The sequence below is a fragment of the Rhodoligotrophos appendicifer genome (assembly GCF_007474605.1).
Classification (GTDB): Bacteria; Pseudomonadota; Alphaproteobacteria; order Rhizobiales; family Im1; genus Rhodoligotrophos; species Rhodoligotrophos appendicifer.
The window spans coordinates 283,147-340,817 of record NZ_VHKL01000006.1 but is presented as its reverse complement, the minus strand read 5'-3'; the positions used below and the strand labels follow the sequence as shown (position 1 = coordinate 340,817).

The following is a 57,671-nucleotide window of genomic DNA, read 5'->3' as shown; positions in this document are numbered from 1 at the left end:
GGCCTTGAAGAATTCATCATAAAATTCCTGCTGCGCGATCTGGGCGTCACTCAGCACCTTCGCGGCCGGCTGGGTGGAAAACTCCACCTGGACGCCGGCGCCAATTCTCTTCACCAGAGTCACCAGCCGATCCGTGGTTTCAGCGTCGTTCCGGCAATCGATGCCGGCAACTGCGGCCGCGATCCGCTGGATGCAGCGCTGGGCCAGGGGCACCAAATCGGCATTCAGGACCCCATCCTTCTGCCCCACCGAGTCCGCGAGGGCGGTGAGCGTCTGGCTGATCACCGGATTGAGAAACTGTTCGCGCATGGCTGCGATATGGCTGTCATTCATGATCCGGCTCAGAATGCCGCGCCGGCGCGAATGTCGTTTTCCATCGACGGTGATGAGCGTGTCGGTGATGAGCCGCTCACGTGCTTCTGTGAAGCCGCCCTGAATGAAATTCGACGACAGAAGGATCTGATTGATCTCGTCAAACCGCGATATCTGCGTCATGTGCGCGACCGAGGGAAGGTCCATGTGCTCGCTGGCAAACGGTATTGTCGAGAATTTCATTTCATCCTCCGATTGGGCGCTCTTCTGGACCGAGGCAGCGCTTTTTGTTTTGGCCCCCGATACTCAATGTGACTCTAACTGTCAATTTTTATCCGTACAAGTCTTGAGAGCGCATGGACACTCCAGACGCACCCTCAAGAACAAGACCATTTGGTCCATGCACCGTATTTTGGCGGCAAATTCTGCATTTGGCGATCTGCCGGCCTCTTCCTCTGGCTCAATTTTGATACTATAGAAAATTTGTGCAGACATATTGGCAGCGATGGGATGGGGAGAGGAAATGCGGGTGCTGGTGACGGGAGGCGGTGGTTTTCTCGGTGCATTCGTCATCAAGAGGCTACTGGCGAGAGGCGCGGATGTGCGGGTGCTCGATACCAATGCCGACCGAGCGCTTGCCCGATCGATCGCCGGCGAGGCCGTGGACGGGATCGGGTGGATAGTGGGCGATGTCAGCGACAGGACCATGGTCGACGGTGCGGTCCGCGGCTGCACCCATATCGCCCATATCGCCGGCGTCCTCACGCCCGTTTGCCGCGCTGATCCGATCCGGGGTGCCGAGATCAACCTCATGGGCACGCTCTATGTTTTTGATGCCGCCCTGCGTCACGGGATCCAGAGGGTTGTCTATACCAGCTCTGCCGGGGTCTACAGCAAGAGCCACGGCGCTTATCCCGACCCCGCCACTCATTATGGGGCCTTCAAGCTCGCAGGCGAAGGTTCCGCGCGGGCCTTTTGGGAAGATCACGGTATCAGCAGCACAGGGATCCGGCCGCTGGTCATTTACGGGCCGGGCCGCGAGGGCGGCCCGAGCGCCGGAATCAGCCTTGCGTGCCGGGCTGCGGCGCAAAATACGCCATACGTCATTCCCTTCGCGGGACGTTCCGGCTTCGTCTATGTGGATGAAGTCGCGGAGGTCGTCGAAATGGGTCTTGATGCCGAACCCGGCTCGCGAGTCTATCCCATGAAGGGTGATGTGACCACCGTCGAGCAGATTATCGAGGCGATCCGCAAATATAAACCAGACGCTCAGCTCAGCTGCCACGGAGACGCAATCTGGCTGACCACCGAGTTCGATGATGACCTTCTTTATCGGGAGAATCCAGATCATAAGCGGGTTCTGATCGACGAGGGTCTGAAGAAAACCCTCGATTTCTATGCGACCCGACCGTGACCGCACCCTTCATGATCCTTCCGTCCTTCCTCCCCGACCGATGCCCCTGCGTTCACTTCTAAACTCCAGCGTGTCGAAGCACACCTATGACGAGGCCTCAGATGACCGAGACGACGGGCACCACCATGACGGCGTCCCACGCCATCCTGACGTTGCTTTCCGACCATGGCATAGACCGGATCTTCATGGTTCCGGGGGAAAGCTTCCTGTGGCTGCTGGATGCACTCAACGACTTTCCCGGCATCGATCCGGTGACGTGCCGCCACGAATCCGGCGCAGGTTTCATGGCTTGTGCCGATGGCCGCCTGACGGGACGTCCGGGGGTGCTGATGGTGAGCCGCGGACCCGGCGCCAGCAATGCTGCAATTGCGCTTCACACGGCGCAGCAGGACGCTGTGCCCCTCCTGGTAATCGTGGGGCATGTCGCGCGCGCCGATGTCGGCCGGCGGTCCTTCCAGGAGATCGACTACCAGAGCATGTATGGCTCCATTGCCAAATGGGTCTACCAGATCATGGACCCGGCGATGATCCCGGAAGTCTTCCTGAAGGCGATGCGGCTCGCGACCACCGGCGCGCCCGGCCCGGTGGTGGTCGTCCTGCCGGAAGATGTACAGCAGCAGAGCATTTCCCTGCCGCGCCGCGCCGTGCACGCGACAGGCAAGATCGCTCCGACGGAGGAGCAGACAGCCGAGGTCGTTCAGTTGCTTCGGTCTGCTCAGCGGCCGCTGCTGATCGCCGGCGGCGCATTGGAAACGGACTCGGGGCGGACGTCGCTGCTCGCCTTCGCGGAAGCATGGGGCATCCCCGTGGCCGTATCGCTGCGGCGCCACGACCTGTTTCCAAATCACCATCCCCTGTTCCTGGGCCATCTGGGCCATGGCTATCCCGCGCCACTTTTGAAGGTTCTCGAGACCAGCGACGTGATCCTCGCGGCGGGGACCCGGCTGGGCGACATCACGACTCAAGGCTACAGCTTTCCACGAATGCCCGTCGCCGATCAGACGCTTGTTCACTGTTATCCAGACACGGAAGTCGTGGCGTGGAATTTCGCGCCGACCGTGTCGCTCGCCTGCGATCCGGCCAGCCTGCTTGACCGGCTCACAGCGGGCCGGGCCAAGGCTGCACCGGATTTCGGCCCATGGTCGACATCGCTGCGGCGCCTGTTTGAGGAGAACAATGCCTGGCCGTCCCGACAGCCCTCGGACGGCATCGAATTCGGCCAGGTGGTGCGCGAGACCCTCGATCAAGCCAAGGACGACCTCGTGCTCTGCGTCGATGGTGGGGCCTTCACCGTGCCCATCTATCGCTATGCGCGCTATACGCCGCCGCAGCGCCTTCTCAGCCCTCTCGCAGGCGCGATGGGCTACGGCGTTCCCTCGGCGCTGGCCGCGCAGCTCCGTCGGCCGCGTGCGAAGGTCGTGTGCATGGTGGGCGACGGCGGTTTCCTGATGACTGGCAATGAGATGATCCTGGCCGTGGAACGCAAGCTGCCCATCCTTTTCATCATTGCCAACAATGCCAGCTATGGGTCGATCCGCGTGCACCAGGAGAAAGAATTTCCCGGCCGCGAGGTTGGAACGGCGCTGACAAATCCCGATTTCGTCGCTCTTGCATCGGCCTTCGGCATGCAAGGCCGCCTGTTGGATCGGGCCGAGGATATCAGCGACACCATCCGCGAGGGGCTCGCTGCAGATGCGCCATTCCTGATCGAAGTCAAAACCAGCCTCGACGCCATTCTTGGAAAGTGATGGCCCACAGCCCGGCGGCGATATGAAACTTGTTCGAAAAACTCTGAAGCGCAGCAAAATTGCGCGTGACCAAGGCAGCTGACCATTGCAAATAAATCTAATTCGAATATTGTACGTACAAGTGGATGGCCGACCCTGAGCCCCGCAAAACCGCGATGTCATTCACGGGAGACCGCATGAGCGCACCATCAGGCACGACCGCCTTGCGGCACTACGCCAACTACATCAATGGCCGGGATCAACCGGGTCGGGATGGGGGCGTGTTCCAATCCATCAATCCGACCACCGGCGCAATCTGGGGGGATTTCGTCGAATCGAGCGCTGCCGATGTCGATACGGCTGTGCGAGCCGCGCATTCGGCGTTCGAGGGACCTTGGAGCGCATTGTCGCCGACCCGACGCGGCCGTCTCATGATGCGGTGGGGCGAATTGATCGCGGCCAGTGCGGACAAGATCGGCACGATCGAGACGGAGCAGAACGGCAAGCTGTTTGCCGAAATGCGCACCCAGGCGCGGGTCGCGCAGGACTGGCTCACTTACTTCGGCGGCCTCGCCGACAAGATCGAAGGGCGCGTCATCCCCCTCGATCGCATGAGCATCCTCAACTACACCGTTCTTGAGCCACTCGGCGTCGTGGCGGCCATCGTGCCGTGGAATTCTCCGACCTTCCTGACGATCATGTCCATTGCCCCCGCGCTGGCGGCGGGCAACACGGTCGTCATCAAGCCCTCGGAAGTGACGTCGGCCTCGGCCGTCGAACTGGCGCGCCTTGCCGAAGAGGCCGGAATTCCGCCCGGGGTGGTGAATGTCGTCACCGGCGGCCGCATCGCGGGCGAGGCGCTGGTGGATCATCCGCTGGTCGCGAAGATCTCGTTTACCGGCAGCGATGCGGCAGGCCGGACCATCGCGGCGAGAGCCGGGCAGCGGCTTATCGGCTGCACCCTGGAGCTTGGCGGCAAGAGCCCCAATATCGTTTTCGACGATGCCGATATCGACCAGGTCGAGGCGGGCGTGCTGTCGGGCATTTTCGCGGCCGCCGGGCAGACCTGTGTGGCCGGCTCCCGCGCATTCTTCCAAAAGAAAATCTACGACAGGCTGGTGAGCCGGCTGGTCGATCGCGCCAACAGCATCCGGCTCGGTGATCCTCTGAAGGCGGAGAGCCAGATGGGGCCGGTGGCGTCCTCAGCGCAACTGGCGAAGGACGAGCGGATGGTGGCTCAGGCCGTCGCCGACGGCGCGGAGATCCTGGCCGGCGGCAAGCGCGTGCGTCTCGAAGGGTTGGAGAACGGCTATTTCTACGCGCCAACGATCCTGCAGGGGGCGGGTTCCCTGGACTTCATCATGCAGAATGAGGTCTTCGGCCCTGTCCTGTGCGTGGCGCCCTTCGAGGACGAGGACGATGTCGTTGCCATGGCCAACAGCACACCTTTCGGCTTGGCCGCAGGGGTGTGGACCAATGACATCCGACGGGGCCATCTGATGGCGCGCCGGCTTCGCGCCGGCACGGTGTGGATCAACACCTATCGGGCATTGGCCTTCAACTCCCCCTTCGGCGGGTTCAAGGACAGCGGCCTCGGACGGCAGAATGGCGCAGAGGCGGTCAACCAGTTCCTGCAGACGAAGAGCGTCTGGTGCGAGTTGAGCCGCGACATCCAGGATCCCTTCGTGATCAAGACCTGAGCCGAGCCGCCGACCCCATGACCACAGTTGCTTCCATTATCGTGCAGATGTTGCAGGACGCAGGCGTCGACCGCGTGTTCAGCGTTTCGGGCGAGAGCTACCTGGCGCTGCTGGATGCGCTTGAGGATAGCAACTCCATCGACGTCGTTACTTGCCGCCACGAAGGAGGCGCTGGAATGATGGCGGTCGCCGATGCGAAGCTGACCGGCCGCCCGGGGATCTGCATGGTCAGCCGTGGCCCTGGTGCCGCCAATGCGGCGATCGGGGTGCATGCGGCCCATCAGGATACAGTGCCGTTCATCCTCCTGGTGGGACAGGTCGAAAAGGCGCATCTGCGACGTGATGCGTTTCAGGAGGTCGATTACAGCAAGTTCTTTTCCGGTACTGCGAAGTGGACGGCGGAGTTATCGGAGCCCAGCCGGGTCACCGATGTCATGTCCCGCGCCATCCACATGGCGACGTCGGGGACGCCAGGACCGGTGGTCATCTCGTTGCCGGAGGATGTCCTCTCACAACCGGTCGCCCTGGAAGTCCCGCCGCCGCATCGTCATGCATTGTCCCGGCCCGATGCGTCAGCGATGGCGGAAATCGAGACTTTGCTGACAGGAGCGAAGCGACCGCTCATGATTGCCGGTGGCGAACTTGCAAACCAAAGTGGTCGCGCGGCGTTGCTCGCTGCTGCTGCTGCGTGGTCGATCCCGGTGATGTGCAGCTTCCGGCGGCTTGACCTGTTCCCGAACGCTCATCCGCTGTTTGCCGGGGAACTCGGCTTCTTCAATACGCCCGAGCAGATGGAGCACATGGTTACCGCCGATCTTATCGTCGCGGTCGGAACCAGACTCGGCGACCTGACGAGTCATGGCTATTCGTTTCCGGCTTCGCCAAAGCCAGACCAGCCACTGATCCATGTGCATAGGGATCCCGCCGTTCTCGGGGTCAACTGGGCGGCTGACATCGCCGTGCAATGCTCCTCAGTATCATTCCTGCGCGAACTGGTGGAGGCAGCGCCCCCGCAGCCGCCAGCGCGCGCCGACTGGACGTCAGCGCTCAAGCATCAGTTGGCTAAGGTGACCACATGGGTTCCGCGAAAAGCCGATGACGGCGTCGTCTTCGGGAATGTCGTGGCCGCGCTCGGCCGGCATATCCTGCCCGATGCCATCGTCTCCATGGACGCGGGTGTCTCGGCGGGGATGATGTATCGGCATTATTCCTGGTCGCCGCCGCAGATCCTGCTCACGCCGATCGCCGGAACCATGGGATGGGGGATCCCCGGGGCGGTTGCGGCAGGGTTGCGGCATCCGGAGCGCCAAGTCCTCTGCATGATCGGCGACGGCGGCCTGCTGATGGGCGGCATGGAACTGGCGACGGCTGCGGAGCGACAGCTGCCGCTGATGATCATCCTCGCCAATAACGCCAGCTACGGCGCCATCCGTCTGAACCTCGATCGCGCCTATCCGGGCCGCAAGACGGCGACCGAGCTTCACAATCCAAATTTCAAGCTGCTGGCCGAGGCCTTCGGATGCCGCACCTTCGCCATCAATGCGGAAGCGGATGTCGTGCCCGTGCTCGAGGCGGCCTTCGCCGAGCGCTCACTGACGTTCGTGGAAGTGAAGACAAGCCTGTCGGCCATTCTTCCGCAGCGGAGCTAACCCATGCAGAACAATAAAAAACAACGCGCGCACGTTATGGAGATGGCGACATGAGGCCACTTGAGGGCACGCGCATACTTACACTCGAGAGCTTCGGGGCCGCACCCTATGGGACCATGCTGCTGGCCGATCTCGGCGCCGAGATCATCAAGATCGAAAATCCTGCCACCGGCGGCGATGCCTCCCGCTCCGTCGGCCCCAATCTGCTGGGCGATAAGGACAGCCAGTATTTCCAATCCTTCAATCTGGGCAAGCAGAGCGTCGCGCTCGATCTCACTCATCCGGCGGATCAAAAATCCTTTCATGCGCTGGTGGCCACGGCCGACGCGGTGGTCAACAACCTGCGTGGCGATCTGCCTGAGAAGCTTGGTGTGGATTTTGCCAGCCTACGAGACATCAATCCGGCCATCGTCTGCCTGCACATCTCGGCCTATGGACGCGACAACAGCCGGCAGGCCTGGCCTGGATACGACTATCTCGCACAGGCTGAAGCCGGGCTGATGAGCATGACGGGCGAGCCCGACGGGCCGCCGTGTCGCATTGGCCTGTCGATGATCGATTACATGACAGGGATCACCGGTATGGTGGGTTTGCTCGGCTGCCTCATGTCTGCAAAGACGACCGGCCGAGGATGCGACGTGGACACGAATCTCTTCGATGTAGCGACCCACCAGCATTGCTATCTGGCAACCTGGTATCTGAATTCCGGCAGCGAGCCCCAGCGCAATCCGCGAAGCGCCCATCCTTCGATCGTTCCCGTGCAATCGGTCCGCACCAAGGATGGCTGGATCTATGTCATGTGCATGAAGGACAAGTTTTGGGTGGCGCTTGCGCAGCATATCGGCCGTGATGATCTTGTGTCCGACCGCCGCTTCTCCACCCAGGAGGCCCGGAGGAACAATCGGGATCAGCTTACCGGCGAGTTGGACTCCGCGATGAGCCTTCGTAGCACCGAGGAATGGCTCTCGATCCTCACGGGCGTCATTCCCGTGGCACCAATCCACTCCGTCCGCGAGGCCTTCTCCAGTCGCTTCATGGAAGAGGCGGGAATGGTGACATCCGTTCGGCATCCGTTGAAGCCAACGCTCCAGGTGCTGGCATCGCCACTGAAGATCGATGGGACGCGTCCACCAAAGTCCGCCTGTGAAGCGCTTGGAGGCGGCAATGAGCGTTATCTCGCCGGCCTGACCCCTCGTCCCCAAGAACTGGCCTGATCCAAGTTTACCCGGAGTTTCTCGACATGGTCTCGATGATGACAACACAGGCTACAGACGATGAGGTCCTCATCCTTGACAGCGTGGAGCGCTTTCTCGAGGCGGATGTCAGGCCTTATGTTCGAGAACTCGAGGACCGCGACGAATACCCCTTCGAAATCGTTGAAAAAATGAAGGCGCTCGGTCTGTTCGGATGCACGATCCAGTCGGATTATGGTGGACTTGGCCTGTCGGCAAAGACTTATGCCAAGATCGTTGAGCGCATGGCGTCGGTGTGGATGTCAGTCTCGGGGATCGTCAACTCTCATCTCATCATGGCCATGGCCGTACAGCGTTACGGCACCGAGGAACAGAGACAAGCCTACCTTCCCCGGTTTGCCACCGGCGAGTTGCGAGGCGGGATAGGATTGACCGAGCCCGATTGTGGGACCGACCTGCAGGCGATCCGGACGGTCGCTCGGCTCGACGGAGATACCTATGTGGTCAACGGCGCCAAGAGCTGGATCACCAACAGCCTGCACGGCAACACCATCGCGCTCCTGGTCAAAACCGATCCTACTGCCCAGCCGCGCCACAAGGGGATGAGCCTCCTCATCGCCGAGAAAGGGCCCGGCTTCACCGTTGCCGGCAAAGCACGCAAGCTCGGCTACCGGGGCATCGATACCTGTGAGTTGGTTTTCGAGGACTATCGGGTTCCAGCAGACCGGCTGATCGGCGGCAAGGAAGGCCAGGGGTTGCAACAGATCCTCGGAGGTCTTGAGCTTGGACGCATCAACGTCGCCGCGCGCGGAGTGGGCGTATCGGATGCCGCGCTTCAGGATGCCGTGGCCTATTCGCAAGTCCGCAAGACATTCGGAAAGCCCATCTGTGAGCATCAGGCGATTCAACTGAAGCTCGGGGAAATGGCAACCCGCACCGAGGCGGCGCGGCTCCTGACCTACAGGGCTGCCGAGGCCTATGATCGCGGCGAGAGATGCGACATGGAAGCCGGCATGGCAAAATACTTCGCCACGGAGGCCGCCATGGAGAACAGCAACGAGTCCATGCGCATCCATGGCGCCTATGGATATTCCAAGGAGTACAACGCCGAGCGTCTTTACAGAGATGCGCCGCTGCTCGTCATCGGTGAGGGCACGAACGAAATGCAGCGCATCATCATCGCGAAGCAACTGATATCAAGAAGCAAGAATTGAACTGACGATCCGCGGACAAGACGGGGGGCCAAGAGGCCGTGGCGGCACATTGAGCCGAAAACGGTTCCGCAACGGTTGCTTCGGCGACAGCGGAAATTGACGCAGCTACCGGCGCAAGATTTTCTCCATGGCTTTTCCCTTGGCGAGTTCATCCACAAGCTTGTCGAGATAGCGGATTTCCCGCATCGTGCTTTCCTCGATATCCTGCACACGCACGCCACAGATCACGCCGGTTATCAGCAATCGGGAGGGGTTCATCTGGGGCGCCTGCGCGAAGAAATCCTCAAAACTCGTCTTGTTCGCCAGCTCCTTCTCCAGCGTCTCCTGGCTGTGGCCCGTCAACCAGCGAATGATCTCATCGACCTCAGCCTTGTTGCGCCCCTTCCTCACCGCCTTGGCCACGTAATGTGGATAGACGCTCGCCACGCTCATCGAATAGATACGATGGTTGTTGTTCATATGTCCGTTCTCGATCGCGCCACGCAAGTGTCGGCTGAAGGAAATCTAAACGAGGAAAACAGGCATGTTGAGTGCTAGCCGGCCATTCAAAGAAATTAGCTTCGCGCAGGATCTGGTCTTCGTTGGTGCTCAGTATGCTCCAGCAGCCAGCGGCGCTACCCTCCGGGAGCAAGCCGCAGCCATCTTCGGCAGGCTCAGGTCCATTCTGCAGAGTGCTGGGCTGACGCTGAACGACGTCGTCAAGATTGGGGTCTTTTACCACCAGTCTCTGATGGAGGAAGAGGATGCTCTCCTTAAAGAGATCAGAATGCTGTTCACCTCCGAGGCGCCGCTCCCGGTGGTCACTGCCATCCCCCTTCATCATCTGCCCCATGGCAGCCTCGTTCAGATTGAGCTGATCGGTCTGCTCCCGGATTCACAACGATCCCGGATGCGCAGGGTCGTGAGCTACGATCCGGTGCATGGATTCAGCTCCGCGATAAGGTGCGACGACATTGTGTTCGTCGGCGCCAAGATGTCCGTCGACGGTCAGGGCCAGGTCATCCAGGTCGACGACATGGTTGGGCAAGCACGCGCTACAATGGACAACATCAAGGCATCGATGCAGGACGTAGGCGTGGGCCTGCAATCGGTGGTGAAACTCAATACCTACTATGTCGGCCACGGCACGACCTCAGACTGGAGCATGGCGGCGCGGGTAAGGTCGGATGCTTTCGACAAACCTGGCCCGGGCGCCACCGGCGTTCCGGTGCCCGGTCCCTACCCAAGGGGTCTTCTGTTGCGACAGGAGGCCATTGCCATCGCCAACGACGATGGCTCGCCAAAGCATCGCGACACCAGTTGGCCAGACGGAGTCTGGGATTGGCCTATTCCTGTGTCCTTTCAGCAGGGCATCAAGCTGGATGATCTGATCGTCCTCGGCGGTCAGGTATCGGCTTCCGTCAAAGGCGAAGCTGTTCACCCGGGAGATTTGGCGGCCCAAACCCGGCGGGTGATGGAGACCATCGAGACAATCCTCGGCGGCTTCGGCAGGACCGACTGCAACTGCTTGGCGAAACTGACAATTCTTTACGCCACGAATGGCGATCCCACGGACGAGAGAACAATTCTGGACATTGTGCGTCCGTTTTTTCCGGAGGCAATGCCAACGCTTACGCTTATTCCCCTTGCAAGGCTGGGTTTTGAAGGCATCGAAATCGAGATCGAAGGGATCGGGGTCGTAAAATCAGCCGACTGAACAAACAATAGACGAGTGGCGCGCCGGCAACGCCGCAGGGAAAAATCGTCCAAGCCGCGTCTACTGAAATCCAGCTGTATTTCAGGAACCCACCACCAGCCGTAGAATTAGAACTCGGATTCGCATGTCTCGACCATCCATGAGGCACGGGCCGGGGGGCAGGATTGGTTCAGGGCGAGTTCCTCAAGGGCGCTGGCGTGTGTGTGCCAGAAGCCTCTCAAATCTTGCCTCCGCCAAGGCTGCGCGGGGCGAGGGGCTGTTTACTGACGGTTGCCGTCGCTCTGCTCTCGACGACCTCGCTCGTCGATGCGCAAATCGTAACCTCGCAGGGGGTGACAACGGCGAGCAGCCCGTCGACGCAGACGGTCAATGCGACCGTCAGCGAAGCGGATGGGGGCGTCACGCCCGTGATCCTGCAGGTCGACCAGGGGTGGGATATCGATCTCAGCAGCGTGAGCGGCACATTGAGCCTCGACGGCATCGCTGCGGGGACCGAGCCCGGGGCGGTCGTCTACATCGAGACGAAAGGCGAGACCTCGACCGATCCCTGCTTTTGCGCCGAGGGTCTGGATGCGGGCTCCATCGGTCTCGTCAGCACGGCAGCGATCACGGCAACGGACGTGGCGGGCGCGGAAGGCGGGGCCGGTGGCCTGTTCGTGGTCTCGCACGGTGCCGACGGTTATCCCAGCGTCGAGTTTTCCTCACCGGCCAGCACTCTCAACAATGCGCCCTTCGATGGAACGACGGGCGGCGACATCGCGGTGACTCTGGCCGGAGGCTCGATCGATGTGAACGGAACGGGGACCGGGACGGACGTCGATGCCCTCGACCCCACACTGATCGGCCTCTCGGCCGTCTCCCAAGGTGGCGCCGGCAGCTCCGGCTACTATAACAGCGGCGGTCTCGACCAGAATCCGGTGCCCTTCTACGGCGATGGCGGCGATGGCGGCTCGATCACCGTCGGAACCGCTCCGCAGAGTTCCATCGCTGTCACGCAAACCGGGGCCGGGAGCAATGCCGTCGGAATTTACGCCCTATCGCAAGGTTCGACCCCCGGCCAGTTCTATGGTGAGATCAGCGACAACCAGGTGAATTACGTCGGGACAGGTGGCGATTCCGGACCGGTGCGCGTGTTGCATGGCGGCGAGATCACCGTCGATGCCCCCCAGGGTTTCGGCATCTACGCTGCCGCGATCGGCGGCAATGGCGACACATCGAATGTTTCGCCTGCCAATCCCGGCGGCGGCATGCCGGGCGATGGCGGGGATGTCACCGTGAGGGTCGCGCGGACAGGCACCATCGACATGATCGATGGCGGCGTCGGCATTCTGGCGCTCAGCCATGCGGGAACCTGGTACCCGGCGGGCTCGACGGCTCAACCGGAGGGAGGCACGGTCAGGGTCAGCATTGCCGAGGGCGCCATCATCAGCACCGGAAGCGGTGCGGATGGCGCTTCGACGCCCTTCTCTTTCGGGATCCTCGCCCTGAGTTCGGGGACGCCGCTCGTGGCTGAGCGGAATTATGCCGACACGTCGGGGACGGGGGTGGGCGGCGCCGTGACGGTGGTCAATGGCGGCAGCATCGAGACGAATGGCGAACTCGCCATCGGCATCGCGGCGATCAGCACCGGGGGCGTGCCGATCATCGGCTCGGTCGATCAGGGCACCAATGTCCTGGGAAATTCGGGAAGCACAGGCGGCGCGACGGGCGGCTCTGTGACGGTGGACAATCGCGGCACCATTAGGACCCTCGGCGCCAGTGCCAGCGGAGTTCTCGCGGTCAGCGCCGGCGGCGGCGGCATCATCGACAATGATGCACAGGCGGTCGCTTCAAACGGGGTGTGGACTGCGGGAACCTCGGTCGGCGGCGACACCGGCAGCAGCGATCCGGCCACCAATGGCGGTGTCGTCACTGTCACCAATTCGGGCAAGATCACCACGGGCGACGGCGAAGGCGGAGGCATCGCCGCCCTCGGGATCATCGCCCAGTCGATCGGCGGCAGCGGGGGCAGCGCGGGCGGGTCCGAGAGCCTGACCAATCTGGGCGACACCGGTGGCGGGGGCGGTGCCGGTGGCACCGTGACCGTCACGCTGGCAGACGGCTCCGAAGTCCTCACCATGGACGACAACGCCCATGCGATCCTGGCCCAGTCGATTGGCGGAGGCGGCGGCAACGGCGCCAATGAAGCCGGTGGTTTCGTGGCGACGGGCGGCGCCGGCGGCGCGGGGGGAGATGGCAGCAGCGTCACGCTGTCGTCGACCGGTCCTGGCAGTTTCGGAACGCTCGGCAATTACTCCTCAGGCGCCCTTGTCCAGAGCATCGGGGGCGGGGGCGGCAGTGGCGGTTACGCCAATACGGCTGGCGCCTTCATCAGCGACGCCATCGGCGGCGCAGGCGGAGCGGGCGGCAATGGAGGCGCAAGCTCGGCCAGCAACGGTGCCGGCAGCGCTGTGACGACCCAGGGAAACCAATCCGGCGGTCTGGTCGTCCAGTCGATCGGCGGCGGGGGCGGCATGGGTGGCAGTGCCACGTCCTATTCGGCCGGAATCCTCTTCGATGTCTCTACCGCTTTGGGCGGCCAGGGGGGCGCGGGCGGTGCCGGGGGTGCTGCCTCGGCGACCAATGCCGGGACGATCGACACGGGCCTCGCTCCGGGAAGCCTGCAGACGTCGACTTTCCAGGAGAATACCGGCGTCCTTTACGGCTCTCTCTCGGACGGCACCACGATAACACAGGCGAATTTCAGCACCGGCAGCCTGGCCGAGGGTCAGCTGTCAGGGAGTTTCGCCACCGTCACCTTATCGGATGGCACCGTCATCGAGAACGCCACCATTTCAGGCACGGTGCTGACGGGCACGACGAGCGGCGGGCAGAGCTATTCGGCTACTCTTTCCAGCGGCGGCATCCATTACGCCGTTGCGGAAAATGCCTCCAGCGATGTGGTGACCGGCCTGCTGATGCCGGACGGCAGCATCAACACAGTTCTTCCCGGGCCCAACCCGAACGGCGCGGATTCCCCCGGGATCGTCGTGCAATCCATCGGTGGCGGCGGCGGGAGCGGTGGATCTGCCTCGGCGAAATCCCTGGTGCTCCCGCTTCCCGGTGCCAAGCAAGCGGGTGTCACGCTGCCCACCATGTCGTTCACCACCGCACTCGGCGGGCTCGGCGGCAGCGGGAATGACGGCGGCACGGCGGAGGCGACGAATACCGGCTCGGTGACGACGTATGGCGATGCCTCGACGGGAATCCTGGTCCAGTCGATCGGCGGTGGCGGCGGCAATGGCGGTGATGCGACAGCCGCGTCCACAGCGATCCAGAGCGCCGGCGTCGATTTTCAGCTCACCATTGGCAATGGCGGCGCCGGAGGCGCGGGCGCTTCGGGCGGGACCGTCACCGTCGACAATGGCACCTCGAGCGGTGGCCGCGGCACCATCGCGACCTTCGGACAGAACGCGGCCGGCATCCTCGCGCAATCCATCGGGGGAGGCGGCGGCAATGGCGGGATCGGGAATGCCGGTGGATCGACGCCGCCCGTTCATTACAGCACGGGCAAGTCCTTTGCCCCGACGATCTCCGTCGGGGGATCGGGCGCGTCCGGAGGCGACGGCGGAATCGTCAAGGTCACAAACTCTTCCGATAGCCTCATCACGACCTTTGGCTCGACGTCATCGGCAATCGTTGCCCAGTCGATCGGCGGTGGCGGCGGCAATGCCGGAGGCGGCACCGCCAGCGGCACAGGCGATACGGTGGACCTCAATGTCGCAGTTGGTGGGAGCGGAGCTATAGGCGGTGAGGGCAACGATGTCGCTGTTCAGAACGATGGCATCATTCGAACCGAAGGCGGCGCATCGATCGGTATCCTGGCGCAATCCATTGGTGGCGGGGGCGGATCGGGTGGAACATCTGATGCCTATGCTTCTGCTACGGTCTCCGTCAACGACGTCGCCGGCGGCATCCAGAATATCGCGACCGGCACGCCATTCTATACCGCCACTTTGACCATTGGAGGCTCAGGGGGTGCCGGCGGCAATGGCGGTGAAGTGGGGGTTTTGAACACCTCCGGCAGCATCGATGGAGATCACTGGACAGCAGGAATCGAGACTGCGGGGGCCCAGAGTTACGGCATCCTCGCTCAATCCATCGGTGGCGGCGGTGGATTGGGCGGTACAGCCACCGGGGACACCAGATCCGCTCTCGTGTCGGAAGCCACTGGGGTGCCCCCACAAGCGACAATTTCGATTGCTTCGGATGGTGGGCAATCGGGCTATGGCCGCCTCGTCATGGTAGAGAATCAGGGCGTCGTCGTCACCCATGGCTTCGGCGCCCATGCCGTGATTGGCCGGGGGATCGGTGGCGGTGGCGGTTTCGGCAGCGACGGCAGTGTCGACAGCAACGTCGCCATAAGTCTTGGCGCAAACATAACTGACGGGATTCTCGCCGAAGCTGGCGAGCCAGGACTGACAATTCCGACCGTCACCGTAACGAATGACATTGGTGCCGGTATCATGACCACCGGCCGAGGTGCTGCTGCAATCGTTGCGCAGTCGGTGGGCGGGGGCGGTGGCGTCGCAAGCTCGGGCTTCGACGGATTCGAGACGATCGGCGGCGGCCAGGCCGGCACTGCGACCCATGACTTCAACCTCGGCGGCGGCAGCGCAGTCGTGTTCGGAACGGGTGGAATTCCTGTCGATCCGCCCCCAAACTTCGGCGCGAATGTCGAAGTCAACCACTATGGCGAGATCGTTACCGAAGGAGACTGGTCGAGTGGCATCATCGCCCAATCGATCGGGAGCGGCGGTGGCATCGCCTATGCCTATGCGACGGACAGCGTCGATGCAGAAATCAGCATGTTCGTCGGCTCCACGGTCGATGCTTTGGGCGCCGGCGGAGATGTTGCGGTCAATCTCGGCAGCAGCGGAGCCCCCAGCACCATCGTCACCGGCGCCCCCGTCATCGGATCGGACGGGACAGTGACGCATTCCGGCTACTCCTCCTACGGGATCCTCGCCCAAAGCATCGCAGACGGCGGTGGGTTGGCGATGGACGATTCCGCCTCTGTGAGCGATCCTTGCGCTGGATCATCGGACGCGAACTGCCGTGCCATGACGGTCGGCGGCTTTGGCTACGACAATGGCGGCAACGTCACTCTCCAGGGCGATGCGGTGATCAAGACATATGGCGATGGGGCACATGCCGTTGTGCTGCAGTCGATCGGTGGGGGTGGGGGCATCGGCGGCCAGGGCCGGACATTGACTGACGAAGATCCCGCCCCAACTGAAACACTGTCGCTTCAACTCGGCTATCTGCAGAAACCCAGCAACGGGGTCGGGGGCGCCGTCACCATTGAAAATTCCGTTCTCGACATCCGCACCGAAGGCGACAATGCCTATGGCGTCCTCGCGCAATCGATCGGCGGCGGCGGCGGCCTGGTCTTTGCGCAAAGCGCTTCCACCGCGACGATCAGCGTTCAGGAAAACAGTGCTTATCCCGGCGGCGGCGAGGGCGGTGATGTCACGATTACTCTCGATGAAGGAAGCAGCATCGAAACTCATGGCGTGGGGGCCATCGGTATCCTGGCGCAATCGATCGGATATGGCGGAGGTGTCGCAGGATATTTGTCCGGGACGGATGATTTCACCATCGGCACGGCTTATGATTTCAATCTCGTCGTCGATCTCGCGGGTGGCGACGGAGGCATCGTTTCGATCAATGTCGACGCCGACATCCTGACGACCGGTGCCCTTGCCCATGGCATCCTGGCACAGTCCATGGGGTCTGGCGGCGGACTGATCCAGAATGGGTCGAGCCAGCTGCTGGCCATGAATGAAACCCTGGGACAGGATGCGACCGTCACCATCACGCAGGCGGGCACGATCTTCACAACCGGCGAGGACTCCACCGGCATCATCGCTCAGAGCAATGGAGTGAACCAGCCGATTCAGGTCACCGTCAACGGGATCGTGGGCGGCGGATCCAGCGGCGGCTACGGGATCTGGATCGATGGCGGCGTGCTCAGCGACAGCGAGCAGAATATCATCGAGGTCGCAGAGGGCGCGTGGGTCACATCGCTCTCGGGCAATGCCATCAACCTCACCAACGGCGTCGGTGCCATCTATAATTATGGTTCCGTCGCGGGAGATGTGGTCGCCCTGGACGGTACCTACTTCTTCAATTACGGGACGTATTACACCAACGGCATCGATCCCAACGAGGTCCCGGACTGGTTCTTCAATGTTGGCGGCACCGTCGGGATCTCTCCCTCCTATCAGGGTGGGCCGACGGCGCTGACGACGCCGCTGACGGTCGATGTTCCCGTCCTCTACCAGGTGGATACCGGCTCGACCTTCTCCATCCTCACTGAAAACACCTATACCAGCGATACGGCTCTGGCCGGCGGTGTCGTCATCGTCAACAACGACCAACCGTTCGGGACCGGCACCGTCACCGTGGTCAACCCCACGGCCACCATCGAGACGACGTCCGAGACGCAGATCACGCTCGGCAATGAATTCGATCTGTTGGCGCAACTGACCTTGACGACCGCCGACAGCAATTCGCAAATCGAGCTCAGCAATCTCATCAGCGGAACGGGGGGGATCACTGCGGATGGTCCCGGCACGGTCATTCTGACCTGGGATAACACCTATATGGGGCCCACCCATGTGGCCGGTGGCACCCTGGTCGCCGGTGGGGCTCAAGCTTTTGGTACCGGGGCCATGATCGTGGACGAGGGTGCGACGCTCGATGTCAATGCGTTCGAACTCGCCTTCGCCAGCCTTTCCGGGGATGGATTGGTCACGAGCCAGTCCGGAGGCTCGCAGTCGCTGACGATCGGCAACGGCACGGGCACACGCTCCGAGTTCGGCGGGACAATCGATGACACAATAGGCGCGGTCACCTTCGATAGCGGCATCGCCATCCTCACGGGTGCAAACGCCTATACGGGCGGCACCACCATGACCGGCGGTCCCACCGCGATCGTCCTCGGCAATGATCGAGCGCTCAGCACGGGACCGGTCACGGTCAACTCGACCTATGCGTATTTCTCCACGACCGGCGACATGCCGATCACGATCGCGAACGACATCGCCCTGATCCAGTCCCTGGCGGTCTCGATCGCCGAGGACGATCCGGAACTGACCTTGGCGGGCGCCATCACCGGTGCAGGAGCATTCTACAAACGCGGCGCCGGCGTCGCGACCCTGGCGGGCAGCAGCGACTATTCCGGGAACACCTATATCGCCGAAGGCGTGCTCAGGGCCGGGTCAACGACCGGGCTCTCCTCGGCCTCCGATTTCGTGATCAGCGAAGGGGGCGTGCTCGATCTGAACGGTTATGACAGCAGCATCGGCGGATTGTCCGGCGCCGGGCTGGTCACCAACACGGTCGAAGGCGAAACGGCCTCGCTCAGTGTCGGAGCGACGGGGACCACGACACTCTTCACTGGCGATATCGGCTCCGGCCTCGGGGATCTCAGCCTCCGAAAGATCGGCGAAGGCATGCTGGTGCTGGCCGGCGAGAATGTCTATGGCGGTGGTACACTTATCGAAGAGGGCACGCTCGGCGTTGCGAGCCTCACCGCCTTGGGCACCGGCGACGTCACCAACAACAGCGTGCTGGCCTCGATCCAGTTGCCGGAGCCCGACAGTTCGACAGCCCTCCTGGCCAGTGAACCCGGCGACACGAGCCTTCTCGCCGCAGCCCCTCCGGCGACCGGCATCACCATTATGGGTGACTATACCCAAAGCGACGACGCCACCCTGGTTCTCAACGTCTTCGATGGCGGGGAAGGCCACGATCTCTTCACGGTGGGCGGGGCCGCCACTCTCGACGGCGACATCAAGCTGAACATCATCGGGCCGATCGTGCCCGCAAACCGCTCCATCGATCCGCTGATCTTCAATGGCGATGTCACCGGCGCCTTCGATACTGTCTATACGTCCTATCCGACCGTCCTTGCGGATTTTCAGGGAGACGGTTTCGTGCTGAGCCAAGGCTCCTTTGCGGAGCTGGCGACGGCGGATTACTCCAAACCCGAGCGCATCGTCGCCGCCTATATCGATGCGCATGACAAAGGCAGCATGTCGGATGAGTTCGCCCAGATTGTCGGCGAACTAAATGCCTTGAGCCCCAATGCCAAGTCGCTTGAACAGAGCTTCTCGCGTTTTCACTCCGGCGCCTTCACGAGTTTCGTGCGCGACAGCGTCTTCAACAATTCCTCCTTCCAGTCCCGGCAGATTGCCAATTATCTCCATGGCCGCATCGATGGGGCCGGCTTCAGTCCGGGTGGCCAGGTCGATACCAGACGGCTCGCCCTGTTCGACCCGTCAATCCCGCTTGACGAGCCAAGCGGCCCCTCCGCCGGTGCCATGCCGTCGCTTCGCAAGGATGTCAGCGTCTATGTCCAGGGCAATGTGATCTTCGGCCACAATGATGGGGCGCGGCGCTGGGATGCCACCGATACCACGACCAGCAGCGTGACGATCGGTGGTGATACTCGCGTCTCGCCCAATGCATTGATCGGCGCCTTCCTTCGCTACAGCCACGCGCGTTCGGACTTGGATGAGGCCAATAGCCAAGCCGAGATGGATGTCTACGAACCCGGGCTCTACGCGGCTTTTGCCGATCATGGCTGGTATGCCAGCGCTGTGGCGAGCTACGGATTCAATGATTTCAGCCAATCGCGCCATATCGGCTTCGATGCCGACAATGATGTTGCCAAGAGTGACCCGCAAGGCGCGCAGCAATCGGCAAGCCTGCAGGGAGGCTATGACTTCCAGGTCGCCGGCTGGACGGTCGGTCCCGCCGCAGGCCTTCAATATGTCCGATTTGATTTGAACTCCTTCAAGGAGAAGGGCGCGCCGGGCCTCGACCTTTCAGTGAAGGACCAGACCGCGGACTCGCTGAGGAGCCGTTTCGGCGTGCGCAGCTTCAGGGATTTCACTCTCGGGGAAATCCAGATGCGGGCCGTGTTCGGCGTGGATTGGCAGCACGAATATCTTGATACCAATGGCTCAGTGACGGCCCAATTCCGCTCGGTCGGTGATGGCTCCTTCACGATCGATACGCCGAAAGCCGGCCGAGACGCCGTCGTGCTCGATTTCGGTCTCGATGGTGCCATCGCCGACTGGGGCGTCGCCTTCGCAAACTACACGGCGATGGTGGGCGATGGCTCTTACGTGGGCCAGTCCATACAGGCGGGGCTGCAGGTCGGCTTCTAATGTCGGCGGCTCGGGGCCGGTCAGGATCTGACCGGTGCTGTCAGGTTCAGCCCGGCCAGCGGGAGGAATGCGACTAAGGTCGGTGGGTTCGGCCATATGGCGCTTTGCCAGGTCGAAGATCATTGTGGATCTGCCGCTGAGGAACGCGTCGCCGCCCGCAGCGCTCTCAGCCAGGCTGCGCCGCGACTCTGGACGTGGCAAAGTCACGCGCGAGGCTGATGAAGGCTTTCAGCGCAGCAGACGGATTTCTTCGGCTCGGATAATAAAGGGACAAGGGCGCGAGTGGAGGTGTCCAATCTTCCAGAACGCGAACAAGGCGTCCTCCGGCAATGTCTTCGCGAATGTCAGATTCCATGAAGAAGCCGATGCCGACGCCTTCCAGGACAGCGATGCGGGCAAGGCTGGCCTCATCAAGCGTGATCGGACCTTCGACATCGATCTGGACGGATTGTCCCTCCTTTTCGAACTGCCAGCGAAACAAGGCGCCGTTCGGGAGCCTGACGCGCATGCAGGCATGGGCCGAGAGGTCTGGTGGGACACGCGGATGAGGGTGTTTCTGAAAATAAGACGGTGATGCAACGACGGCGTAGCGTCGCCGGCGTCCCAGATGGACAGCGATCATGTCGCTGGGGACGAGGTCAGCGGTGCGAATGCCAAGATCGAAGCCGTCGGCCACGATATCGACGAGCCGGCCCTCGGTGACAAGATCAACATGGACCTGCGGATACCGCCGCAGGAACTCGAGGATGAGCGGAGAGAGAATTTCGCGCGCCGCAGTGGCGAACCCATTGATGCGGAGCACGCCCGATGGGGTCGCCTGCTGCGATCGGGCAGCCTCCATCGCTTCGTGAATGTCCTGCAAAGCCGGACCGACCTTGCCGACGAAATGCCGCCCTGCATCCGTCAGCGAGACGCTGCGGGTCGTTCTGTTGAACAGACGCACGCCGAGCTGGCGCTCAAGCTTGCCAATGGCGTTGCTCAGCGCCGTCGTCGAGATGCCAAGGTCGATCGCCGCCGCCCGGAACGACCCTCTCCGCGCGATGGCGATCACGGAATCAAGTTCAGTGAGACTCTGATGGGCCATTGTCCTGATTTTCGCGACGTTACATCCCGCTTTATCCCGATTATCAACGGTAAAGTCATTCTCTAAATTGGAGCGAGTAGACAGCGCGGAACGATGCTGTCGATGACATCGCAAGGAGAAGACATTGGCTATCAAGCTCCCCAAGGCCGTCGCCGCTTATTTTGAAGCGGACGGTTCAAGAGATGCGGAAAGCGTCTCGCAGTGCTTCATCGATGCAGCCGTGGTGAAGGATGACGGAACGACCTATTCGGGTCGGGAAGCCATCCGAAGCTGGAAGGCTGCGACCTCAACCCAGTACAGTTACACGGTCGAGCCTTTCTCCATCACCTCCGAGGGCCGACACGTGGTCGTCACCAGCCATCTTGTGGGGGACTTCCCCGGCAGCCCGATCGACTTGCGCTATGTCTTCGCCCTGGAGGGCGAAAAGATCGCCGAGCTCACAATCATCCCCTGACCCGAACACATGCTGCCGACCGTCGGGCCGCGCGGCACGTTGCGAATGAAGAGAAACCGCATGACACCCTTTGTCACGTTACACGGAAAGAGGGCGCTGATTACCTCAGGTACCCGAGGCGCGGGCGCCGCTACCGTCAGCCTCTTCCAGGACCTGGGGGCACGGGTCCTGACGACCGCCCGAACCCAGCCACTCAATTTTCCCGACTCGCAGTTCATTGCCGCCGATCTCACTACTGCCGAGGGCTGTGGGGCCCTCGCGGCGGCGGTTCGAGACCGCATGGGCGGAGTGGATATCATCGTGCACATGCTGGGCGGCTCGTCTGCGCCGGCCGGCGGGTTTGCGGCACTGTCTGACGAGGTCTGGGCCACCGAGCTCGATCTTAATCTCATGCCTGCAGTCCGGCTCGATCGAGCCCTGGTTCCGGACATGGTGACCCGAGGGGAGGGGATGGTCATCCATGTGACCTCCATCCAACGCGAGTTGCCCCTGCCCGACGCGACGACCGCCTATGCTGCAGCAAAAGCCGCATTGTCCACATACAGCAAAAGCCTCTCGAAAGAGGTTTCTCCCAAAGGCGTGCGGGTGGTGCGTGTCTCGCCCGGCTGGATCGAGACCGAAGCCTCCATCAAACTGGCCACAAGGCTGGCCGCGGAGCATGGCGGCGACGTCGAACACGGCAAGAAGATGATCATGGATTCGCTTGGCGGAATCCCGATCGGTAGACCTTCAAGGCCGGACGAAGTCGCCAGCCTGATCGCCTTCCTGGCGTCTGATCGCGCCAGCACCATCACGGGGACCGAATATGTCATCGATGGCGGCACCGTCCCCACCGTGTGAAGGGCGCCGCCGACAATGCGCAACTCAGGACGCCATGGTGGCGCTAGCGCGCTTCGGGCGACGTCCAGCCGCCGATATGATCATAGATGGAATCGCGCAGCTGGGCGATCTCACGGTTAAGTTTGGCAAGAGCGGCAGGGGTTTCCCCTGACACCTGGAGCAGAGCGTCACCGAGGCATCCGGCGCGGAAGCGGAGAGCCTTTCCCTCCTTCGTCAGGGAAAGGATGACCTGCCTCTCATTCGTCGGGTTGCGCGTGCGGCGGATCAGCCCCGCCCCCTCAAGGCGCTTCAAAAGCGGCGTGAGGGTGCTGGACTCGAGGGCAAGCTGCTGCGCGACGCCGCCGACCGTCTGCTCATCTTCCCGCCACAGAACGTTGAGCACGAGATATTGCGGATAGGTCAGGCCAAGCGCGTCCAGCAATGGCCTGTAGGCTCGCTGGATCGCGATTCCGGCCGAGTAGATCGCAAAGCAAAGCTGATCCTCCAGAGGCACTGGGGCCACGTCGGCATCCGGCATTCTCGCACCCTTTCGTAAGTCGCTCGCGAAAACATATATCGCGATAATTTATTCTGGACAAGGCAGTGTGCGTAAGTCATATAGTTATTGCGATAAATATTATCGTACTAAATAAGGAGTGTTCATGATGCGCAGATTGGTCGGAGCCCTCATCCTTTCGGCTGCAGCTTTCGCCGCCATGTCGCTGGCCCCTCAAGCTCAAACGAGCGACCCCACGGCACACGAGCCGCTCGTCAAGAATGTTGTTCTGGTTCACGGCGCCTTCGCCGACGGGTCGGGATGGCGCAAAGTCTATGAGGATCTCATCGCACGCGGGTATCGCGTGACGATCGTCCAGAACCCGCTCACCTCGCTTGCAGACGACCTCGCTGCCACCCGGCGAGTGCTCGACAGGCAAGACGGCCCCGTCATCCTTGTGGGTCACAGTTGGGGGGGCACGATCATTACCGAGGCGGGGGTGCATGCCAAAGTGCGGGGCCTGGTCTATGTCTCGGCCCTGTCTCCCGATGCAGGAGAGACCACAGCTCAGCAATATGAAGGCTATGTCACGCCCCCCGAATTCGTCATCGAAGCTGGAGCAGACGGTTTTGGTTTCGTGAAACCCGACCAGTTCGCCGCCGGTTTTGCGGCTGACGCAACGCCAGCCGATGCTGATTTTCTCAAGGCATCGCAGGTGCCGATCAACATGGCGAGCTTCAACGTCAAACTGCAGAACGCTGCGTGGCGCACCAAGCCGAGCTGGGCGGTGATCGCTACGCAGGACAAAGCCTTTGACCAGAAGATGCTCCAGGACATGGCCAAGCGCATCGGCGCGAAGGTGACCACCATCCCTGCTAGTCATGCCGTCTACTTCACCCAGCCGGGAGCCGTGGCCGATGTCATCGACGAGGCCGCCCGACACTCAGTCGCCGTTGCGCCTTAAGCGCGCGAACGCGGCGGACACTTTAAATCGGCACATCAAAAAAGGATTCTGACCATGACGAATTCCCTCTCCGGCGACGGGGATTTGGACCGGCGTGCGCGCGCCAATCAGGCACAGCGCCTTGCCGGGCTCAAAACCGCCTATGACTTCATCATCTGTGGAGCGGGATCTTCCGGATCAGTCATTGCACGGCGTCTTGCCGACAATCCAGACTGCGATGTCCTCCTGATCGAAGCGGGAGGGAGCGACGAGGATCCAGCCGTGATGGACCCGGCTCTATGGCCGACGAATCTCGGCAGCGAGCGGGACTGGGGTTTTGTGGCCGAGCCGAACCCAATACTCGGCGGTCGCGCCCTCTCCATGTCCATGGGCAAAGGGCTCGGTGGCGGGTCCAGTGTCAACGTCATGGTATGGGCGCGCGGCCACCGCACCGATTGGGATTATTTCGCCGCCCAGTCCGGCGATGACGGCTGGGGTTACGAGGCGGTCCTCGATCTCTATCGGCGCATGGAGAATTGGCAGGGTATGCCCGATTCGCATTATCGCGGAACCTCCGGACCGGTCTGGGTCCAGCCGGCCCGCGATCCAAGTCCCATCGCCCAAGCCTTGCTGAGCGCGGCGGGCGCGTTCGGAATTCCAAGGTTCGACCATCCCAACGGACAGATGATGGAATGTGCAGGAGGGGTCGCTTACAGCGATCTGCTCGTGCGGGACGGAAGGCGCCATTCCCTCTATCGAGCCTATGTCCACCCCGTCGCTGGCCGACCAAATCTGACGATCCTGACCGACACTCTCGTTCGCCGAATCCTGTTCGACGGCTCTCAAGCGACCGGCGTCGAAATCGAACGGGCGGGGCGGATCCAGTCCATCAGGGCAGGCATGGAGATCATCGTCTCCACCGGTGCGATCAATACGCCGAAACTGCTCATGCTCTCGGGACTGGGCGACCGAGCCGAGCTTGAGCGGCATGGCATCCCGCTTGTGCGGCACCTGCCCGGGGTGGGCCGCAACCTGCAGGATCATGTCTCCTTTGGCTGTACCTGGGAGTATCGCGAGCCGATCCCGCCTCGCAACAACGGGAGCGAAGCGACCCTGTACTGGAAAAGTCGACCTGACCTGGAGGCCCCGGACTTCCTGTTCTGCCAGGTCGAATTCCCGGTGCCGAGCGAGCGGACAGCCGCGCGCGGCGTGCCTGCCCATGGCTGGACCATGTTCGCCGGCCTCGCCAATCCGCAGAGTCGCGGCCAGGTGCGGCTGAGATCGGCGGATCCGGCCGCACCTCCTCTGGTGGACGCGAACATGATGTCCGATCCCCGGGATAGGGAGACCGCCCGCGCCTGCGTGAAGCTCTGCCGGGAGATCGGAAACGATGCGGCGTTCGGCCCCTATGTCAGTCGCGAGTCGATCCCCGGTGCTGCAAGCCTTGCCGATGACGATTTCATTCGGGACGCAGCGGTCACGTATTGGCACCAGTGTGGAACCGCCCGGATGGGGCTGGCTGACATGTCCGTGGTCGATGCTTCTCTCGCCGTTCACGGCGTAAGGCGCCTGCGCATAGCGGACGGCTCCATCCTGCCGAGAGTAACCACGGGCAACACGCAGGCGCCTTGCGCGATCATCGGTGAGCGCGCCGCAGAAATCCTGCGACGTCACCACCGGCTATAGGACATACCCGAGAGCCCGTGTCGGTTCGGCTGATCGTGTGAACAATTCGGCGAAGGTGCCGACAGCCTGCTGGAGTCGATGATCCGTATGCTGAGCGCATCGTCGGCTCCGCTCAGAACTCTCGGAAGAATGCCACACTGGTTTCGGACGTCGGTTGTCCTTATTGTTCCGAAAACGGCGTTTTTACGGTAGCGATTTCATGATTCTCAAGAGCCAAGTCGAATGGGCGCTCCACTGCTGCGCTGTCCTTGCTGCCGTTCCGGAGGGTCGATATCTTTCGACCAAGGCGCTGGCCGAGTTCCACGGGCTGCCGAAGGAGTATCTCTCCAAGGCGCTTCAGAACCTTTCGCAGGCAGGCCTGGTCCAGACTGCCCTCGGACCCAGTGGCGGCTACCGCCTCGCGAGGCCGCCGTCGGAGTTGACCTTCCTAGACATCGTGGAGGCCGTCGAGGGAGCCGCACGGACTTTCGTCTGCACCAATATTCGTGCCGCCAACCCCTGCCGGCCACAGGGCCACTGCGACGACAAGCCCTGTTCGATTGCCCGGATCATGTGGGAGGCCGACGAGGCGTGGCGGGCGAAGCTGCGGAGCACCCGTTTGTCCGAATTGATCGAGACGCTCGCCGTGGAGGTGCCGCCGGCGATCTGGAAGGGAACGTCCGATTGGATTGTCAAGCGGACAGGCTGAGAGCATCGCCGAGCTCGACGGCGCCGGTTCTCGTCGGCCGTCAAGGCTTCATTGGCAGCACGAGGGTGGTTTCCGCTGTGTCGACGACGAAGACTGCAAGGAGGCGGGCAGGCTCGGTCGTGCTGGCGTTCTCGCTCACTCCATGACGGTCGCCGGGATATTCAGTAAAGCTTTCTCCGGCGTGAAAGACTTTGACCGGGCCGTCGTTGACCTGGCTGCGGACAGCCCCCTCCAGAACCGTTGCGTAGATGAATGCCGAGGCCGGATGCGTGTGCGCCTCGGAGCGGCCGCCCGGGCTATATTCCACGAGCACGCCCTTCAGGCTCTTCCCAGGCACATTCGGGAGTTCATGCTCATAGACAATCGTGACTTTTGAGGCGTTGCCGGCCTCATGTGCCTCAGCGTGGGGCATCACGGCAAGAAAGAGTGCGATGGCGAAAAGTGATGGTCTGATCATGAAAGCCTCGTGGGATGAAGGTCGGGACGTGTTGCGGCTGCGGTCTGCGTCGTCGGACGCCCGCGAGCCGTGTCTGAAAGTGATGACCGGGTCTGCGTAAACTGGTCTTGTTCAGTGAACAGTCGACTCGGATGACCATCAATTCAGGCCAGCCTTGTCGAGGCCGTAAGCCTTGTCGGCGGAACCGGGAACGCTCTTGAAAGCGATGCTGACGCGGTTCCAGGCATTGATCGCCATGATGGAGAAGGTAAGGTCCGAGAGTTCCTTCTCGGAGAAGTGCCCACGCACCCGCTCGAAAAGTTCATCGGGGACGCCGCCTTCGGCAAGGTTCGTCAGCACCTCGGTCCATTCAAGGGCGGCTCGTTCACGCGGCGCGAAAAGAGGCGACTCGCGCCAGATGGCCAGGTGGTGCAGGCGCAAAGAGCGCTCGCCGTGGATCGTCGCCTCTTTGACATGCATATCGACACAGAAAGCGCAGCCATTGAGCTGCGACGCACGGATCTGCACGAGGTCGTGGATCGTCGGTTCGACGGCAGTGGTTTTCAAGGCAAGGCTGAATTCCCTGAATTTCTTAAACAGATCAGGCGAGTGCTGGGCATAGTTGATGCGTTGGCTCATGGTACTCCTCCATTAAGGATTTATAATATCCTTATGGATATAAATGATCCTTAATTCCCTTGTAAAGGACTTCCGACTCATCGTCAGCCGTCCTCCAGGATTTCGACCGGACCGCCCGCGACCGCGGGATCAAGCGGAAGGCCGCGCGGCGCACGCGAAGAGTCGTTTGACAAAGCAGGAGCGGTCCTTAAGATGCTTCGCATAACGACAAAAAATTCGCACAGCGAATAACTGGGTGTCGCTGAGGGGTAATGATGGTTTGTCATGACGCCGCCGATCCCGGCTTGGCGAAATCGCTCTATCACGCGGTCACCGACCGCGAGGCTGACTTTCCGCCCGTCAGAGACACCCGCGCCGAGGTCGTCATCATCGGTGCGGGGTTCACAGGCCTGTCGACCGCGCTTCACCTTGCCGAGAAGGGCATCGACACGATTGTCCTCGAGGCGCATGACGTCGGCTGGGGCGCTTCCGGTCGGAACGGAGGCCAAGTCAATCCCGGCCTCAAGTCAGAGCCGGAGGACCTGATCGCCGATTTCGGCGAAGACCGCGGCCTTCGTCTCATAGATCTCGCCGGACATGCGCCCTCGTGCCTTTTCGATCTGGTGAAGCGGTATGAGATCGAATGTGCAGCACTCAACAGCGGCACTATCCGGGTCGTACGGAAGGACGTCGAGGCCAAGCTGATCGACCATAGCGTCAACTCGTGGCGCGCGCACGGCGTCGAGCTGCGGCGCCTGAGCCGTGCCGACATCGCCGCGATCGCCGGAACGGAGATCTATCCTTGCGGTCTGCTTGATCCACGTGGCGGGCAGCTCAACCCGCTCGCCTATGTTCGTGGCCTCGCCCGCGTAGCGTCACGCCGCGGCGCCAGAATCCACACCAGGTCTGGCGTCATGGCGCTTCAGAGAGATGGCGCGGGCTGGCAGGCAAGGACAGCCAGCGGTTCGGTCCGCGCATCAACGGTCGTCCTGGCGACCAACGGCTATACCGACGGGCTCTGGCCGACGCTGCGCAAGACCGTCGTGCCCGTCTATAGCGCCCTTGCCGCGACGGATCCGTTGCCGGAGACCCTGGCTGCGCGCATCCTCCCGCAGCGCCAGGTGGTGTATGAAAGTTCCTGGCGCGTCCTGTACTTCCGGGTGGACGATCAGAGGCGGTTCCTCATGGGGGGTCCGAGCGTCCTTCGGGCGACTGACAACGAGCGCGACTACCAGCATCTGATCGCCTATGCCCGCGAACTCTATCCGGCACTCGGCGACACTGCCTTCACGTATTTCTGGAACGGCCAGGTCGCGGTCACGAAGGATCACTATCCCCATCTTCACGAACCAGCGCCGGGCGTCATCGCCGCGTTGGGATATAACGGACGCGGCGTTGCGATGGCCACGGTGATGGGGCGCATCGTGGCGCGCCGCATCCTCGGTGCCGGTCAGGAAGACCTCGAGCTTCCGATCACGGACATCAAGCCCTTCACGTTCCATTCAATGTGGAAGCCGGTTGTCACGGGCCGGCGCATCGTCGGCGCTTTGCGCGATCGTTTTCTCTAGCAGCATGCACGGAAACCAGGAGGGATTTCATCTTGACCGCAATCACAATCGAAGACACCTCGGGCAATCCCCGCGACTGGCCGCTGGCGTTTCCTCCCGCGGAATATGCCGAACGCCGCCAGAAGGTGCGCAAGGAGATGGCGCACGTGGGGATCGACACCCTGTTCGTCTCCTCGCCCGCAAACCTGACCTATCTGACTGGATATGACAGCCGCTGGTATCGTCGGTCCACGCCGACCGGCCTGGCGATTCACGTCAACTCCGACGACCTGCTGTTCTTCGATGACGTCAGCCATCGCGGACTGGTGTCGTTTCACAACGGGCAGATTTCGCGGGCGGCCTTCTTCGCCCGCTTTCGCGATCTCTCGGAAGAGGGCTGGATCTACAAGACCACCGCACGGGACCTGGTGGACACGATCAAACAAGAGGGGTGGCTCAAGGGTGTCGCAGCGGTCGAACATTGGGCACTGGCACCGGGGGGCGTATCGCTGCGCTTCATCGAGGAGGGCTTCAAGGACGCCGGTGCGCGCACCGTCGACGGGTCATGGCTCGTCGACCGGGTGAAACTGGTGAAATCGCCGGCGGAGATCGAGATGATGGACCGGGCCGCCGTCGTTGCCGATGCGGCCATCGAAGCTGTCGTTCGTGACTTTCAACCAGGGATGATGGAGATCGAAGTCCAGGGCATCGCGCATTATGCGATGAGCAAGCTGGGCGGCGAGGAGCCGGCCATCCGGACGTCGACGACGTCGGGGCCGAACCTCAGGGCGCACCACCCGTTGCCTTCCCGCCGCAAGCTCCTGAAGGGCGACGTGTTCGTCATGGATCTCTGCGGATCGGTCTACCGCTATCACGCCAACATCGCGCGGACGTTCGCCGTGGGCGAGCCCGACAAGCGCTGGACGGAACTGGTCGAGACATCCCGCATCAGCTTCGATCGCATCATCGAGGAGGTGAAGCCGGGCGACCCGATGGAGAAAGTCGTGGAGGTCGGCATGGCGTATCTCGACTCGGTCGGCATCGCCCACCGGGGCTGGTTCCTCGGCGGCTACGACGTCGGCATCGCGGTGCCACCGGACTGGGTGGGCCATACATATCTGAACGGCCGCTGCTTCGAGCGCGCAGATTTCGTGCCGGGCACCACGGTCAATTATGAGAACGTCCTCGATGTCGAAGAGGGCTGGCCCGGCGGATACGGCACACAGAATGTCGACACGCTGCTGATGGAGGAGGATGGTATCCGCATCCTCTCCAAACTCAGCCGCAGCATCCAGATCGTCGGCGCTTGACGCCTACAATCTTCAATTCCCACAATGCCGCAGCCCTTTTACGGAGAAGCGCCAGCATGGCTCAACGGATAAGCATTCGTGATGTCCGCAAGACTTACGGTGCGGTGACCGCGCTCAACTCCGCCAATATCGAGGTCGCTGCGGGCGAGTTCATGTCCTTGCTGGGGCCTTCGGGCTCCGGCAAGACGACCTTGCTGATGATCATCGCCGGCTTCACCCAACCCGATCACGGCAGCATCCGGTTCGATGATGAAGAGATCATCGTCATGCCGCCGCACAAGCGCGACATCGGTCTCGTTTTCCAGAACTACGCTCTTTTCCCGCATATGACGGTCGCCGAAAATGTCGCTTTTTCACTGAAGTATCGGCCGATCCCAAAGGGAGAGTACCGGAAAAAGGTCGCCGCTGCGCTCGAAATGGTGCAGCTCGCCGGGTATGACGATCGCCGGATCGATGCGCTGTCAGGCGGCCAGAAGCAGCGTGTCGCACTGGCGCGAGCCCTGGTGTTCAACCCCAAGATCCTCCTGATGGACGAGCCGCTCTCCGCGCTGGACAAAAACCTGCGCGAGAGCATGCAGATAGAGTTGCGCAGCCTCCAGAAGCATCTCGGCACCACAACGATCTATGTCACGCATGATCAGCATGAAGCGATGACGATTTCCGATCGGGTGGCCATCATGAACGAGGGGTCCATCCAGCAGATGGGGACACCACGGGAGATCTATGAAAGTCCGTGCAACCGGTTCGTGGCCGGCTTCATGGGGGATTCGCAGTTCATCGCCGTCGACCGCGTGGAAGGCATGTCCGCGAAGATCGGTGATCGACACATCCGACTGCGACAGGCGCCCGACCTGAGGGGTGGCCAAGGAGCCCTGCTGTGGCGCCCCGAAAAGCTCGAATTGTTGAAAGATGGAGGCCCGTCCGACATGAATGTCCTGCCCGCGAAGGTGAGGGACATCATCTATCAAGGTGACAGCGTGCTCATCCAGGCCCGGCTCGCTACGGGTGACGACGTCCTGGTTCGGCTGCCGACCAACGAGTCGACGCGGCGGGCCATGCCGAGTAGCGGCGACGAGATCTGGCTGGGGGTTCATCCGGCCGATACGATCGTCGTCGCTCTGTAGCCGTGGCAGTGCATGCGCAGGGACGGAGGCGGGCCAGCGTTTACGCGGGAAGACGCGCGCGGATCTCGTCCGCCGACTCCCGCATGACGGGGAGGATATCGTTGGCGAGGGTCTCGCGCGTAAGCGATTGCGAACGTCCGGCGGCATTGATGGCCGCAACGACCGTACCGCGCCGGTTGCGGATCGGAACCGCGATCGCACGAAGGCCGATCTCCAGCTCCTCGTCGACAATCGAGAAGTCCTGCTCCCTCACCTTGTCGAGGATCATCCGGAGCTCGGCTGGATCGGAGACCGAATTCACCGTGAGCGGATTGAAGTCGATCTGCGCAATGACCTCGTCCAGCTTGTCCGGCGGCAGGCTTGCCAGCAGGACCCGTCCCATAGCTGTCACATGAGCCGGTTGACGCGTGCCGGTGCTGACAAGGACGCTGCTGCGTTCGTTATGGGTGGCTCTGAAGGCATAGAGAATGTCGCATCCGTCGAGAACCGACGCACTGCTTGAAATCTGGAAAAGCTCGCTGAGCCGGTCGAGGACCGGTTGGGCGATCTCCCATAACGGCATCGAGGAGAGATAGGAGTAGCCGAGGTCGAGAACCTTGGGGGCGACCCGGAAACGCTTGCCGTTCTGCTCGACATAGCCGAGGTCGACGAGGGTGAGCAACATCCGGCGCGCCGAAGCGGGGGCCATATCGGTTTCGGCGGCAACTTCGGTGATCGTCATCGGCTCATAGTGCCGCGCGAACGACTTCAGCACGGCCAGTCCACGCTTCAGCGAATTTACGCGTTCCTCCCGCGGATTCTCTCTGGACATCCATTACCTCCATGCTAGCATTCGCATTACGAATTAAATTTCGCAATACGAAAAAAACGAAATCCTGAGGGTTTAATGGAGGTGGGTTCGAAATGAAACGATCGGCTTTGCTTGTCGGGCTTTTGCTCGCGACCGCGCCGCTGTCTGTGGTGCAGGCGCAAGAGACCATAAATTACATCACGGCTGGTGGTGTATATCTCGAAAATATCCGGAAGGCTTTTCTTGACCCCATCGGCAAGGAGCTGAATGTCACCTGGAACGTCGAAACCAGTGATGTGGATACGCCGGTTCGCATTCAGTTCCAATCGGGGGCCGTGACCACCGACATTGCCGAGTTCGGTGCATCCGTTTGTGCACAGGGTGCCGCTGAAGGGATGTATGAGAAGCTCGACTTGTCGATCATCGACACCAAGGACTTCGCTCCTGGATCATTCTCGGACTATTATCTGGGCAGCACCGTCTATTCCATCGTCATGGCGTGGAATCCGAAGACGGTGAAGGAAGCCCCCAAGACCTGGGCCGATTTCTGGGACGTGGAAAAGTTCCCAGGAAAACGGGCGATGCGCAAGGACCCGCGCGCGACCATCGAAGCAGCGCTGCTCGCAGACGGCGTGCCGCTGAAGGAGCTCTACCCTCTTGATCTCGACCGCGCCTTCAAGAAGCTGAGCGAAATCAAGCCGCATATCACGGCCTGGTGGAACTCGGGCGCCGAGTCCCAGCAGATGCTGCGCGACGGCGGCATCGACATGATCGCCATGTACAATGCGCGCGCTGAGTCCGTCAAAAGCGACGGGGGTTCCGTCGACTACACCTTCAACGAGGGCCTGATGGATTTCGGCTGCTGGGCGATCGTCAAGGGGTCGGACCAAGTCGATCTCTCGATGAAGATCCTGGCGGAGTTCGCAAAGCCGGAGTACCAGGCCGAGATGACGGTGCTCTCCAATTACGGCTCGGCAAACACGAAGGCCGCGGATACCGGCAAGATCCCCGCCGAAACGCTGAGCAAGATCCCGACCTCTCCGGAAAACATCGCCAACCAGGCGTTTCTGGCGCCCGACTGGTGGGCCGAACACGGTGCTGAAGCCAAGGAACGGTTCGATCAGCTCCTGACGCAGTAATCCGTGTCGCTCCGGAGCGGCGACTGTCGCTCCGGTCATCCGCCAGCGGACATCGTCGAAGAAGTTGATCATGGCTGAGAACGCTGCGCTGCTTTCGCGCGTCGAAAGAAGAAACCGACTAAGGATCGGCCTCCTCTCCGCGGCGGCCGTCCTGATCGTTACCGTTTTGCTGCTGCTGCCGATCCTTTGGCTGTTCGGCCTCTCGTTCACCCAGAAGGGGGCCTTCAGCCTCGTTCACTATCAGCGCCTGATCGACCTGCCATCCTATCGCGCGATCCTGTTGCAGACCTTCCGCGTGAGCGTGATGGTGACGGCGCTGTCCATCATCCTCGGATATCCCGTGGCGTATATGATCGCCCAATTGCCGGCCAAGCTGGCGGGGCTATTGCTCGCGCTCATCCTCATCCCATTCTGGACCTCGACGCTGGTCCGCTCCTATGCCTGGCTCGTCCTGCTGCGCGACCAGGGTCCCGTCAACGAAGCGCTGGTCTGGACCGGCATCATGTCCGGTCCGCTCAATGTGCTCTTTACCGAGTCTGCGGCGGTGATCGGGATGACGCACATCATGCTGCCGTTTTTCGTGCTGCCCCTCTATGCCGGCATCCGATCATTCGATTGGAGCCTGGCTCACGCGGCCACCAGCCTGGGCGCCCCGCCGACTTCCACTTTCCTGCGCGTATTCCTGCCGCTCTCGCTTCCTGCGACCTTCGCGGGAGCCGTCCTCGTCTTCGTCCAATGCCTCGGCTTCTACGTGACACCGGCCGTCCTCGGCGGCGGCAATGTGACAATGGTCTCGATGAAAATCGCGTCCAACATCGAGCAGTATTTCGACTGGGGCGCGGCAAGCTCCTATGGAATGGTCCTGCTCATCTGCACCCTCGCCATCCTCTATACCGCGCACCGGCTGCTCGATCTCAACAAGGTGATGACAGCGCGATGATGACGGCGTCCTACATTCCCGCCTTCAAGCGCTGGTGGCTGGTCCTCATCACCGCCGCGGTGCTGGCCTTCCTCATCATCCCGGTCTTCATCGTGATCCCGGTGTCATTCTCCGATTCCAAGTATCTAGGCTTCCCACCCGAGGCGTACTCGTTGCGCTGGTACAGGAACTACTGGAACTCCAGCGAATGGCTGTCGGCGACCCGTGCGTCGCTGGTGGCGGCATCCCTGACCACGCTGGTCGCCACGCCCATCGGGATCGCCACGGCCTATTCGATGCGCAGCCTGCCGCCGCGGGTGGCGGGTTTCGTGCAGCTGCTCATGCTGCTTCCGATGGTCGTGCCCAGCATCCTGATCGGCATCGGCGTGTTCTATCTCTACATCCAGCTTAAACTGGTGAATTCCATGTTCGGCATCGTCGCGGCGCATACGCTGCTCGCCCTGCCTTTCGTGGTGCTGACCATGCAGGCGGCGTTCGCGACATTCGATTTCCGGCAGGAACAGGCCGCGATGAGCCTCGGTGCCTCACGTTTCAGCGCCTTCATGCGCGTGACGCTGCCGCAGGTCCGCTCATCCGCCATCTCCGGGGGGCTCTTCGCCTTCATCATCTCACTGGACGAAGTCGTCATAGGGCTTTTCGTGGCCGGCGGCTCCAACACCGTCATTACGCGAAAGATGTTCGTTGCCCTGCGCGACGCGGTCGATCCGACCGTCGCGGCCATCTCGACACTCTTCATCGCGGTCTCGCTTTCACTGCTTACCGCATCGCTCTTCACACGGTCAGCCAAGCGCTGACGTTTCAAAGAATCTAGAATCCTGGAGGAGACATGAACGGCTACAGCCAATTCGGGATGACCCCGGGCGTCACCGATCCAAACGCAGTTCCCGAGCTTGCCTTCTCGGAGGCCGAATACAAGCGCCGCCAGGACACGTTGAGGGCGTTGATGCGACGAGAAGGCATCGATCTGCTCTATGTCACCACGCCGGATGCCGTCGCCTGGCTGCACGGCTTCTATTGCGGCTGGTACAAGGCGAACGGCCCGATGCGGTATCCACAGATCTACGGTACCGCAATCCACGCCCATAGCGACGCGATGATCCACTTCGACAACCCGACGGAAGCGGCGCTGCTGAAGACGATGTCGGTCTGCAAGGACAACCGCTACTACACAACGCGCGACGGCAAGACGAACCTGCGGTTCATCATGGGGGAGCTGGAGCGCGAAGGGCTGCTCAAGGGCACGGTGGGGATGGAGTTCTGGAGCTATGTCCCGAACCGCGCCATCAGCCACATGATCGAGGATGCGTTCCGAGAGAACGGCTGCGAAGTGAAGGACGCCAGCGTCATCGCCCGCGAGGCGAGGCGGGTCAAATCCGCAGCCGAGCTCGACGTCATCCGCGAAGCCATCCGGATCTGCGACATCGGCCATCAGGCCATTCTGGAGCATGCCCGCGTCGGCAGGACCGAACTCGACGTCATGGGTGCCGTGAACCACGAGATGATGAAGGCAGGGGGCGAACTCCCAGCGCTGATCCATGTGTTCAACGGCGCGCACCTGGTCGACGGACGGGTCGCTGCGACAGGCCACTCCATGCCGACGACGCGCAAGCTGGAGCCCGGCATGCTGCTTGCCGCCGACCTGTGTGGCGTCAAGCATCGTTACCATGGCAACGTCCTGCGCGGATTCTACATCGGAGAGCCGCCCAAACATCTTGTCGACATTTATGACCGTGCGGCCGGAGCGATCGCCATGGCGCAGAGGTCCTTCAAGGCGAACATGACGGTGCGCGAGGTCAACACCGCCCTCAAGCAGTATTGCGAGGAGAGCGGGCTGGCGAAGGAAGAAGGATGGATCCTCGGCTACGAGTTGGGCCTCAGCCTTCCCCCAGACTGGGTCGGCGATTTCTTCTTCAACATGCTGGATGTCGAGTATCTCGATCGCTCGTTCGAGCCCGGCATGGTGACCAATCTCGAGATCCTCTATGGCACCGCACTGATCGACACCCTGTTCTGGGGCGTGGATGGCATCGAGAACCCAACGACCACACCCTGCAGGCTGCTGACGCTTCCCGCTTAAACCGTCACCTCTCACTCCGATCAAACCAGGAATTCATTCGATATGGACGTAACTCGTCTTCCCTTTGACGTGGACTCGATGCTGGCCGGACTTCGACCCTGGGTCGAATGCGAAAGCCCGACATTCGATGTGGGAGCGGTGAACCGCATGATGGGACTGGCGGGACGCCGGCTGGCCGGTCTGGGCGCCAGCGTGGAAACCATCGCCGGTCACATGGGATTCTCGGACAGCGTGCGCGCCCGTTTCCCGCATCCAAAAGCGGGGGAGCCGGGCATCCTCATTCTCGGCCATCTGGACAGCGTGCATCCGATCGGAACCCTGGAGGCGCTTCCATGGCGCCGCGAGAACGACACATGCTACGGACCCGCCATCCTGGACATGAAGTCAGGCAACTACCTGGCCATGGAGGCGATCGCCCAGCTGACGGCTGCTGGGTTCGTCACGCCACTGCCGGTCACTTACCTGCTCACCGGCGACGAAGAGGTCGGAACCCCGGCGAACCGCACGCTGATCGAGCAAGAGGCGGCGCGGGCGAAATATGTGCTCGTCCCCGAGCCGGGTCCCGGCAATGGCGATGTCGTCACGGGCCGCTATGCGATCGCACGATTCAACCTGGCGGCCAAGGGCAAGCCCAGTCACGCCGGTGCGCATCTGAAGGCCGGTCGGTCAGCCGTTCGGGAGATGGCGACCCGGCTGCTTGAAATCGAAGCCATGACCACGGACGACTGTACCTACAGCGTGAGCGTCGTGCGCGGCGGCGACTGGGTCAACTGCGTTCCGTCGCTCTGCACGGCGCAGGCTCTCAGCATGGCAAAGCGCCAAGCTGATCTCGATGCCGGCGTCGACAAGATCCTCAAGCTTTCCCACTCAAATCCGGACATGACCTTCGAGGTCACCCGGGGTGTTACGCGCCCGGTCTGGGAGCCGAGCGGGCAAACCATGGAACTGTACGAAATGGCGCGCCGCATCGGCAAGACCATCGGCTTCGAGTTAGCACATCAGAGCGTGGGAGGAGGATCCGACGGCAACTTCACCGGCGCGATGGGCATCCCGACACTCGACGGACTGGGCGGGCTCGGAGCCGGCGCGCATACGCTTGGCGAGCACATCCGGATCGAGTCCCTGATCACCCGCGGCAAGCTGTTTGCAGGATTATTGGCAGAGCTGGCATAATCCGCACACGCATCATGCCGCGGCCCCGGCGGGCCGCGGTGAAGCCCCATCGGCGTGCCACACTGCGCGGTGGCACCCCTTTCTTCCTTGACCTTTGATTGGCCCGGATCACAAAGCATGTTCTATCACTCCTTCGAGGACTCCGGGTTGAAGCATGACCCCTTCAAAGCGATGATCGTGCCGCGCCCTATCGGGTGGATCTCCACCATCAATGAAGACGGTCGTCCCAATCTCGCCCCCTACAGCTTCTTCAACATCATCTCCGTGCGGCCCCATCTGATCGCCTTTGCCAGCCACGAACTGAAGCATAGTGCCGCAAACGCCCAAGCCACGGGAGAGTTCGTCTACAACATGGTCAGCGCGCACCTCATGGATCTGATGCTGCAGACATCGGAAGACGTTGATGTCGAGATCAACGAATTCGAGTGCGCGGGCATCGCCATGCTGCCGTCCAAGATCGTTTCACCTCCTCGTGTTGCGGATTCACCGGTGGCCTTGGAGTGCAGAGTCGTGAACGTCATGCAGCTCAAGGATGTCGAGGGCAGGGAGCTTGACCGCTACCTGACGATCGGTCAGGTCGTGGGGGTCCATCTGGACGACCGACATCTGCAGGACGGAATTTTCGACGTCGCGTCGGCGCAGCCGGTCGGACGTTGCGGATATCATGACTATACCAAGGTTTCCGAACTCATCTGCGTTTGAGCTCCGGAAGCATAATGAGCACCCGGCCCTTGGCTCCTGGCGTGGTGCTTCTCTCGTAGCCGGACAAAAGTATGGATTTCACATGGATCGAGCTGGCCGTGATCATCGCCTGCCTATCGGCGGCAGGTGCCTTGACCGGCCTCCTCGCTGGCGTCTTCGGCGTGGGAGGAGGGGCAGTGGTCGTGCCCATTCTCTACGAGTTCTTCCGCATGCTGGGCATGCCGGAGGACATCAGGATGCCGTTCTGCGTGGGAACTTCGCTTGCGGTGATCATCCCGACCTCGATTCAATCCTTCCGCACCCATTTCGCGCATAAGGCGGTAGACAGCTCCATCTTGAGAATTTGGGCGGTTCCCGCGGTCTTGGGAGTCATCGCAGGCGGGATCATCGCGCGGTACGCCCCTCAAGAAGTGTTCAAAGGCGTCTTCACCGTCGTCGCCGCGCTGTCGGCCTTTCGGCTTCTATTCGGCAAGGAAAGCTGGAGACTTGCCAGCGAAATGCCCGGCCGGGCCGTGATGCGCCTTTACGGATTCGTGATCGGCATTCTCTCGGCATTGATGGGCATCGGCGGCGGACAGCTGTCCAGCATGTTCATGACCGTGTATGGACGCTCCATCCATCAGGCGGTGGCGACGTCATCGGGCCTCGGTATCCTTATCTCGATCCCGGGTGCCCTTGGATATATCTATGCTGGGTGGCCGAGGGCGGCCCAGTATCCCGAGCTCGCCATGATCCAGCCTCCCTTTGCTTTAGGCTACATTTCACTGATCGGCGTGGCGCTGCTCGTTCCCGCAAGCATCGTGACCGCGCCGATCGGAGCGAGACTTGCCCATCGATTGGCCAAACGTCGGCTCGAACTCGCGTTCGGGCTCTTCCTGCTCTTAGTTTCAGCCCGCTTTCTCGTCTCATTTTGGTGATGTGCTTGCCACAGGGCGCGGCTTCGCCGGTGGAGGTCAGCGGGGGCGCCTGGCGGTGAGCGGGACAGGGCAGAGACTTCCGCAATCTTCGACGCCGGTTACGAGATAACGCAGGCAGCAGACTGATCGGATGCGGACGGTCTCATCTCCGTGCCGCTGTCTAGAGACGGCGCGAAAAAAGGGGTTGCAGCGCTGGCCCGGAGGCGATTCAGACGCCAGGAGCCGCAGCAGCGAATCCCCGCTTCCCGGCGAGCGTCGTTCCGCGGCCTTAGCGGCCCAATCGAGATAGGTGCCGGCATTGTGCCAGAGGAGGCGGGGGGCCAGGCCCGTCTGCTCCACCAGAGATCAAATGAAGGGTTGGAGATGAGACCCGATCACGGTCGTCAGCCAGTCCTCCATGCATTCCGCGCCCAGTATGGCGCCATCAAAGCCGATTGCCGCAGGATGATCGTTCTGAGGATCCAGGAAGAGCCTGAGCCGCTTCAAGCCGGGGTCAGGCGAGCGTCCGAGAAGCATGGCCGACAGGGCGGTCGGAACAAGCAAGGCCAGGAAGTACCACTGAGACCACAAAGATGCGACGCTGCGCAGATCGGCTAGCGGGTATCGTCCTTCGACATGCACCACCCTAATCGCCTTCGCCGGAGCCCCATCCTTCGCCATGTCGGCAAGAAGGGCCGGATCGGCCGTGATCGAGGCATAACCGTTGATGCGCAGGGTCTCGCGCATGCCTGGAATAAGGAAGATCAGCCCCACGTTCGGATCGTGCAGGAGATTGCGCAAGCCGTCGACGCGGTTGTTCCGCGGACGGTCGGCTATCATCAGGGTCTTGTCGTCGACAACGCGAACAAAACCCGGCTCATCCCCCTTAGGTGAGCAATCGAGGCCCTCAGGAGCCGCGAGTCGCCATCACCAGAAAGGGCGATCGTTCGATCAGCAGCCGGCAATAATGATCAACGTGATCGATGAGCTTATTTGCGCACGCGGGGGCTCGGCTCTGAATAGAGCGCTCGGAGCTGCTCCTCGGTGGTAATGGCGAAAGCCGGATCAGGCATGGTGTTCGAGCCTTTGACCTTGGTCATCGGTGCCCGATATGCCCGTCGTTGCCGACTGCTGGAACTTTTCTCATGTCAGGGTCGTCGAGGGATCCACGGGGCCTGCCCAATGAAACGAGGGCCGGCACGCGGGTCGCGGAGGCGTACTCCCCCTGTTTTTCGCCATTCGAAATCTCGACCCGCAGGATCGGAGCTGGTCTCGCGGCGGAAGGCATTCGCATCATCTGAGCTGGCTTTCCTCCTGTTTACCGTTGGAACCGACGCCGCAGCCCTTCGTTGGGTTTTCAACGGATGAAGGAGAGAATGATGGCTAACCCTCACGACAAGAAGCCGGGACAACTCGGCGAGACCGACATTGCAAACGAGCGGATGGGCCGGAACAGCCTGCAAGGAAACGACCAAAGCAACGTCCATAATCAACGGCAGGCCGTGCCGGACGTGAAGTTGGACACCGACGGCGTGATCGAAAGCCTGGAGAAGCTTGACAAGGATCACCGGGCAAAGACCGATCTGGGCAAGGGAAATCGCTCCGACTCACAATCGTAACGGCCGGCTGGCGAGCACAGATTTCGGTGTGAAGTGATGTCGGATCGGACATGTGCCGCCTTCAAGTGAAGGCATTCTGTTGTTCGGCCATGAGGTTGGCGGGGCGGGAAGGGCTCTGCACTTAACTGCGCATTGGAGTCGACAAGGGAAACTTGATATTCCTATATTGTCAGACAAAATGACAGTCCGAGCTCAGGCAGCCAAGTTGGGGTACCGATGACCGATTTCACCAAGTTCTTCATTGACGGCGAGTGGGTGGCCCCCGTCGAGCCCCGACTCTTCGATGTCGTGAACCCGGCCAACGAACAGGTCGCCGAGCAGATCAGCCTCGGGAGCGCTGCCGATGTGGACAAGGCTGTCGCCGCAGCACGGCGCGCGTTTCCGGCCTTTTCGGCGGCCAGTCGCGAGGACAGGCTCGCTCTGCTGCAGCGCATCGTGGACGAAATGGGCCGGCGCTACGACGAACTGGCGCATGCCATCATGATCGAGATGGGCTCACCGCTCTGGTTCGCCAAAGTGGTCCAGGTCGAGACCTCGATGAACCACTTCCGCGAACAGATTAAGGTGCTGTCGGACTTCAAGTTCGAGTCCATGATGGGGACCACGAAGATCGTGCGCGAACCCATCGGCGTGTGCGGCTTCATCACCCCCTGGAACTGGCCGATCAACCAGATCGCGGCCAAATTGGCGCCGGCCATCGCCGCCGGCTGCACCAGCGTGTGCAAACCCAGCGAAATGGCGCCGCTGAGCGCTGTCCTGTTCGCTGAGGTGCTGCGGGATGCCGGCCTTCCGAAAGGCGTCTTCAACCTGATCAATGGCGATGGACCCGGCGTCGGCGAGGCCATTTCCGCACATCCGGGCATCGACATGGTGTCCTTCACCGGATCGACTGTTGCGGGCATCAAAGTCGCGCAATCGGCGGCGAACACCGTGAAGCGGGTCTGTCAGGAACTGGGGGGCAAGGGGGCGAATATCCTGCTTCCCGGAGCCGACCTGGCGCAAGCTGTGCCGGCCGGCGTGATCCGCGCCTTCATGAATTCAGGGCAATCGTGTCAGGCGCCCACCCGCATGCTCGTCCACAAGGACAAGCGTGACGAAGCCGTCGCGATCGCCAAACGGGCCGCCGAGAGCGTCACCGTGGGCGACCCCCGTTCGGACGAGTCCCGGATCGGGCCGGTCGTCAGCGAAAACCAGTTCATCCGGGTGCAGAACTACATCCGAATCGGAATTCAGGAGGGCGCAACCCTCGTCACCGGCGGACCCGACCGGCCGGAGGGACTGGACAGTGGCTATTATGTCCGCCCGACGATCTTTGCCGATGTCACGCCGGAGATGACCATTGCCCGCGAGGAGATTTTCGGACCGGTCCTGGTGATGACCAGCTACAGCGATGTCGACGAGGCTGTCGAGATCGCCAACGACACCATCTACGGGCTGTCGGGCTATGTCTGGGGCGGCAGCGTAGAAGAGGAGCGGGCGGTGGCGCACAGGCTGCGGGCGGGACGGATCTACCTCAACTCCATCCTGACGGCGCCCCAGGACGTCACTGCGCCCTTCGGGGGCTACAAGCGATCCGGCAATGGTCGCGAGGCCGGTGTCTTCGGCTTCGAGGAGTTTCACGAGGTGAAGGCAATCATCGGACATGATCGAGCCTGATCTGGGTCTGATTGGAGGAGCCTGAGTTCCTCCAGCACGCTTGCCGGCTTAGTTCAACGCACTCGCAGGTCTTGCGGCATCTCCGAGCTGAAGTCTTCGGCCCGCGCCCAGTCCGCTGATCACCAGTCCGGTACAAATGGCCACGAACAGCGCGCCTGAGGCTTCAAAGTTGCCGGTCCAGTCATGCAGCAGGCCGATCAGCCAAGGCGCGAGTGCCGCGATCATGTAGCCCACGAACTGAGCCATGCCGGAGAGATGGGCGGCAACTTGCGGCGTGCGCGAGCGCAGCACGATCATGGTCAGGGAAACCGAGAGAAGGCCCCCCTGGGCGAGACCCTGAATGATGGCAAGGGGCCAGATCCACGCCAGGGGGGCGAAGAGCAGGCCCAGAAGGGCGATGACCGCGGTGACGGCGAGGGCAACATTGAGGGCTCTCTGGTCGCGGCCGCGCACCGCAATTTGCGGGACGAGAAGGCAGCTTACGACCTGGGCGACGACAAGAGCGCTCAGGACATAGCCCGAGCGGACGCCGTCCAGCCCCCGTTCGCGCAGAATGGGGGAAAGCCAGCCGAGGACCGCGAATGCCAAACCCGATTGGAGGCCCATGAAGGTGGTGACCTGCCAGGCCAGGGCGCTCTTCCACAAGTGACCGAGAGCGGGCCGGCGTGTGGTGACGCGATCGCGGCCGCGCGCCAGGGGCGAAGCGACGATGACGGCGAGAAGGGCAGGGATGAACCACAGCGCCAGAGCCAGATGCCAATTCCCGCCGAGACCGGCCGCGAGGGGGACGGTGACACCGGCGGCCACCGCGGCCCCGCCGGTGATCGCCATGGTATAGAGGCTGGTCATGAGGGCGACGTGGTCGGAGAAGTCGCGCTTTACCAGCGCCGGCAGCAGGACATTGCCGATGGCGATGCAGGCGCCGGCGAGAATCGATGCGGCAAAGAGGATGGCCGCCTCGCCGGTGCCTCGCGCGGCAAGGGCAATGGTCAACAGCACCAGGCTGGCAAGCAGGGTCCGGTCCATGCCAAAACGGTCGGAGGATCGTGCCGCAAGAGGTGCGAAAAGGCCGAGGCAGAGGACCGGCAGCGTCGTGAGATAGGCGGCGGCGGTACTGGAGAGGCCCGTGTCGCGGTTGATCTCTGGCAGGAGCACCGAAATGCTCGTGAAATGCGTCCTCAGGCTGAAGGCGCCGAGAATGAAGGCAACCGCCAGCAGGAATCGCGCTATGGGCGTGCGGTCGGTCAGGGGAGTTCTCAGTTGCCGGCCAGAACCGCCGGCTGCGTGAGTTTAGTCGCAGCCACCTCGCCGATGCGAACAGGTTCCAGCGTGGTCGCCTCGGGAGCGGGCCTTGCAAAGTCATACTTCACGATGGTGCCGGCGCCAGACGCGGCTCCGCCGCTCACCAGCAGGTTGGCACCATAGACGGTGCTCGTGGCCGCCACATGACTGCCGGGCGCGCCGCCGAAGGGCTCGAAGCTGGCGATCTCGCGGAAGCCAGCACCATGGCCGTGCTCATTGGGATTGTGCAGATACATCGACGGTCCCCCGTCAAGCGCCGATCCGCTGGAGAAGATCTTGACCGTTCCTCGGCCCCCAAGCTGCCCGACGATGATCCGCTTCGCCCCGCCGAAGACCCCGGCGAGCCAACCGGTGGCCAGGGAGACGCCGTCCTTGTATTCCTGACCATAAGGCTTGAAACTCGAGGTCTCGATCGGCTCATTCACCCTGCCGCCATGGGCCATGCCATGGCCACTCTTTGCGAGCGGCGTCAGCAGCGGGAAGGCGAAAACCTTCACCTCGGTCTCGGTGCCGGCACCGGGCGCGGTGACGATGCTGTTGCGGCCGGTGGAGAAATCCACAAATCCGGTCGCCAGGGTCACGCCTGACGTGTCCCCTTCATAGGGCGCAAATGACGAGAAGAGGTCCGGTGCCGCGCCGGAGGCCTGCTTGCCGCCATAGACGCGGACCTCGCTGGCCATGCCCGGCCCCGAGCCCACGATGATGTTGTCGCCGGTCCCGCCATCGATCGAGCTCACTGCGACACTGATGCCGCCCCGGGCGTCGGCGGCGAAGGGTTGGAAGCGCAGGATCTCGTCCGTGAACGCCGACTTGCCGGAAAAGGCGACGACCTCGGAGGTGCGGCCGGCGCCCGTGCCAACGACCAAGTCGAGGACACTGTCGTCATCCGCGTCACCCATGGCGACGCTCACACTGCCTTCGAAGCCGGGGAAGGGCACGATTGTGGCGAGCAGCCTGTCGCCATTGCCATCATAGACTCGCACTTCGGCAGGCTTGCCGGCCGCGCCGGGGACCGCCACCGCATAGGCGGAGATTTCCGGGATCACGTTGATCAGGGCCATGAGGCCGTTGTCTTCGTGGTTCAGGCGATGACAGTGCATGACATAGAGGCCGTCATAGTCATCGAAGCGGGTGCGCATGCTGAGACGGCCGGGCTGAACCACGAATTCGTCGGAATGCATGGTCGGTGCGGGGACGTTCGCATTGTCGACGCCAAACTTGTCCGGGCCGGTTCTCAGACCGGTGGTGGGATCGAAATATTCGGTCACCTGGAAATCATTCACATGGACGTGGATCGGATGCTCGTCATTGTTGAAGTTGACGAAGGTCCATTCCTCCACCGAGTTCAGGCGCGGCTGAACCAGGGGCACGTTGGGAAAAGCGCCGCCGTCAAAGGCATAGACGAAGGATTTCGGATCGGCCTGGCTCGCCATGTTATTGAGAAAGCCGCCACCGATCTTGATCTCGCGCTTGACGTCCGGCGCCGCGCCGGACAGCTCGACGAAGGAGGTATAGGCGTTCAGCGGCTGGCCCTCCACGAAAGGCGTGGTCACGCCCTTCTCTCCGGTGGATGTGGCACGCGCCAAGACCTGGGTCGGGAACAGGAAGAAGCCGTCATCATAGCTGATGACATCAGGCAGCGTGCTGACACTGCCGAGGACGGCGGGTGGGTTCTCGGTGCCGTTATTGGTGTAGGCGATACCCGGCAAGGCGATCGTCTTGGCGCCGTCGCCGCGGGAGGGAATTTCGAGGACGAGATCGCCTTCGGCGGGAATCGTCACCGCGATGGCGAAGCGGCTGGCCGGTGGGATGACGAGGCGGGTGCCGTTATCGGTCGGGGGAGTGTGAACGGCGCCATAGGGATTGCCGTCCTGGCCCACGATGGCGATCTTGGGGTGGTTGCCCGTGGCGGTCTCCGTGAGCTGGACGTTCATATAGGCGATGTCGCTCACATTCGCGAGCACCCAGATCTCGGTCTGGCCGGCCTTGCTCTTGATCGCCGGCTGGAACTGCCCGTTCACGGTGAATTGGACATCGCGCTGCTCGTCCGGGAGCGAAGGCCGGTCGGGGACATCCTCGCTCCGGTCGTCGCTGAACGACGTGAAGCGGACGAGGTTGCTGGGGATGAACTGCATCCGGCCCCGGAAATTGCGGATCGACAGCGGCCCGGCATACCAGTTCGTGATGAATTTCGCCCCGGGCTTGGCATTGTCGAAGTTGATCGGCGTCATCAAAGGCCGATAGGTGCCGCTTGCAAGCTCGTCCTTCTCGGGCGGGACGAGAGTGCTGACATATTGCGGCCAATAGGGATTGTTGAGATCCTCCTGTCCGCCCTCGCGGTCGAAGACGTAGTTGTATTGCAGCAGCATGTTGCGGATGGGGATCTTGTTTTCGGTCACAATGGGCAGGCCGCCATCGGTGCGACCGATGGCAAGCATGCCGACGAGACCAAGATAGACCTGCGCCGCCGTGAGGCCGTGGAGATGGCTGTGATACCAGTAAACGCCCTGGGGCATGCTCTTGGGCACGTCATAGGTGTATGTATTCGCCGTGCCGGCGGGCATGTGGATCATGACATTGTCGGAGTTGCCCTTGGGGCTGACATGGAGGCCATGAACATGGAGGTTCAGCGGCGCAGATGTCAGCTGAATGGGATAGAGCGGAACGTCCTGGCCGGTTGCCGTGTATTGAGGGCTGTAGAAATCCCGGATAGCCAGATCGCTGAGGCCGTTCTCCAAATGGACGATGAGCTTTTCACCGGGAAAGACCTGGAGCGTCGGCGCCGGGTAAAGGTTCTCGCCCGACGTCTGGCCATTCGAGGCGGTGCCGCGGATGAGTTCATAGCTGAAGAGCAGGAAATTCTTCACGGGACCGGCGACCGTGTCCAGGGCGGCTTCGCCCTGACGCGCCGTCAGTCGGACCTCCAGCACGCCGTCCCTGCTGATCAGGGTGACCGGCTCGCGGAACTCGGACCGCATGGTCCCGGTGGGGCTGCCGGCACCCTGAGCCTGACTTGCAGGAGAGCTAAGGACAAGGACGACCACAATCCCCAACAGGGCTGCGACCAGAGAGTTCCGGCCGCGATGCGATCCGGATCGGCCGGCAGCGTCCAAACATCCGAGCATGTTAACCCCTGAACATATGCAGCCGAGAGAACGACCGTGCATCGTGCAACTTCCGCGAACTGATAGGTCGTATCACAGCTGGCGGGCCGGTCCAGGGACTCCGAAGGTGACGCGGGAAAAAAAGCGAAGCTGGCACATTTCAGAGGGCGCCTCGCCCAGCGCTCAATCGCCGCGACGCTGCACGAAGACGCTCAGCAGCGCGAGAAGAGCCGACCCCACCATCAAGACGAAGGACACGGCATTGAGGACCGGCGTCGAGCCGACTTTGGCCATGCGGTCATACATGGTGATCGTCAAAGGCGCTTCCGAGCCAACGAGCATCAGGGTCGTGTTGAAGTTTTCAAAGGAGACGAGAAAGGCGACGATGAATGCCGAGACGATCGCCGGTGCCAAATAGGGCAATGTGATCGTCCGCAGCACGCGCGGACGGCTGGCACCCAGATTGAGAGCTGCCTCTTCCAGGGCGATATCGAATTTCTTCAGCCGCGCGGCGATGATGAGGGAGGTGATGGTTGTGAGAAAAGAGAACTGACCCAGGATCACCAAGGGAAGTCCGGGGCGCAGCATGCCGAGGTCGAAGCCCAGCCCGTCCTCGACGCCATTGGCGATCAGGCTCGCAAAGACGAGGATGGCGATGCCCATGATCACCCCGGGGATGACGAGCGGCACGATCATCAGGATATAGAGGTATCGTTTTCCGGGAAAATCATGACGTTCGAACAGGAACGCGTTGCAGGTGCCAACCAGCGCGGAGAGCAGCGAAACGACCACGCCCACTTTGACCGAGGTCCATATGGACGCCAGCAGTCTGCGGTCGTGAAAGAGGCCGAGCATGGGCTCTGTGTCGTTGAAGAACCAGTCCAGGGTCCAGCCGCGCCAGGGCATCGAGGGAAACAGGGAGTCGTTGAAGGCAAACAGGCCCGCGACGATCAGGGGTGCTGCGAGATAGACGAAGAAGGCCACCATATAGGCCTGGTAAAGACGACGGGCCACTGCCGATTGGGGCGCTGCGACGTTCATGGTCAGTGCCTCGCGACCGTGGAGCCGAGGCTCTGTCCGGTCGCCTTCAGCCCGATCCAGACAACCACGGACGTGAAGGCGAGCAGCAGCATTCCGAAGGTGGCGCCAGCCTCCCAATTGTAGCGCGTGATGAACTGGTTGTAGATCTGCTCGGTGAACCACATGCTGTTCTTGCCGCCCAGCAGAACCGGAGTGAGATAGCTGCCGGCCGCGAGCATGAAGACGATGATGCAGCCGGCGACGATCCCCGGCATGGCATAGGGCACGACGATGCGGCGGAACACCGTGAACCGATTGCCGCCGAGGTTGAGCCCCGCCTCAATCAGGCTGTCGTCCATGCCGTCAAGGGTCGAGACCAGAGGCACGATCATGAACAGAACGACGGTGTAGACAAGACCCATGACGATGGTGACGTCGTTGTAGAGTAGCTCCACAGGACCGTCCGTCATGCCCGCCGCCTGCAACGCCACCGAGACGATTCCGGTCTCGCGCAGGAGGATGATCCAGCCGAAGGCGCGAACGAGGTCACTGACCCAGAGTGGAACCAGACACAGCAGGAACAAGCCGGCACGGCTGCGCCGGCTGGCCACCTTGGCAATGTAGTAGGCGATCGGAAAGCCCATGAGGAGGGCGAGCGCGGTCACGATGATCGACATCACGGCCGTTCTGAGAAGCGTGTTCCAGTAGATGGGCTCCTGCAGAAAGTCAGCATAATTGCCAAAGCCGATCGCATAGTTCTGCGGCCCCAGCTTTTCGCGCAAGGACACGCCAAGAATGCCAAGCTGCGGCAAGACAATCAGGAGCCCGATCCACATCAGAAAGGGGGCAAAGAGCAGGAACAGAGACAGCCGGCGGGTCTCTGCCGTGTTCATGCGAGGTCCCGCTGCGGAAAGCACAGGGTCTTGTCCACCGCACTGGCGATCGCGATAGGGGATCCGGCGGCAGGGATCGAGTCCGATGGGGCACGACTGTCAACCTCAACCATTCCGCTGGCGGTGCGGACAAGCAGCCGGCTATTGGCACCGTTGAAGAGCAGGCTGTCCAGCGTCCCCACGAAGTGGTTGCAACCGTCCTGGGCCTCCTCGCTGGAAAGACGAAGGGCCTCGGGGCGAACAAAGACATCGACGCGGTCACCGACGGACAGCGCATCATGGCCCGTCGCCAGGACCCGGGTCTTGTCCTCGAGTTCTATCTGACAGACCGCTTTGTCGATCCGCACGACGCGACCGCTCCAGCGATTGCTGTCACCGACGAAGCCGGCAACAAAGCTGCTGCGGGGATGATGGTAGAGCTCCTGGGGAGTGCCCACCTGCTCGAAGATGCCGGCATTCATCACGGCGACACGATCCGACATCACGAGGGCTTCGGACTGGTCGTGGGTGATATAGAGGAAGGTGGTGTCGAACTGGCTCTGAAGTAGTTTGAGCTCGATCTTCATGTGTTCGCGGAGCTTCAGGTCGAGAGCGCCCAGGGGCTCGTCGAGCAGCAGGACGTCCGGCTCGAGCACCATGCAACGGGCAATCGCGACACGCTGGCGCTGGCCGCCGGAGAGCTGATTGACCTGTCTCTCCGCCGCATCGGGCAGGCCGACCCGCTCGAGCACCGACTTCACCTTGCGCGCGATATCGGCCTTGCCGTCGCCACGACAGCGAAGGCCATAGGCGATGTTCTCCCCGACATCCATCATCGGAAACAGGGCCAGGTGCTGAAACACCATCTTCACGTTGCGCTTGTTCGGCGGGGTCTCGACCACCGATTTGCCCTTGATGCGAATGTCGCCGGCGCTCGGGGTCTCAAAGCCGGCGATCATGCGCATCAAGGTCGTCTTGCCGCAGCCCGAGGGGCCGAGAATGGAGAAAAAGGTGCCGCTCGGCACGTCCAGAGAAACGCCGGAGACAGCGGTCACAGGCCCGAAGCGCTTCGTCACGTCGATACATTCGAGGTCGAACATGCTGCCCCCAGGCCCCCTTGTATTCCGCGACACGCCGGGCTCGGTTATACCCTGAACAAGGAACCGGCGTTGAACTCCGCTTGGGCGGGACGGCACCGTCCAAGCGGAGAGGTCGCGGATCTTCCGGATCAGTTGGCCGTGGCGGCCTGGATCCTCTCCAGCGTCTTGCCCTCGATGTCTTCGAGGCCTGGCGGGATGTTGGCGAAGAACTTCAGATTGGCGATGTCCTCAGGCTTGAACGCTGCCTGCACCGCCTTGCGCTTGTCCTCCGGCATCTTCGCGATGCCATCCTTGACCGCAACGACCGCACCGCTCTTGTCCGACATCAGCGGGACAATGTCGGGCTGCATGACGAAGTTGATCCATTTGTAGGCCGCTTCATCCGCTTCGCCCTTGCGCGGCAGGGCGAATGTGTCGATCCAGGCCAATGCGCCCGTCTCCGGCGGCACGAAGACGATGTTGGGGTTTTGGGAATAAAGCTTGTAGGCCGTCGAATCCCAGGTTTCGGAGGCGATGACTTCGCCCGAGAGCATGAGCGCCGACAGGTCGTCCCCGGCCTTCCAATAGGTCTTCACGATCGCCTTGCAGGCGATCAGCTTCTCGGCAACCTCGTCCATGAGCTTCTTGTAATCGTCCAGATTGCCGTAGGCCGCGAAGGGATCCTTGCCCATGGCAAAGGCGGTGCCGAGCAGGATGGTTCGGCGCAACCTCATGGAGGTCTTGCCCTTGTACTTCTCATCGCAGAGATCGGCCCAGCTCTTGATTTCCGGCGCCTTGGTCTTGTCGACCATGATGCCGGAGGTGCCCCATTCATGGGGAACGGCGTAGACCTCGCCGTCGATCGTGGTGTTCGCCTTGACCCCGGCCAGCAGCTTCTCGTCCAGGACCGAAAGATCGATCTTGGTCAGATCCATCGGCTTATAGATGTTGAATTCCTTCTGAGCCGAGAAAATCCGGTCATGGCTCGGCTGGGCGAGATCGAAACCGGCGCCTCCCGTCGCCCGTAGCTTGGCCACCATTTCCTCGTTGTTCGAGAAGGTGACCTCGACCTTGATGTCCGGATATTTCTTCTCGAACATTTCGATGACCTTGTCGGGTGCATAATTGCCCCAGGTCAACAGCCGAAGCGTCTCGGCTTGTGCCGTGCTCGCCATGAGAACGCTCAGCAGCGCCCCGAGAACGACAAAGCCTCTTCGTGGAGATCTCATTGCAGCATCCCTCCATCTCGGCCGACCGGCGTAGTTTCATACGTCCATGGCGTGAGCGTCGGCCCCGATCTCAAAGCTAAGGGCGATTGGCATCCACCTATAGGTCCATTTTATCTGGTGTTGGATGCCAATCCGGCTGTGTCATCTGTTGCGGCTGTCGCGCCAGCGATAATAGGAGACGGAGGGTGCCAGGAACCAAGGCCAGCCGTAGTAGAGCGGGCGGGTTTGGAACGGTGCTGCCTCGACGCCCAAGCGGCCCTCCGGCAGGCCGAGGACCTGCTGGCCAACCCGCATGCCAAGATATCCCGCCATCGCGACGCCGGAGCCGCAATAGCCCATTGCGTAATGGAGCCCGTCATGCTTGCCGGCATGGGCGAGCGTGTCGAATGTGTAGGCGACGAGGCCCATCCAAGAATGGCTGACCCGAATGTTTGCGAGCTCCGGAAACAGTCGGACAATTTCGTCCCTGAGCTTGGCTGCGCTCTTGATGGGGTCGGTTTCGCCGTGGCTGACCCTGCCACCGAAGATAATGCGACGCCGATCGGAGCAGAGCCGATAATAATAGACCACCTTTCGGGTATCGGAGACGATGCGGTTCTTGGGGAACAGGCGGTCGGCCATTCCTGGCGGCAACTCCTCGGTCGCAATGACATAGCTGCCGATGGGGATGACGCGGCGACGCTGCCATGGCGTGATCTTGCCCGTGTAGCCATTCGTAGCGACCACGACGTCGCGAGCCTCGAGGATCCCGCGAGGCGTGGTCAGCCGAAAGCCTTGCTTCATCCGCTCGATGCCGGTGACCGGACAGTGGGTCGCGATGGCGGCCCCGGCCTGCAGAACCCTTTCCAGGAGGCCATGGTGAAACTTTCCGGGGTCGAGCACAGCATGGCGCGGATAGACCACGCCGCCATGATAGGCGTCCGTCCCGAGTTCCTCTCTCTGCTCCGATCGCGGCACAACCCAGCCGCCCGTCTCAAACTCTTCCGGCTCCGTTGCAAAGGACTCCGTCAGGTTGCGGAAGGCTGCCGTATTATGGGCGGCATGGAAGCGCCCCACCACGCCGAAGGAGCACTCGATGTTCTCCTCCGCCACGAATTCGCCGATCCACTTCAGGGACTTCCTTCCGTCCGATAGAATCGCGCGCGCCGTCTGCGGACCGTGGCGTTTCGTCAGCTCTGCGAGGTTGGGTTTGACACTGGTGCTGATCTGGCCGCCATTGCGCGTGCTGCAGCCCCAGCCTGCGTCCTCGGCGTCGAACACGAGGGTCGACCGCCCGCCCCGGGCGGTCTGCAAGGCCGCGGAAAGCCCCGTATAGCCAGACCCGATGACCGCAACATCCACGCGCTCGGGCAGGTCGCCGGGGGATATCTCGGGCCTTGGCGTCGCATCCCACCAATAGGGCGAAAGCTTGAAATCATCCGTGAACAGCGAGCCTGTGCTCATGACCGTCTTCAACTCCCCCCGCCGGAGACAATCGCTCTCCGGCCTCAGGCAACGCCTAATCCAGCTTGCTCATCTGGTAGCGCGATCGCGCCAGCCATTCCGGATTGATATCGGCACCCCATCCCGGGGTGTCGTCAATCGAAACTGTGCCATTGGATACCTTGTAGGGATCGTTGCGGAAGAGGCCTTGCTGCCAGGGGTAGTAATCCGCCCCCTCGATCGACAGCTCGAGATAAGCCCCGGCATTCGGAATCGCAGCCAGAACATGCATGGTGAACAGCGTCACCAAGGACAGATTGGCAGCATGCGGCGTCACCGGCAGGCCCGCGGCCTCGGCCATGCGCGCCACTCTCAGCATACGGCCGACCCCTCCGACGTAGCAGATGTCGGGCTGCACGATATCGACCGCGCGCATCTCGATCATCCGCCGCCAAATGCGCAAGTCGGAATCCTGTTCGCCGCCGGTCACGTCCAAGTCGAGCGCATCGGTGACCTGCTTGGTCTGTTCGAGTTCCCAATAGGGGCAGGGCTCTTCGTAATGAACCACGCCATGCGCCTCGAGCAGCCGGCCGATCTCGATGGCGCGTGCCGGCGAGAAACCACTATTTGCATCCACGAGCAGCGTGGCCTCGTCGCCGAGCGCTCGGCGGATCGTCGGCACAATCGCTTCGCTTCGGCCCGGCCATTCGTCGATATCACGGCCGGCTTCGGCTCCGACGCGGAACTTGAAGGCATCGAAGCCATGGCGATCCCTGAGGCGGAGGAACCGTTCGGCCTCGTCTTCCGGTGTAATGTCCCGCTTCATCGACGACGCATAGCAGCGCAATTGGCCGGGACGGCCGCCGAGAAGCTCGACCACCGGCTTGCCGGCATGCTTGCCCCTGAGATCCCAGATGGCGGTGTCGAGCCCGGTGATGGCGCGGCGGACATAGGAGCCAGGAAATTTGAGCTCACGCTCCTCGATCCGATCCACGAGGTCATCGAGATCTGTCGTGTCGACGCCCAGTGACCAAGGCGCGATCTGCCGGTGCAGGATCTGCGATGTGATGTCCGCATTGTATGGCGAAACCTGACCCCAGCCCTGTGCCCCGGTTTCGTCAGTGATGCGAACGAACCCGACATACCGGTCGGAAAAGGTCTCTATGCAGCGAAGTTTCATGGGATGTCCTCGGGCCGCGGCCGAAGATTGTGCTGGCGGATGCTCTCTTCTTGCGACCGGATTGGCCTGCGCGTTAAGGTCCGTTCTCGTGAAAAGACGATGCCAATCGGGGAGGGGTTGTGGTCAAGTATAGTGGGGGCGCGCTGCTACCGGCCCTGTCCGTGGACAAGGGCGCAGCCACGCCCTTGGTCGTCCAGCTGAGCTATGCCTTAAGGGAGGCCATTCTGTCGGGCGCCATCGCGGCCGGGGCCAGGCTGCCGTCCAGCCGGACTTTGGCGCGGGATCTCGGCCTGTCGCGCACCACTGTGGTTGCCGTCTATGACCAGCTCACATCCGAAGGCCTCATCGACTCCCGTGTGGGTGCAGGCGCATTCGTGAGCGTCGAGGTGAATGTCAACGTGCCCACCGCGATCGAACCTCAGGGCGGGGAGCTCGGCCGCCAGCCGGCGCGGCTCGCACGGATCGCCCTGGGGGCTTCGCAGCAGTTCCTGCCCCGGCTCGCGCATCTGCCGGAGCATCGCGCCTTCATCACCGGAATGCCCGCGCTGGAGGCGTTCCCCGTGGCCCTGTGGGCGCGGCTGACGGCACGCTGCTGGCGCGGCTCCCGAGGCCAGATGCTCGGCTATCCGGACCCCGCGGGCCTCAAGGCGCTGCGCCACGCCGTGGCCGCGCATCTGCGGCTGAACCGCGGCATACTCTGCGAACCCGAGAGCGTGTTCATCGTCAACGGCGCGCAGGAGGCCTTCAACAGGATCGGCAGCATGCTGCTTGATCCGGGAGACCCGGTCTGGTTCGAGAACCCTGGTGCGATCGGCGCCCGCAACAGCCTGTTCGCCGCGGGGGCGCGTTTGGTTCCGGTCCCAGTGGATGACGAGGGCATCAGCGTCGCCGAGGGCCTGCGGACATCTCCCGATTTCCGCCTGGCCTTCGTGACCCCATCGCACCAGCATCCCACTGGCGTGACCATGAGCCTGTCGCGCCGCTTCGAGTTGCTGCAGGCTGCCGAACAGGCCGATGCCTGGATCATCGAGGATGATTATGACGGGGAGTTCTTCTATTCAGGACGGCCGCCGCCGACGCTGAAGAGCATCGACAAGGCGGGACGGGTCATTTATGTCGGCACTTTCAGCAAATCGCTGTTCCCCGCCTTGCGCCTGGGATTCATGGTGGCGCCCCCGGCCTTGGTCGAGGCCTTTGACCGGGTGGCGCGCGCGACCCAGCAAGGGGCCTCCACAAACCAGCAATGCGTGGTCGCCAGCTTCATCGGCGAAGGCCATTTCGCGACCCATATCCGGCGCATGGGAAAGCTCTATGCCGAGCGCCAGGAAGTTCTCATGGATGAGGCCCGAGACCATCTTTCGGGCGTCCTGGACGTCGTGCGTGCCGAGAGCGGCATCCAGACCATCGGCCGGTTTGCCGCCGGGATCGATGAGGTGGCCGTGGCCGAGGCCGCCGCACGACGCGGCATCGTTGCGGCGCCGATCTCGCGCTTCTGCCTGGAGCCCGTCGAGAACAGCGGACTGGTCCTCGGCTTCAGCGCCTGCAGCCCGCGCGAGATCAAGGCCGGGGTGGGCGTTCTGGCCCAGATCCTCTCCCCCGCACAAAGACAGGCCCATCCGACGTTGCGCGTTTGTGTTCCTAGCGCAGGTCGGACAGGATGAGATCGGCGCCCTTTTCGCCGATCATCATGGTCGGGGCGTTGGTGTTGCCGGAGACAAGCCGTGGAAAGATTGAGGCATCGACGATGCGCAGACCCTGCACGCCATGGACCCGCAATCTGGGGTCGACCACTGCGTTGCGCGGATCCGGGCCCATGGCACATGTTCCGCTGAGGTGAAACACCGAGGTGGCGCGTTTGCGGATGTCGGCCCGCATCTCTGCCTCGGACATGACCTCGATGCCGGGACGGAATTCCTCCGCGATGATCTCCGCCAGCGCCGGTTGCGCGGCCAGTCTGCGAATGAAGCGGGCGCCCAGAACCAGCTCAGAAAGGTCGCGGTCGTCGGCAAGATAGTTCGGCTGGATGATCGGCGGCTTGAACGGATCGGCGGCCTGGATGCGGATATGGCCGCGGCTGAGCGGATGGCAGTTGGAGACGCTCAGCAGGAACCCGGGAAAGGGATCGGGGCGCATGAGCTGACGCTTGCCGGGACTGGCCCGCGTATAGCTGAGAGCGGAAAAATAGAGCTGCATGTCGGGGCGTTGCAGATCCTGGCGCGTCCGGAAGAACCCTCCGGCCTGGTTCACGCTCAAGCTCAGCGGACCGCTCCGGGTCAGGAGATATTGCGCAGCAAGCAAGGGCCGCCGCCATAGCGGCCTCAGGGTCTCGTTGAGCGACGCCTTGCGCGACTTGTAGAGGTAGTCGATGCAGAGATGGTCCTGGAGGTTCTCGCCGACAGCCGGTGCTGCGTGCAGGACGGCGATCCCGTGACGCTGCAAGAGGGCAGGATCGCCGATGCCGGACAGCTGCAGGAGCTGGGGGGAATTGACGGCACCTGCCGCCACCACGACCTCGCGCCGGGCGTGGACCCTCAGGGAGCGGTCTCCTCCACGTGAATAGTCCACCGCGACCGCGCGATTGCCCTCAAACACGATGCGCGTGGCAAGCGCCTGCCGGATGACCTGCAGATTGGGCCGTGAAAGGACAGGTCGCAAATAGGCGGTTGCCGATGAAACGCGAAGCCCGCGACGGGTGGTGATCCGATAGAAGCCGGCGCCCTCCTGCGTCGCATCATTGAAGTCGGGGTTGAAGGACAACCCCGCCGAAGCTGCGGCCGCCAGAAAATCGGTGCAGAGCGGATGCGCTGATCCGGAAATCTCAGTGATCGTCAGCGGTCCGCCCTCGGCGTGCGAAGATACGGGCCCTGCCTCATCCCGCTCGAGGCGCTGGAAATATGGCAGAACGTCGTCATAGCCCCACCCGGCATTGCCCAGATCCCGCCAACCGTCATAATCCTCCCGCTGGCCGCGGATGAAGACCATGGCGTTGATGGCACTGGAGCCGCCCAGGACCTTGCCGCGCGGACAATATATGGTCCTGTCGTCGAGGCCTGGAACGGGTGCGGACTCGTAGCGCCAGTTCAGCCGGGGGTGATAGAAGCATTTGCCATAGGCGATGGGGATCTGCGTCCAGGGATGGAGATCGCTGCCCCCAGCCTCCAAAAGGACCACACGATGGCGGCCATCAGCGCTCAGCCTGTTGGCCAGGACGCAGCCAGCCGAGCCACCTCCGATTATGATGTAGTCGGCATCCACACCCAGAGCCTCTTCTGTCCCAGCCAGCGTGACATAGCGCATCCGCATTCTGGGCCAATGACCACTTCGGTTTACGGTGCATACCACTCACGCAGAGTGCCGGGGCAAGGATGATGTCGGAGGCTTTTCTTCAGAGACGGCGAATCTCAATGCGGCCACAGCCTTTCGCCCGCCTTCGCGACCTTGACCTTCGCGGTGGGGTCGAAGGCCAGAAAGCTCTTTATGTCCGCGAGCAATTCGCCGGTCGCCGTCACCGGAGTGGGGATATGCTGCGGATGACAGACGACCTCATCAATTTCCCATGAATCGGGCTCCCGGCCTGGGGTCAGCGTGACCTCGACATCCAAGTAGTCGACGAGCTCGTCGAACAGATAAATCGGATAGAGGACCTCCGTGGAGACGAAGGATGGGCCAAGGTCATACTGGTCGGATTGCATGATGCGGCTGCCGCGGTTGAGACTTGACAAGAAAAACGAATCACTTTCGCGGACTCAATCCGGCTGCCGTGATTCGGTTCCCTGTCGAAGTGCCAAGCTGGAGTTCGGCGCGCTCACCTGCCGGGGGTCGATCCGCTCAGTTTTCGGAGAAGTCGGTCGATTCACTCAGCTGCCGCCAGCGCGCGAGCTCATTCAGCCGATCACGGTCAACTCTCTCGATGGCTGCAACCGCGTCTGACCCCAGGGGCAGACGGAGAGGAGGTTCGTCCATTCGGGCAATCTTCAGGATCGCGGCCGCACCCTTTTGAGGATCTCCCGGTTGTCTGCCGTCATAGGTGCGCTGCATCCGCGCGGCAGCGCCGACCACGGCGTCATAGTCGCTGTGGCCCTCCTCGATCGTCGTGGAGGCGCCCGCAAAATCGGTGCGAAAGCCGCCGGGCTCTATGAT

Annotated in this window: 45 protein-coding genes and 1 pseudogene (2 of these 46 only partly in view); 26 read left to right on the top strand and 20 right to left on the bottom strand. The window is 62.2% G+C overall.

Annotated features, from left to right (window positions below; genetic code table 11):
- Positions 1–555 carry the start of a cytochrome P450 gene (locus tag FKM97_RS15620; protein ID WP_144293353.1) on the bottom strand. The gene continues 759 nt to the left of window position 1, outside the view, so the window shows 555 of its 1,314 coding nt (coding positions 1–555); its start codon is at positions 553–555; its stop codon lies beyond the left edge, outside the window.
- Positions 556–835: 280 nt separating this feature from the next.
- Between FKM97_RS15620 and FKM97_RS15615 the strand changes: the two genes are divergently transcribed.
- The 6 genes from FKM97_RS15615 to FKM97_RS15590 all read left to right on the top strand — a co-directional run bounded on the left by FKM97_RS15615 (position 836) and on the right by FKM97_RS15590 (position 9,209).
- Positions 836–1,726 carry an NAD-dependent epimerase/dehydratase family protein gene (locus tag FKM97_RS15615; protein WP_144293409.1) on the top strand — a complete coding sequence of 297 codons (891 nt, stop codon included), beginning with the start codon at positions 836–838 and terminating at the stop codon, positions 1,724–1,726.
- A 101-nt stretch (positions 1,727–1,827) separates the two neighbouring features.
- Positions 1,828–3,474: a thiamine pyrophosphate-dependent enzyme gene (locus tag FKM97_RS15610; RefSeq protein WP_144293352.1), complete on the top strand. Its 1,647-nt coding sequence runs from the start codon at positions 1,828–1,830 to the stop codon at positions 3,472–3,474.
- Positions 3,475–3,650: 176 nt separating this feature from the next.
- Complete coding sequence (locus tag FKM97_RS15605) at positions 3,651–5,153, top strand: aldehyde dehydrogenase (protein WP_144293351.1); 1,503 nt, start codon at positions 3,651–3,653, stop codon at positions 5,151–5,153.
- Between the two features lie 17 nt (positions 5,154–5,170).
- Positions 5,171–6,802 (top strand): thiamine pyrophosphate-dependent enzyme, encoded by a 1,632-nt coding sequence (locus FKM97_RS15600; protein WP_144293350.1) that lies wholly within the window; start codon positions 5,171–5,173, stop codon positions 6,800–6,802.
- A gap of 50 nt (positions 6,803–6,852) precedes the next feature.
- Entirely contained in the window at positions 6,853–8,016 is a 1,164-nt protein-coding gene (locus tag FKM97_RS15595) for a CaiB/BaiF CoA transferase family protein (RefSeq protein WP_144293349.1), read from the top strand.
- 26 nt (positions 8,017–8,042) lie between these two features.
- Positions 8,043–9,209 carry an acyl-CoA dehydrogenase family protein gene (locus FKM97_RS15590; protein ID WP_144293348.1) on the top strand — a complete coding sequence of 389 codons (1,167 nt, stop codon included), beginning with the start codon at positions 8,043–8,045 and terminating at the stop codon, positions 9,207–9,209.
- A 105-nt stretch (positions 9,210–9,314) separates the two neighbouring features.
- Here the strand turns inward: FKM97_RS15590 and FKM97_RS15585 are convergent, their stop codons facing one another.
- Positions 9,315–9,668, bottom strand: a complete 354-nt coding sequence (locus FKM97_RS15585; protein ID WP_144293347.1) for a DUF2200 domain-containing protein — start codon at positions 9,666–9,668, stop codon at positions 9,315–9,317.
- Between the two features lie 64 nt (positions 9,669–9,732).
- On the opposite strand from FKM97_RS15585, the gene FKM97_RS15580 reads away from it, so the two are divergent.
- Positions 9,733–10,905: a RidA family protein gene (locus FKM97_RS15580; RefSeq protein ID WP_144293346.1), complete on the top strand. Its 1,173-nt coding sequence runs from the start codon at positions 9,733–9,735 to the stop codon at positions 10,903–10,905.
- Positions 10,906–11,129: 224 nt separating this feature from the next.
- Positions 11,130–20,126: an autotransporter-associated beta strand repeat-containing protein gene (locus tag FKM97_RS26955; RefSeq protein ID WP_144293345.1), complete on the top strand. Its 8,997-nt coding sequence runs from the start codon at positions 11,130–11,132 to the stop codon at positions 20,124–20,126.
- A gap of 166 nt (positions 20,127–20,292) precedes the next feature.
- Here the strand turns inward: FKM97_RS26955 and FKM97_RS15570 are convergent, their stop codons facing one another.
- Positions 20,293–21,210, bottom strand: coding sequence for a LysR family transcriptional regulator (locus tag FKM97_RS15570; RefSeq protein WP_144293344.1), 918 nt, complete (start codon positions 21,208–21,210; stop codon positions 20,293–20,295).
- Positions 21,211–21,334: 124 nt separating this feature from the next.
- Here FKM97_RS15570 and FKM97_RS15565 point away from each other — a divergent pair, with 124 nt between their 5' ends.
- Entirely contained in the window at positions 21,335–21,664 is a 330-nt protein-coding gene (locus tag FKM97_RS15565; protein ID WP_144293343.1) for a nuclear transport factor 2 family protein, read from the top strand.
- A 60-nt stretch (positions 21,665–21,724) separates the two neighbouring features.
- Complete coding sequence (locus FKM97_RS15560; protein ID WP_144293342.1) at positions 21,725–22,504, top strand: SDR family oxidoreductase; 780 nt, start codon at positions 21,725–21,727, stop codon at positions 22,502–22,504.
- A 43-nt stretch (positions 22,505–22,547) separates the two neighbouring features.
- Here FKM97_RS15560 and FKM97_RS15555 read toward each other — a convergent pair whose 3' ends face one another.
- A complete protein-coding gene (locus tag FKM97_RS15555) occupies positions 22,548–23,021 on the bottom strand; it encodes a MarR family winged helix-turn-helix transcriptional regulator (RefSeq protein ID WP_144293341.1) in 474 nt (157 codons plus the stop codon).
- A 124-nt stretch (positions 23,022–23,145) separates the two neighbouring features.
- Here FKM97_RS15555 and FKM97_RS15550 point away from each other — a divergent pair, with 124 nt between their 5' ends.
- From FKM97_RS15550 to FKM97_RS15540, 3 genes are all read left to right on the top strand, one after another.
- Positions 23,146–23,943 carry an alpha/beta fold hydrolase gene (locus FKM97_RS15550; protein ID WP_144293340.1) on the top strand — a complete coding sequence of 266 codons (798 nt, stop codon included), beginning with the start codon at positions 23,146–23,148 and terminating at the stop codon, positions 23,941–23,943.
- A 54-nt stretch (positions 23,944–23,997) separates the two neighbouring features.
- Positions 23,998–25,608 carry a GMC family oxidoreductase gene (locus tag FKM97_RS15545; protein ID WP_144293339.1) on the top strand — a complete coding sequence of 537 codons (1,611 nt, stop codon included), beginning with the start codon at positions 23,998–24,000 and terminating at the stop codon, positions 25,606–25,608.
- A 199-nt stretch (positions 25,609–25,807) separates the two neighbouring features.
- Positions 25,808–26,296 carry an RrF2 family transcriptional regulator gene (locus tag FKM97_RS15540; protein WP_144293338.1) on the top strand — a complete coding sequence of 163 codons (489 nt, stop codon included), beginning with the start codon at positions 25,808–25,810 and terminating at the stop codon, positions 26,294–26,296.
- 40 nt (positions 26,297–26,336) lie between these two features.
- Here the strand turns inward: FKM97_RS15540 and FKM97_RS15535 are convergent, their stop codons facing one another.
- Positions 26,337–26,753 (bottom strand): cupin domain-containing protein, encoded by a 417-nt coding sequence (locus tag FKM97_RS15535; protein ID WP_144293337.1) that lies wholly within the window; start codon positions 26,751–26,753, stop codon positions 26,337–26,339.
- Between the two features lie 138 nt (positions 26,754–26,891).
- Positions 26,892–27,371 (bottom strand): carboxymuconolactone decarboxylase family protein, encoded by a 480-nt coding sequence (locus FKM97_RS15530; RefSeq protein ID WP_144293336.1) that lies wholly within the window; start codon positions 27,369–27,371, stop codon positions 26,892–26,894.
- A 251-nt stretch (positions 27,372–27,622) separates the two neighbouring features.
- Here FKM97_RS15530 and FKM97_RS15525 point away from each other — a divergent pair, with 251 nt between their 5' ends.
- From FKM97_RS15525 to FKM97_RS15515, 3 genes are read left to right on the top strand one after another with little or no spacing between them, the layout of a single operon-like run.
- Entirely contained in the window at positions 27,623–28,918 is a 1,296-nt protein-coding gene (locus FKM97_RS15525) for an NAD(P)/FAD-dependent oxidoreductase (RefSeq protein ID WP_144293335.1), read from the top strand.
- A 32-nt stretch (positions 28,919–28,950) separates the two neighbouring features.
- Entirely contained in the window at positions 28,951–30,207 is a 1,257-nt protein-coding gene (locus FKM97_RS15520) for a M24 family metallopeptidase (protein WP_144293334.1), read from the top strand.
- 56 nt (positions 30,208–30,263) lie between these two features.
- Complete coding sequence (locus FKM97_RS15515; protein WP_144293333.1) at positions 30,264–31,331, top strand: ABC transporter ATP-binding protein; 1,068 nt, start codon at positions 30,264–30,266, stop codon at positions 31,329–31,331.
- Between the two features lie 40 nt (positions 31,332–31,371).
- On the opposite strand, the gene FKM97_RS15510 is transcribed toward FKM97_RS15515, so the two are convergent.
- Positions 31,372–32,142, bottom strand: a complete 771-nt coding sequence (locus FKM97_RS15510; protein ID WP_144293332.1) for an IclR family transcriptional regulator domain-containing protein — start codon at positions 32,140–32,142, stop codon at positions 31,372–31,374.
- A 92-nt stretch (positions 32,143–32,234) separates the two neighbouring features.
- Here FKM97_RS15510 and FKM97_RS15505 point away from each other — a divergent pair, with 92 nt between their 5' ends.
- The 7 genes from FKM97_RS15505 (at position 32,235) to FKM97_RS15475 (ending at position 39,069) form a co-directional block, all read left to right on the top strand.
- Positions 32,235–33,260, top strand: coding sequence for an ABC transporter substrate-binding protein (locus FKM97_RS15505; protein ID WP_144293331.1), 1,026 nt, complete (start codon positions 32,235–32,237; stop codon positions 33,258–33,260).
- A gap of 70 nt (positions 33,261–33,330) precedes the next feature.
- Positions 33,331–34,200 carry an ABC transporter permease gene (locus FKM97_RS15500; RefSeq protein ID WP_144293330.1) on the top strand — a complete coding sequence of 290 codons (870 nt, stop codon included), beginning with the start codon at positions 33,331–33,333 and terminating at the stop codon, positions 34,198–34,200.
- Positions 34,197–34,994 (top strand): ABC transporter permease, encoded by a 798-nt coding sequence (locus tag FKM97_RS15495; RefSeq protein WP_170240930.1) that lies wholly within the window; start codon positions 34,197–34,199, stop codon positions 34,992–34,994. Before FKM97_RS15500 ends, FKM97_RS15495 begins: the two co-directional genes overlap by 4 nt.
- A 32-nt stretch (positions 34,995–35,026) precedes the next feature.
- Positions 35,027–36,277 (top strand): M24 family metallopeptidase, encoded by a 1,251-nt coding sequence (locus tag FKM97_RS15490; protein ID WP_144293329.1) that lies wholly within the window; start codon positions 35,027–35,029, stop codon positions 36,275–36,277.
- 42 nt (positions 36,278–36,319) lie between these two features.
- Complete coding sequence (locus FKM97_RS15485; protein ID WP_144293328.1) at positions 36,320–37,450, top strand: M20/M25/M40 family metallo-hydrolase; 1,131 nt, start codon at positions 36,320–36,322, stop codon at positions 37,448–37,450.
- Positions 37,451–37,567: 117 nt separating this feature from the next.
- A complete protein-coding gene (locus tag FKM97_RS15480) occupies positions 37,568–38,152 on the top strand; it encodes a flavin reductase family protein (protein ID WP_144293327.1) in 585 nt (194 codons plus the stop codon).
- Positions 38,153–38,223: 71 nt separating this feature from the next.
- Entirely contained in the window at positions 38,224–39,069 is an 846-nt protein-coding gene (locus tag FKM97_RS15475) for a sulfite exporter TauE/SafE family protein (protein WP_144293326.1), read from the top strand.
- Positions 39,070–39,105: 36 nt separating this feature from the next.
- Here FKM97_RS15475 and fhuF read toward each other — a convergent pair whose 3' ends face one another.
- Positions 39,106–39,408, bottom strand: a complete 303-nt coding sequence (gene fhuF, locus FKM97_RS27235; RefSeq protein WP_170240929.1) for a siderophore-iron reductase FhuF — start codon at positions 39,406–39,408, stop codon at positions 39,106–39,108.
- Positions 39,409–39,414: 6 nt separating this feature from the next.
- Positions 39,415–39,948, bottom strand: a pseudogene (locus FKM97_RS15465) (pyridoxamine 5'-phosphate oxidase family protein); the annotation flags it as partial.
- 476 nt (positions 39,949–40,424) lie between these two features.
- On the opposite strand from FKM97_RS15465, the gene FKM97_RS15460 reads away from it, so the two are divergent.
- Positions 40,425–40,667: a hypothetical protein gene (locus FKM97_RS15460; RefSeq protein ID WP_144293325.1), complete on the top strand. Its 243-nt coding sequence runs from the start codon at positions 40,425–40,427 to the stop codon at positions 40,665–40,667.
- Positions 40,668–40,883: 216 nt separating this feature from the next.
- Positions 40,884–42,323 (top strand): aldehyde dehydrogenase family protein, encoded by a 1,440-nt coding sequence (locus FKM97_RS15455; RefSeq protein ID WP_144293324.1) that lies wholly within the window; start codon positions 40,884–40,886, stop codon positions 42,321–42,323.
- Positions 42,324–42,371: 48 nt separating this feature from the next.
- Here FKM97_RS15455 and FKM97_RS15450 read toward each other — a convergent pair whose 3' ends face one another.
- The 8 genes from FKM97_RS15450 to FKM97_RS15415 form a co-directional block, all read right to left on the bottom strand.
- The gene (locus FKM97_RS15450) at positions 42,372–43,523 is read right to left on the bottom strand and encodes a CynX/NimT family MFS transporter (protein ID WP_281290109.1); all 1,152 of its coding nucleotides are present in this window, start codon (positions 43,521–43,523) and stop codon (positions 42,372–42,374) included.
- Between the two features lie 56 nt (positions 43,524–43,579).
- Positions 43,580–46,750: a multicopper oxidase domain-containing protein gene (locus tag FKM97_RS15445; protein WP_246105104.1), complete on the bottom strand. Its 3,171-nt coding sequence runs from the start codon at positions 46,748–46,750 to the stop codon at positions 43,580–43,582.
- A 162-nt stretch (positions 46,751–46,912) separates the two neighbouring features.
- Positions 46,913–47,770, bottom strand: coding sequence for an ABC transporter permease (locus tag FKM97_RS15440; protein ID WP_144293322.1), 858 nt, complete (start codon positions 47,768–47,770; stop codon positions 46,913–46,915).
- Between the two features lie 2 nt (positions 47,771–47,772).
- Positions 47,773–48,642 (bottom strand): ABC transporter permease, encoded by an 870-nt coding sequence (locus tag FKM97_RS15435; protein ID WP_144293321.1) that lies wholly within the window; start codon positions 48,640–48,642, stop codon positions 47,773–47,775.
- Positions 48,639–49,721, bottom strand: coding sequence for an ABC transporter ATP-binding protein (locus FKM97_RS15430; RefSeq protein ID WP_144293320.1), 1,083 nt, complete (start codon positions 49,719–49,721; stop codon positions 48,639–48,641). The genes FKM97_RS15435 and FKM97_RS15430 overlap by 4 nt, the downstream gene beginning before the upstream one ends.
- Before the next feature lie 128 nt (positions 49,722–49,849).
- On the bottom strand, positions 49,850–50,929 hold the full coding sequence (locus FKM97_RS15425; RefSeq protein WP_144293319.1) for an extracellular solute-binding protein: 1,080 nt from the start codon (positions 50,927–50,929) through the stop codon (positions 49,850–49,852).
- Positions 50,930–51,070: 141 nt separating this feature from the next.
- Positions 51,071–52,372, bottom strand: coding sequence for an NAD(P)/FAD-dependent oxidoreductase (locus FKM97_RS15420; protein ID WP_144293318.1), 1,302 nt, complete (start codon positions 52,370–52,372; stop codon positions 51,071–51,073).
- Positions 52,373–52,427: 55 nt separating this feature from the next.
- Positions 52,428–53,531, bottom strand: a complete 1,104-nt coding sequence (locus FKM97_RS15415) for a mandelate racemase/muconate lactonizing enzyme family protein (RefSeq protein ID WP_144293317.1) — start codon at positions 53,529–53,531, stop codon at positions 52,428–52,430.
- A gap of 119 nt (positions 53,532–53,650) precedes the next feature.
- On the opposite strand from FKM97_RS15415, the gene pdxR reads away from it, so the two are divergent.
- Complete coding sequence (gene pdxR / locus FKM97_RS15410; protein WP_144293316.1) at positions 53,651–55,192, top strand: MocR-like pyridoxine biosynthesis transcription factor PdxR; 1,542 nt, start codon at positions 53,651–53,653, stop codon at positions 55,190–55,192.
- Here pdxR and FKM97_RS15405 read toward each other — a convergent pair.
- The 3 genes from FKM97_RS15405 to FKM97_RS15395 all read right to left on the bottom strand — a co-directional run.
- Positions 55,170–56,828 carry a GMC family oxidoreductase gene (locus FKM97_RS15405; RefSeq protein WP_144293315.1) on the bottom strand — a complete coding sequence of 553 codons (1,659 nt, stop codon included), beginning with the start codon at positions 56,826–56,828 and terminating at the stop codon, positions 55,170–55,172. The two genes, pdxR and FKM97_RS15405, sit on opposite strands and share 23 nt — an antisense overlap.
- Positions 56,829–56,932: 104 nt before the next feature.
- Entirely contained in the window at positions 56,933–57,253 is a 321-nt protein-coding gene (locus FKM97_RS15400) for a hypothetical protein (protein ID WP_205015055.1), read from the bottom strand.
- 106 nt (positions 57,254–57,359) lie between these two features.
- Positions 57,360–57,671, bottom strand: partial view of an oxidoreductase gene (locus FKM97_RS15395; protein WP_144293313.1) — the end only. The gene runs 522 nt beyond the window's last position; 312 of the gene's 834 nt are visible here — the last part of the coding sequence; the start codon falls outside the window, past its right edge; it ends in the stop codon at positions 57,360–57,362.

Excerpts from the sequence above, each read along its gene's own strand:
- FKM97_RS15615 (WP_144293409.1), top strand. The coding sequence starts at position 836 with ATGCGGGTGCTGGTGACGGGAGGCGGTGGTTTTCTCGGTGCATTCGTC.
- FKM97_RS15610 (WP_144293352.1), top strand. The coding sequence starts at position 1,828 with ATGACCGAGACGACGGGCACCACCATGACGGCGTCCCACGCCATCCTG.
- FKM97_RS15605 (WP_144293351.1), top strand. The coding sequence starts at position 3,651 with ATGAGCGCACCATCAGGCACGACCGCCTTGCGGCACTACGCCAACTAC.
- FKM97_RS15600 (WP_144293350.1), top strand. The coding sequence starts at position 5,171 with ATGACCACAGTTGCTTCCATTATCGTGCAGATGTTGCAGGACGCAGGC.
- FKM97_RS15595 (WP_144293349.1), top strand. The coding sequence starts at position 6,853 with ATGAGGCCACTTGAGGGCACGCGCATACTTACACTCGAGAGCTTCGGG.
- FKM97_RS15590 (WP_144293348.1), top strand. The coding sequence starts at position 8,043 with ATGGTCTCGATGATGACAACACAGGCTACAGACGATGAGGTCCTCATC.
- FKM97_RS15585 (WP_144293347.1), bottom strand. The coding sequence starts at position 9,668 with ATGAACAACAACCATCGTATCTATTCGATGAGCGTGGCGAGCGTCTAT.
- FKM97_RS15580 (WP_144293346.1), top strand. The coding sequence starts at position 9,733 with ATGTTGAGTGCTAGCCGGCCATTCAAAGAAATTAGCTTCGCGCAGGAT.
- FKM97_RS15570 (WP_144293344.1), bottom strand. The coding sequence starts at position 21,210 with ATGGCCCATCAGAGTCTCACTGAACTTGATTCCGTGATCGCCATCGCG.
- FKM97_RS15560 (WP_144293342.1), top strand. The coding sequence starts at position 21,725 with ATGACACCCTTTGTCACGTTACACGGAAAGAGGGCGCTGATTACCTCA.
- FKM97_RS15555 (WP_144293341.1), bottom strand. The coding sequence starts at position 23,021 with ATGCCGGATGCCGACGTGGCCCCAGTGCCTCTGGAGGATCAGCTTTGC.
- FKM97_RS15550 (WP_144293340.1), top strand. The coding sequence starts at position 23,146 with ATGATGCGCAGATTGGTCGGAGCCCTCATCCTTTCGGCTGCAGCTTTC.
- FKM97_RS15545 (WP_144293339.1), top strand. The coding sequence starts at position 23,998 with ATGACGAATTCCCTCTCCGGCGACGGGGATTTGGACCGGCGTGCGCGC.
- FKM97_RS15540 (WP_144293338.1), top strand. The coding sequence starts at position 25,808 with ATGATTCTCAAGAGCCAAGTCGAATGGGCGCTCCACTGCTGCGCTGTC.
- FKM97_RS15535 (WP_144293337.1), bottom strand. The coding sequence starts at position 26,753 with ATGATCAGACCATCACTTTTCGCCATCGCACTCTTTCTTGCCGTGATG.
- FKM97_RS15530 (WP_144293336.1), bottom strand. The coding sequence starts at position 27,371 with ATGAGCCAACGCATCAACTATGCCCAGCACTCGCCTGATCTGTTTAAG.
- FKM97_RS15525 (WP_144293335.1), top strand. The coding sequence starts at position 27,623 with ATGATGGTTTGTCATGACGCCGCCGATCCCGGCTTGGCGAAATCGCTC.
- FKM97_RS15515 (WP_144293333.1), top strand. The coding sequence starts at position 30,264 with ATGGCTCAACGGATAAGCATTCGTGATGTCCGCAAGACTTACGGTGCG.
- FKM97_RS15510 (WP_144293332.1), bottom strand. The coding sequence starts at position 32,142 with ATGTCCAGAGAGAATCCGCGGGAGGAACGCGTAAATTCGCTGAAGCGT.
- FKM97_RS15505 (WP_144293331.1), top strand. The coding sequence starts at position 32,235 with ATGAAACGATCGGCTTTGCTTGTCGGGCTTTTGCTCGCGACCGCGCCG.
- FKM97_RS15500 (WP_144293330.1), top strand. The coding sequence starts at position 33,331 with ATGGCTGAGAACGCTGCGCTGCTTTCGCGCGTCGAAAGAAGAAACCGA.
- FKM97_RS15495 (WP_170240930.1), top strand. The coding sequence starts at position 34,197 with ATGATGACGGCGTCCTACATTCCCGCCTTCAAGCGCTGGTGGCTGGTC.
- FKM97_RS15490 (WP_144293329.1), top strand. The coding sequence starts at position 35,027 with ATGAACGGCTACAGCCAATTCGGGATGACCCCGGGCGTCACCGATCCA.
- FKM97_RS15485 (WP_144293328.1), top strand. The coding sequence starts at position 36,320 with ATGGACGTAACTCGTCTTCCCTTTGACGTGGACTCGATGCTGGCCGGA.
- FKM97_RS15480 (WP_144293327.1), top strand. The coding sequence starts at position 37,568 with ATGTTCTATCACTCCTTCGAGGACTCCGGGTTGAAGCATGACCCCTTC.
- FKM97_RS15475 (WP_144293326.1), top strand. The coding sequence starts at position 38,224 with ATGGATTTCACATGGATCGAGCTGGCCGTGATCATCGCCTGCCTATCG.
- FKM97_RS15460 (WP_144293325.1), top strand. The coding sequence starts at position 40,425 with ATGATGGCTAACCCTCACGACAAGAAGCCGGGACAACTCGGCGAGACC.
- FKM97_RS15455 (WP_144293324.1), top strand. The coding sequence starts at position 40,884 with ATGACCGATTTCACCAAGTTCTTCATTGACGGCGAGTGGGTGGCCCCC.
- FKM97_RS15445 (WP_246105104.1), bottom strand. The coding sequence starts at position 46,750 with ATGCTCGGATGTTTGGACGCTGCCGGCCGATCCGGATCGCATCGCGGC.
- FKM97_RS15440 (WP_144293322.1), bottom strand. The coding sequence starts at position 47,770 with ATGAACGTCGCAGCGCCCCAATCGGCAGTGGCCCGTCGTCTTTACCAG.
- FKM97_RS15435 (WP_144293321.1), bottom strand. The coding sequence starts at position 48,642 with ATGAACACGGCAGAGACCCGCCGGCTGTCTCTGTTCCTGCTCTTTGCC.
- FKM97_RS15430 (WP_144293320.1), bottom strand. The coding sequence starts at position 49,721 with ATGTTCGACCTCGAATGTATCGACGTGACGAAGCGCTTCGGGCCTGTG.
- FKM97_RS15425 (WP_144293319.1), bottom strand. The coding sequence starts at position 50,929 with ATGAGATCTCCACGAAGAGGCTTTGTCGTTCTCGGGGCGCTGCTGAGC.
- FKM97_RS15420 (WP_144293318.1), bottom strand. The coding sequence starts at position 52,372 with ATGAGCACAGGCTCGCTGTTCACGGATGATTTCAAGCTTTCGCCCTAT.
- FKM97_RS15415 (WP_144293317.1), bottom strand. The coding sequence starts at position 53,531 with ATGAAACTTCGCTGCATAGAGACCTTTTCCGACCGGTATGTCGGGTTC.
- FKM97_RS15405 (WP_144293315.1), bottom strand. The coding sequence starts at position 56,828 with ATGCGCTATGTCACGCTGGCTGGGACAGAAGAGGCTCTGGGTGTGGAT.